At 42.3% G+C, this 57,671-nt stretch carries 53 protein-coding genes, 1 other RNA gene, 2 pseudogenes and 1 other annotated feature (1 of these 57 running past the window's edge); of the genes and pseudogenes, 48 read left to right on the plus strand and 8 right to left on the minus strand.

Annotated elements, in window-relative coordinates:
* The 7 genes from rplU to pheA form a co-directional block, all read left to right on the plus strand.
* Nucleotides 1-188: the 3' portion of a 50S ribosomal protein L21 gene (rplU, locus tag AC3ZVC_RS10200; protein WP_076257366.1), read on the plus strand. The gene continues 121 nt to the left of window position 1, outside the view; the window shows 188 of its 309 coding nt (coding positions 122-309); the start codon falls outside the window, past its left edge; its stop codon occupies nt 186-188.
* Nucleotides 189-202: 14 nt separating this feature from the next.
* A complete protein-coding gene (locus AC3ZVC_RS10205; protein ID WP_490068247.1) occupies nt 203-544 on the plus strand; it encodes a ribosomal-processing cysteine protease Prp in 342 nt (113 codons plus the stop codon).
* Nucleotides 545-838 carry a 50S ribosomal protein L27 gene (gene rpmA, locus AC3ZVC_RS10210; protein ID WP_026585361.1) on the plus strand — a complete coding sequence of 98 codons (294 nt, stop codon included), beginning with the start codon at nt 545-547 and terminating at the stop codon, nt 836-838.
* 493 nt (nt 839-1,331) lie between these two features.
* Nucleotides 1,332-1,883: a Spo0B C-terminal domain-containing protein gene (locus AC3ZVC_RS10215; protein ID WP_490068248.1), complete on the plus strand. Its 552-nt coding sequence runs from the start codon at nt 1,332-1,334 to the stop codon at nt 1,881-1,883.
* A 144-nt stretch (nt 1,884-2,027) separates the two neighbouring features.
* Nucleotides 2,028-3,323: a GTPase ObgE gene (gene obgE, locus AC3ZVC_RS10220; protein WP_490068249.1), complete on the plus strand. Its 1,296-nt coding sequence runs from the start codon at nt 2,028-2,030 to the stop codon at nt 3,321-3,323.
* A gap of 25 nt (nt 3,324-3,348) precedes the next feature.
* A complete protein-coding gene (locus AC3ZVC_RS10225) occupies nt 3,349-3,804 on the plus strand; it encodes an ACT domain-containing protein (protein ID WP_214724956.1) in 456 nt (151 codons plus the stop codon).
* 242 nt (nt 3,805-4,046) lie between these two features.
* Complete coding sequence (pheA, locus tag AC3ZVC_RS10230; RefSeq protein ID WP_490068250.1) at nt 4,047-4,925, plus strand: prephenate dehydratase; 879 nt, start codon at nt 4,047-4,049, stop codon at nt 4,923-4,925.
* Nucleotides 4,926-5,211: 286 nt separating this feature from the next.
* Here the strand turns inward: pheA and AC3ZVC_RS10235 are convergent, their stop codons facing one another.
* Both AC3ZVC_RS10235 and AC3ZVC_RS10240 read right to left on the minus strand, forming a co-directional pair.
* Nucleotides 5,212-5,751: a transcription repressor NadR gene (locus tag AC3ZVC_RS10235; RefSeq protein WP_490068251.1), complete on the minus strand. Its 540-nt coding sequence runs from the start codon at nt 5,749-5,751 to the stop codon at nt 5,212-5,214.
* A gap of 66 nt (nt 5,752-5,817) precedes the next feature.
* Nucleotides 5,818-6,927: an IscS subfamily cysteine desulfurase gene (locus AC3ZVC_RS10240; protein ID WP_490068252.1), complete on the minus strand. Its 1,110-nt coding sequence runs from the start codon at nt 6,925-6,927 to the stop codon at nt 5,818-5,820.
* Nucleotides 6,928-7,281: 354 nt separating this feature from the next.
* Between AC3ZVC_RS10240 and nadB the strand changes: the two genes are divergently transcribed.
* The 13 genes and pseudogenes from nadB to yajC all read left to right on the plus strand — a co-directional run bounded on the left by nadB (nt 7,282) and on the right by yajC (nt 20,927).
* Nucleotides 7,282-8,868 (plus strand): L-aspartate oxidase, encoded by a 1,587-nt coding sequence (gene nadB / locus AC3ZVC_RS10245; protein ID WP_490068885.1) that lies wholly within the window; start codon nt 7,282-7,284, stop codon nt 8,866-8,868.
* On the plus strand, nt 8,837-9,673 hold the full coding sequence (nadC, locus tag AC3ZVC_RS10250; protein WP_490068254.1) for a carboxylating nicotinate-nucleotide diphosphorylase: 837 nt from the start codon (nt 8,837-8,839) through the stop codon (nt 9,671-9,673). The genes nadB and nadC overlap by 32 nt, the downstream gene beginning before the upstream one ends.
* Nucleotides 9,674-9,706: 33 nt before the next feature.
* Complete coding sequence (gene nadA, locus AC3ZVC_RS10255) at nt 9,707-10,813, plus strand: quinolinate synthase NadA (protein ID WP_490068255.1); 1,107 nt, start codon at nt 9,707-9,709, stop codon at nt 10,811-10,813.
* A gap of 302 nt (nt 10,814-11,115) precedes the next feature.
* Nucleotides 11,116-11,263 (plus strand): annotated as a pseudogene (gene safA / locus AC3ZVC_RS10260) (SafA/ExsA family spore coat assembly protein); the annotation flags it as partial.
* 1,920 nt (nt 11,264-13,183) lie between these two features.
* A complete protein-coding gene (locus tag AC3ZVC_RS10265; RefSeq protein ID WP_490068256.1) occupies nt 13,184-14,197 on the plus strand; it encodes a phosphotransferase in 1,014 nt (337 codons plus the stop codon).
* Between the two features lie 120 nt (nt 14,198-14,317).
* The gene (locus AC3ZVC_RS10270) at nt 14,318-15,082 is read left to right on the plus strand and encodes a YhcN/YlaJ family sporulation lipoprotein (RefSeq protein ID WP_490068257.1); all 765 of its coding nucleotides are present in this window, start codon (nt 14,318-14,320) and stop codon (nt 15,080-15,082) included.
* Nucleotides 15,083-15,438: 356 nt separating this feature from the next.
* Nucleotides 15,439-15,996, plus strand: coding sequence for a BofC C-terminal domain-containing protein (locus AC3ZVC_RS10275; RefSeq protein WP_490068886.1), 558 nt, complete (start codon nt 15,439-15,441; stop codon nt 15,994-15,996).
* Between the two features lie 411 nt (nt 15,997-16,407).
* The gene (ruvA, locus tag AC3ZVC_RS10280; protein ID WP_490068258.1) at nt 16,408-17,019 is read left to right on the plus strand and encodes a Holliday junction branch migration protein RuvA; all 612 of its coding nucleotides are present in this window, start codon (nt 16,408-16,410) and stop codon (nt 17,017-17,019) included.
* A gap of 92 nt (nt 17,020-17,111) precedes the next feature.
* On the plus strand, nt 17,112-18,113 hold the full coding sequence (gene ruvB / locus AC3ZVC_RS10285; protein ID WP_490068259.1) for a Holliday junction branch migration DNA helicase RuvB: 1,002 nt from the start codon (nt 17,112-17,114) through the stop codon (nt 18,111-18,113).
* Complete coding sequence (locus AC3ZVC_RS10290; RefSeq protein ID WP_214724920.1) at nt 18,110-18,316, plus strand: DUF2905 domain-containing protein; 207 nt, start codon at nt 18,110-18,112, stop codon at nt 18,314-18,316. Before ruvB ends, AC3ZVC_RS10290 begins: the two co-directional genes overlap by 4 nt.
* Before the next feature lie 32 nt (nt 18,317-18,348).
* Complete coding sequence (gene queA, locus AC3ZVC_RS10295) at nt 18,349-19,377, plus strand: tRNA preQ1(34) S-adenosylmethionine ribosyltransferase-isomerase QueA (RefSeq protein ID WP_490068260.1); 1,029 nt, start codon at nt 18,349-18,351, stop codon at nt 19,375-19,377.
* 36 nt (nt 19,378-19,413) lie between these two features.
* The gene (gene tgt, locus AC3ZVC_RS10300; RefSeq protein WP_490068261.1) at nt 19,414-20,553 is read left to right on the plus strand and encodes a tRNA guanosine(34) transglycosylase Tgt; all 1,140 of its coding nucleotides are present in this window, start codon (nt 19,414-19,416) and stop codon (nt 20,551-20,553) included.
* Between the two features lie 89 nt (nt 20,554-20,642).
* A complete protein-coding gene (gene yajC / locus AC3ZVC_RS10305) occupies nt 20,643-20,927 on the plus strand; it encodes a preprotein translocase subunit YajC (RefSeq protein WP_144545297.1) in 285 nt (94 codons plus the stop codon).
* 41 nt (nt 20,928-20,968) lie between these two features.
* On the opposite strand, the gene AC3ZVC_RS10310 is transcribed toward yajC, so the two are convergent.
* Nucleotides 20,969-21,448: a TIGR04086 family membrane protein gene (locus AC3ZVC_RS10310; protein WP_490068263.1), complete on the minus strand. Its 480-nt coding sequence runs from the start codon at nt 21,446-21,448 to the stop codon at nt 20,969-20,971.
* 121 nt (nt 21,449-21,569) lie between these two features.
* On the opposite strand from AC3ZVC_RS10310, the gene AC3ZVC_RS10315 reads away from it, so the two are divergent.
* A complete protein-coding gene (locus AC3ZVC_RS10315; RefSeq protein ID WP_490068264.1) occupies nt 21,570-22,220 on the plus strand; it encodes a DUF421 domain-containing protein in 651 nt (216 codons plus the stop codon).
* Nucleotides 22,221-22,294: 74 nt separating this feature from the next.
* Here AC3ZVC_RS10315 and spoVB read toward each other — a convergent pair whose 3' ends face one another.
* Nucleotides 22,295-23,860 (minus strand): stage V sporulation protein B, encoded by a 1,566-nt coding sequence (gene spoVB, locus AC3ZVC_RS10320; RefSeq protein ID WP_490068265.1) that lies wholly within the window; start codon nt 23,858-23,860, stop codon nt 22,295-22,297.
* 133 nt (nt 23,861-23,993) lie between these two features.
* Between spoVB and AC3ZVC_RS10325 the strand changes: the two genes are divergently transcribed.
* The 8 genes and pseudogenes from AC3ZVC_RS10325 (at nt 23,994) to dtd (ending at nt 34,619) form a co-directional block, all read left to right on the plus strand.
* Nucleotides 23,994-24,290 (plus strand): post-transcriptional regulator, encoded by a 297-nt coding sequence (locus tag AC3ZVC_RS10325; protein WP_490068266.1) that lies wholly within the window; start codon nt 23,994-23,996, stop codon nt 24,288-24,290.
* A 327-nt stretch (nt 24,291-24,617) separates the two neighbouring features.
* On the plus strand, nt 24,618-26,885 hold the full coding sequence (gene secDF, locus AC3ZVC_RS10330; protein WP_490068267.1) for a protein translocase subunit SecDF: 2,268 nt from the start codon (nt 24,618-24,620) through the stop codon (nt 26,883-26,885).
* A gap of 186 nt (nt 26,886-27,071) precedes the next feature.
* The gene (locus AC3ZVC_RS10335) at nt 27,072-27,968 is read left to right on the plus strand and encodes a cation diffusion facilitator family transporter (RefSeq protein WP_490068268.1); all 897 of its coding nucleotides are present in this window, start codon (nt 27,072-27,074) and stop codon (nt 27,966-27,968) included.
* A gap of 31 nt (nt 27,969-27,999) precedes the next feature.
* Entirely contained in the window at nt 28,000-28,317 is a 318-nt protein-coding gene (locus tag AC3ZVC_RS10340) for a LapA family protein (protein WP_490068270.1), read from the plus strand.
* 427 nt (nt 28,318-28,744) lie between these two features.
* Nucleotides 28,745-31,113: pseudogene (gene recJ, locus AC3ZVC_RS10345) on the plus strand (single-stranded-DNA-specific exonuclease RecJ).
* Nucleotides 31,104-31,616 (plus strand): adenine phosphoribosyltransferase, encoded by a 513-nt coding sequence (locus AC3ZVC_RS10350; RefSeq protein WP_490068271.1) that lies wholly within the window; start codon nt 31,104-31,106, stop codon nt 31,614-31,616. The pseudogene recJ and the gene AC3ZVC_RS10350 overlap by 10 nt, the downstream one beginning before the upstream one ends.
* A gap of 355 nt (nt 31,617-31,971) precedes the next feature.
* Nucleotides 31,972-34,164: a RelA/SpoT family protein gene (locus AC3ZVC_RS10355; protein WP_490068273.1), complete on the plus strand. Its 2,193-nt coding sequence runs from the start codon at nt 31,972-31,974 to the stop codon at nt 34,162-34,164.
* A gap of 14 nt (nt 34,165-34,178) precedes the next feature.
* Nucleotides 34,179-34,619, plus strand: coding sequence for a D-aminoacyl-tRNA deacylase (gene dtd, locus AC3ZVC_RS10360; RefSeq protein ID WP_490068274.1), 441 nt, complete (start codon nt 34,179-34,181; stop codon nt 34,617-34,619).
* 479 nt (nt 34,620-35,098) lie between these two features.
* Here the strand turns inward: dtd and AC3ZVC_RS10365 are convergent, their stop codons facing one another.
* Nucleotides 35,099-36,850 carry an N-acetylmuramoyl-L-alanine amidase family protein gene (locus AC3ZVC_RS10365; protein WP_490068276.1) on the minus strand — a complete coding sequence of 584 codons (1,752 nt, stop codon included), beginning with the start codon at nt 36,848-36,850 and terminating at the stop codon, nt 35,099-35,101.
* A 272-nt stretch (nt 36,851-37,122) separates the two neighbouring features.
* On the opposite strand from AC3ZVC_RS10365, the gene AC3ZVC_RS10370 reads away from it, so the two are divergent.
* From AC3ZVC_RS10370 to ssrS, 4 genes are all read left to right on the plus strand, one after another.
* Entirely contained in the window at nt 37,123-37,299 is a 177-nt protein-coding gene (locus tag AC3ZVC_RS10370) for a hypothetical protein (protein WP_214724888.1), read from the plus strand.
* Nucleotides 37,300-37,489: 190 nt separating this feature from the next.
* Nucleotides 37,490-37,730 (plus strand) — a binding site (T-box leader).
* Nucleotides 37,731-37,880: 150 nt separating this feature from the next.
* Nucleotides 37,881-39,155, plus strand: a complete 1,275-nt coding sequence (gene hisS / locus AC3ZVC_RS10375) for a histidine--tRNA ligase (RefSeq protein WP_490068277.1) — start codon at nt 37,881-37,883, stop codon at nt 39,153-39,155.
* A 37-nt stretch (nt 39,156-39,192) separates the two neighbouring features.
* Complete coding sequence (gene aspS, locus AC3ZVC_RS10380; protein ID WP_490068279.1) at nt 39,193-40,968, plus strand: aspartate--tRNA ligase; 1,776 nt, start codon at nt 39,193-39,195, stop codon at nt 40,966-40,968.
* Nucleotides 40,969-41,159: 191 nt separating this feature from the next.
* Nucleotides 41,160-41,347: non-coding RNA, 6S RNA (gene ssrS, locus AC3ZVC_RS10385), on the plus strand.
* Between the two features lie 89 nt (nt 41,348-41,436).
* Here the strand turns inward: ssrS and AC3ZVC_RS10390 are convergent.
* The gene (locus tag AC3ZVC_RS10390) at nt 41,437-42,396 is read right to left on the minus strand and encodes an NAD(P)H-dependent flavin oxidoreductase (protein WP_490068280.1); all 960 of its coding nucleotides are present in this window, start codon (nt 42,394-42,396) and stop codon (nt 41,437-41,439) included.
* Nucleotides 42,397-42,633: 237 nt separating this feature from the next.
* Between AC3ZVC_RS10390 and AC3ZVC_RS10395 the strand changes: the two genes are divergently transcribed.
* Complete coding sequence (locus tag AC3ZVC_RS10395) at nt 42,634-43,395, plus strand: tRNA threonylcarbamoyladenosine dehydratase (protein WP_490068282.1); 762 nt, start codon at nt 42,634-42,636, stop codon at nt 43,393-43,395.
* Nucleotides 43,396-43,625: 230 nt separating this feature from the next.
* On the opposite strand, the gene AC3ZVC_RS10400 is transcribed toward AC3ZVC_RS10395, so the two are convergent.
* Nucleotides 43,626-44,147, minus strand: coding sequence for a hypothetical protein (locus tag AC3ZVC_RS10400; RefSeq protein ID WP_490068284.1), 522 nt, complete (start codon nt 44,145-44,147; stop codon nt 43,626-43,628).
* Between the two features lie 183 nt (nt 44,148-44,330).
* On the opposite strand from AC3ZVC_RS10400, the gene AC3ZVC_RS10405 reads away from it, so the two are divergent.
* Together AC3ZVC_RS10405 and AC3ZVC_RS10410 are read left to right on the plus strand one after the other, a co-directional pair.
* Entirely contained in the window at nt 44,331-45,257 is a 927-nt protein-coding gene (locus AC3ZVC_RS10405) for an ABC transporter ATP-binding protein (RefSeq protein ID WP_490068285.1), read from the plus strand.
* Nucleotides 45,250-46,209, plus strand: coding sequence for an ABC transporter permease (locus tag AC3ZVC_RS10410; RefSeq protein WP_490068286.1), 960 nt, complete (start codon nt 45,250-45,252; stop codon nt 46,207-46,209). The genes AC3ZVC_RS10405 and AC3ZVC_RS10410 overlap by 8 nt, the downstream gene beginning before the upstream one ends.
* A gap of 59 nt (nt 46,210-46,268) precedes the next feature.
* On the opposite strand, the gene AC3ZVC_RS10415 is transcribed toward AC3ZVC_RS10410, so the two are convergent.
* Entirely contained in the window at nt 46,269-47,537 is a 1,269-nt protein-coding gene (locus AC3ZVC_RS10415) for a replication-associated recombination protein A (RefSeq protein WP_490068287.1), read from the minus strand.
* Between the two features lie 262 nt (nt 47,538-47,799).
* Between AC3ZVC_RS10415 and AC3ZVC_RS10420 the strand changes: the two genes are divergently transcribed.
* From AC3ZVC_RS10420 to AC3ZVC_RS10475, 12 genes are all read left to right on the plus strand, one after another.
* On the plus strand, nt 47,800-48,489 hold the full coding sequence (locus tag AC3ZVC_RS10420) for a YczE/YyaS/YitT family protein (protein ID WP_490068289.1): 690 nt from the start codon (nt 47,800-47,802) through the stop codon (nt 48,487-48,489).
* Nucleotides 48,489-48,908, plus strand: coding sequence for a cysteine metabolism transcriptional regulator CymR (cymR, locus tag AC3ZVC_RS10425; protein WP_144545340.1), 420 nt, complete (start codon nt 48,489-48,491; stop codon nt 48,906-48,908). Before AC3ZVC_RS10420 ends, cymR begins: the two co-directional genes overlap by 1 nt.
* Nucleotides 48,909-48,999: 91 nt before the next feature.
* Nucleotides 49,000-50,142: a cysteine desulfurase family protein gene (locus AC3ZVC_RS10430; RefSeq protein WP_490068293.1), complete on the plus strand. Its 1,143-nt coding sequence runs from the start codon at nt 49,000-49,002 to the stop codon at nt 50,140-50,142.
* A 67-nt stretch (nt 50,143-50,209) separates the two neighbouring features.
* A complete protein-coding gene (gene mnmA, locus AC3ZVC_RS10435) occupies nt 50,210-51,325 on the plus strand; it encodes a tRNA 2-thiouridine(34) synthase MnmA (protein WP_490068295.1) in 1,116 nt (371 codons plus the stop codon).
* A 136-nt stretch (nt 51,326-51,461) separates the two neighbouring features.
* Nucleotides 51,462-52,127, plus strand: coding sequence for a tetratricopeptide repeat protein (locus AC3ZVC_RS10440; protein ID WP_490068297.1), 666 nt, complete (start codon nt 51,462-51,464; stop codon nt 52,125-52,127).
* Between the two features lie 31 nt (nt 52,128-52,158).
* Complete coding sequence (gene recD2 / locus AC3ZVC_RS10445; protein ID WP_490068299.1) at nt 52,159-54,585, plus strand: SF1B family DNA helicase RecD2; 2,427 nt, start codon at nt 52,159-52,161, stop codon at nt 54,583-54,585.
* Nucleotides 54,586-54,647: 62 nt separating this feature from the next.
* On the plus strand, nt 54,648-54,812 hold the full coding sequence (locus AC3ZVC_RS10450) for a hypothetical protein (RefSeq protein WP_490068300.1): 165 nt from the start codon (nt 54,648-54,650) through the stop codon (nt 54,810-54,812).
* A gap of 47 nt (nt 54,813-54,859) precedes the next feature.
* Nucleotides 54,860-55,009, plus strand: a complete 150-nt coding sequence (locus AC3ZVC_RS10455; RefSeq protein WP_490068302.1) for a hypothetical protein — start codon at nt 54,860-54,862, stop codon at nt 55,007-55,009.
* A 124-nt stretch (nt 55,010-55,133) separates the two neighbouring features.
* Nucleotides 55,134-55,604: a PRC-barrel domain-containing protein gene (locus AC3ZVC_RS10460; protein ID WP_214724860.1), complete on the plus strand. Its 471-nt coding sequence runs from the start codon at nt 55,134-55,136 to the stop codon at nt 55,602-55,604.
* Between the two features lie 15 nt (nt 55,605-55,619).
* Nucleotides 55,620-55,811, plus strand: coding sequence for a hypothetical protein (locus AC3ZVC_RS10465; protein WP_110066068.1), 192 nt, complete (start codon nt 55,620-55,622; stop codon nt 55,809-55,811).
* A 33-nt stretch (nt 55,812-55,844) separates the two neighbouring features.
* A complete protein-coding gene (locus tag AC3ZVC_RS10470; RefSeq protein WP_490068887.1) occupies nt 55,845-55,970 on the plus strand; it encodes a YrzQ family protein in 126 nt (41 codons plus the stop codon).
* Between the two features lie 305 nt (nt 55,971-56,275).
* A complete protein-coding gene (locus tag AC3ZVC_RS10475) occupies nt 56,276-57,358 on the plus strand; it encodes an AI-2E family transporter (RefSeq protein WP_490068306.1) in 1,083 nt (360 codons plus the stop codon).
* The last annotated feature ends 313 nt before the right edge of the window (nt 57,359-57,671 follow it).

Consider the following 57,671-nt stretch of genomic DNA (forward strand, 5'->3'; position numbering starts at 1 on the left):
TTGGCGGAGATAGTGTAAAAGTAGGAAGCCCTGTAGTTGATGGTGCTACTGTTACAGCTAAAGTTGAAAAACAAGGCCGTCAAAAGAAAATCACTGTTTTCAAGTACAAAGCGAAGAAAAACTATCGTAAGAAGCAAGGTCATCGTCAGCCATACACTAAAGTTGTGATTGAAAAAATCAACGCTTAATAAGGCGATATTAGATGATTGAAGTTACGATTAATCGTAAAAGCTCCGGAACTATTCATTCGTTTGAAATTAGCGGCCATGCATTCTTCGCAAATAGAGGAAAGGATATTGTCTGTGCAGGCGTATCCGCTGTCGCCATTGGCGCAATCAATGCTGTGCACGCCTTAACCGGTGTGACGCCAGAGATTGGCCAGGGCGAGGATGGTTTTCTCCGCTGTGTTCTGCCGGATCTGCCGGTGGACGTAAATGAGAAAGTCCAGCTTCTTCTCGAAGGTATGGTCATATCATTGCAGACGATTGAAGAAGACTACGGAAAGTATATAAACATTACCTTCAAAAAGCAGGAGGTGGAATAAATGCTATTAAAGTTAGATCTTCAGTTGTTCGCTTCTAAAAAGGGAGTAGGTTCTACTAAGAACGGCCGTGATTCAATCGCAAAGCGTCTTGGCGCTAAGCGTGCAGACGGACAATTCGTAACTGGCGGCTCTATCCTTTACCGTCAGCGCGGTACTAAGATCTACCCAGGTGTAAACGTGGGTAAAGGCGGAGACGACACACTATTTGCGAAAGTAGACGGTGTTGTTAAGTTCGAGCGTCTTGGACGTGACCGCAAGCAAGTGAGCGTATATCCTGCAGCTCAAGAGGCATAAGCCTTTTCGAGAAAACCCTAGCCCAAGGTTAGGGTTTTCTTTTTGTTTAAGGCTCTGTTAAACCTGCGTGGTGAGTTCCGCTGCAGACACTCAGCGAAACGCAGGCCTCGAAGTACCTCGGCGTTCTGCGTCTGCGGTGGCTCCCTTGGTAAGCTTTTCCCGCAGGACATTGTTTCCAGGAATAAACACCGCATGAAGGAAATACGAAAGCATTTTCGGCTAATTCGTGCCTTTTGATCATCAGCACATTGTTAAACCAGTAATTATCATTAACACAGCCCTGGTTAAAAAATTTCACACATGCACTTCCGCTTATTTTAATGGAATTTATAGCTTTTAGAAGAAAGATTGCTCTTTTGAGGCAGCTTCTCGATACATAAAGCAATATTTTCTTATTTAGCATAAAATTGCTTACTGTCAGTTGATTTTTTTTGATATACTTACAGCAAGCAGCAGTCTTCTGACACCTTAAAAACCGTACAGGAGTGCATATATGGATAAAGACTGGAATATGATTGAGGTGCTGCGTCATGCCCGCCATGACTGGCTAAATAAAATACAATTAATTAAAGGTAATCTTTCCCTTAACAAGGTTGACAGGGCAAAGGAAATTATAGATGAAATTGTGGTGGAAGCACAGCAGGAGGCAAAACTGTCAAATTTAAACCTTCCTCAATTTGCTTCACTTCTATTCACATATAACTGGGAGAATCATTCCTTCCAGCTTGAATATGAAGTCCTGGATGATGCAATAGCAGGACGATTGGATGATTGCATTCTTTCTGAGTGGACAGGCTCTTTTTTTAACTGTCTTAACTCATCGGTAAAGCCTTATCATGAAAATCATTTATCCGTTTCAATCAGCCATGAAAAAGAAGGTGCTCGTTTCTTTTTTGATTTTAGCGGAATAATAACAGATATGGAAAGCTTGGAACAATTTTTAAAAAAGGAATCCGCTGACATAACTGTTGCTGTTCAGGAATTAGCTGAACAGGAGCTAGCGCTGGAGCTTTTTGTGCCATTTACTGCAAATGGCAGAGAGTGATTTCCGTCGTAAAAAGTAATACTATAAAGTGAAACTCTGCAGGTTTGGGGGGAATCCTTCAATGTAGGAGTGGATCCAGTCAGTGCCGGCTGTTTGGCTGAATGCGAGGCAATCGGGACATACTGCAGACGGGAGGAATAAAAAATGTTTGTCGATCAAGTCAAAGTTTATGTAAAAGGCGGCGACGGGGGTAACGGAATGGTTGCTTTCCGCCGTGAAAAATATGTGCCGAATGGCGGCCCTGCCGGCGGTGACGGCGGTAAAGGCGCCGATGTTGTTTTTGAAGTAAATGAGGGTTTGCGTACGTTAATGGATTTCCGTTATCAGCGTCATTTCAAAGCGCCTCGCGGTGAGCACGGCATGTCCAAAAACATGCATGGCAGAAATTCAAAAGATATGATTGTAAAAGTCCCGCCTGGCACAGTAGTTACGGATGCGGAAACTGGTGAAGTTATAGCAGACTTAACAGAGCATGGCCAAAGAGCTGTTATTGCAAGAGGCGGACGGGGCGGAAGAGGGAACACCCGCTTTGCGACACCTGCGAACCCAGCGCCAGAATTGTCTGAGCATGGTGAGCCGGGGCAGGAAAGAGATGTAGTTCTTGAATTAAAGCTACTTGCTGATGTAGGTTTGGTCGGTTTTCCAAGTGTAGGAAAATCCACGCTTTTATCTGTAGTATCATCTGCAAGGCCGAAAATTGCCGAGTATCATTTTACAACGATTGTGCCTAATTTGGGCATGGTTGAAACAGAAGATGGACGGAGCTTTGTTATGGCCGATTTGCCGGGGTTAATCGAAGGCGCCCATTCAGGAGTTGGCCTTGGCCATCAATTTCTGAGGCATATTGAGAGGACAAGAGTCATTGTTCACGTTATTGATATGGCAGCAGTAGAGGGGAAAGACCCTTATGAAGATTATTTAACAATCAATAACGAGCTGAAAGAATACAACTTGCGATTGACAGAAAGACCGCAAATTATTGTTGCGAATAAAATGGATATGCCTGAATCCGAGGAAAACCTTAAGAAGTTTAAAGAGCGATTAGAAGAGGATTATCCAATCTTCCCTATATCGGCTGTTACACGCCAGGGGCTAAGAGACTTATTATTTGCAATTGCTGATAAGATCGAAGAAACACCTGAATTTCCTCTTGCGCATGAAGAAGAGGGAGAAGAAACTGGAGTTCATCGCGTTCTCTATAAACATGAAGCCGATCAAACAGAGTTTGTTATTACAAGGGATCCTGCTGGAGTGTTTGTTGTATCTGGAGATGCAATTGAGAAGCTCTTTAAGATGACGGATTTCTCAAGAGACGAATCTGTCCGCAGATTTGCAAGGCAGCTGCGCGGTATGGGTGTAGATGATGCTCTTCGCGAAAAAGGAGCAAAAGACGGCGACACCGTCAAGCTTCTTGATTACGAATTCGAGTTTATTGACTAACCTTCTCGATTGACGGGGTGGAGAAATGAGAAAAGATAGATTCGATAAAAAATTTTATTTGGTTCGCGAAGATGTTTTGCCAGAAGCTATGAAGAAAACATTGGATGCGAAGGAAATGATCGAAAGGGGAAAGGCTGAATCGGTTTGGGACGCCGTCCAGAAAGTTGATTTGAGCCGGAGTGCTTTTTATAAATACAGAGACACTGTGTTTCCTTTTCATACCGTTGTAAAAGAACGGCTTATAACATTATTTTTTCATTTGGAAGACCGGTCGGGGACCCTATCCCATTTGCTGGGAGTAGTAGCATCATCAGGATGCAATGTCCTCACGATTCACCAGACTATTCCCCTCCAAGGGAGGGCCAATGTCACTTTATCCTTGAATGTCACGGAAATGGGAATAGACATTGATGAGCTTTTAACCAGGCTCCGAAAATTGGAATTTGTAGAAAAAGTAGAGGTGCTGGGAACAGGTGCGTAAGGAATTGCGCTCCGGTATCCGGCGCTTTTTTTCGATAAGGAGTTTAACACAGCTAACTTGGTAAATGATTGCCCATAGTAGATATGATGCCAATAATAATATCGCAAATAAAATGACTAAGGTGGTAATGCAGGTTTTTCTAAAATTATTATTTTGTATTTTACACACATATGTTAAAGTGGTAAAGTATAAAGAAAGTTTTCAGTAAGTTAAAACAACTCTGACGAAGGGAGGGAGTTACCGTGAAAATTGGATTCTTGGGCCCAAAGGCTACGTTCACAGATATAGCGGTTAGAGGCTTATTTCCGCAAGAGATAGCTGTTCCCTATCCGACTATACCTGCCTGCTTTGATGCTTTGATTGGAAATGAAATAGACTTGGCGGTAGTTCCTCTTGAGAATGCATTGGAAGGTTCGGTGAATATAACTCTAGATTATTTAATCCATGAGGTAGATTTGCCGATTGTTGGTGAACTAACAGCACCTATACGCCAGCATTTTATGGTACATCCCGATAATTTGGAAAATTGGGCTGAAACAGATGTGGTTTACAGCCATTCCCATGCAATTGCCCAATGCCACAAATTTTTACATAAAGAGCTGAAAGGAATCCCGTGTGAAGGCACAACCTCCACGGCTGCTGCAGCACAATATGTTAAAGACCACCCAGGTGAAAAAGCTGGTGCCATTGCAAATGAATTAGCTGCACAGGTTTACGGATTGGCTATTGCGAAAGAGGATATTCACGACTTTGATTTCAACCATACAAAATTCATTGTTTTATCCAATAAACAAATCACAATTAAAGAAGACAGAGAAGAGTTTTGCGGACATAAAACGACTGTCATGGTTACATTGCCAGCTGACAGGGCAGGAGCGCTTCACCAGGTACTTTCTGCGTTTGCATGGAGGAAATTAAATTTAACTAAAATCGAATCAAGGCCGATGAAAACAGGATTGGGCAATTACTTCTTTATCATAGATGTAGATATGAAACAGGATGATGTACTGATACCCGGGGCGGTTGCGGAATTGGAAGCATTGGGATGCAGTGTGAAAATATTGGGGAGCTACCCGTATTTTCAGCTGCATAAGAAGGAAAATAAGGTTCTTCAAGATTAATATGGCTTTATCTGTGGATAAACAATTTTAGTGTAGGTTCTGTTAAACTTGCCTGCTGATTTCGGCACCAGGAGCTCATTGAACCGCGGACGATCCGATGCTCCTCCCGCTCCAATCAACAGGGTGCCAAGATGAAAAATGAGCTTTAACACAGCCTTAGTGTAACGAACTTCTTTGGGTGTATAAAAAAGGATCCGCGTTTAGACGGATCCTTTTTTGCGATACTCATGTTCTTGCGCAGATTTATTTTGATTATAAAAAAGGACTTCCGGATGTGCTTAACATATTACAGGTCAATAAGAAAACCTGCTTTCTTTAATGACTGTTCCGCTTCATCCAGTTTTTGTTCGGATGGTGCCGAGAGCGTGTGAAGGTGTATGCCGTCTGTTAACTCTGATAAGAAAGCCGCATTTGTGGATTTTATTTTTTCCATAAACTGCTTTACTTCTTTACGGGTCGACACCATAACAGAAGCGGTTAAGTCCCCATATACAGGGTGTTCGATTTTTACATCCTTTATTGTGACTCCGTGATCCACAAGGAGATTTAATTCTTCTTCAGTCCTCCCAGGGTGATGATGGCAGGCAATGGTCCGTTCCGCCATAATAGAAGGTGACGCCTGCTGAAGGTACATATACCCCTGGCTTGTTGCAATAATTGGCTCGTCTCTAGCTTTAAGCAATGTTATATCTCCTACAATAACTTGCCTGCTTACATTTGTTTTCGCAGCAAGCTCACCGCCCGTAATGGGCTGCCCGCTTTCTTTAAGAAGCTGGAGCAAAAAGGATCTTCGTTCTTCTCCGAGTACCTTTTTTTGTTCCTTCATGTTTTACTCTCCCTTACTTTCCGATAATGTCTCATTCTAACATAATAACCGGAAGAAGATAAAAACTTAAAGGGGCACTGTTGAGTGTGCGATTTGTGCAAGTGTTCTGCCTAAAGCTTTTGCTTCCTCAACAGAAGTTTTCCATCCAAAAGAAATTCGGAAAAATTCTTTGCCGCTTTTTCCGGACACTCCGAGTGCCTCCATCGTTTTTGATATAGACTTCATTCCGCTCCGGCATGCACTGCCAGTTGAAACGGCAAATCCGTGTCTATTGCATTCGAGCATGATATATTGCCCTTCAAGTCCTTTATTACGCATTCCTAATGTAGAAGAGAGCTGGTACTCGCGCTCAAAGTCGTAAATCACGAATTTTCCTTTTGCTGGCTCAAGTTCAAGCAGAAGGGCATTGCGCAACAGTTGAAAATGGCTGTTATGGACATCAAGGTTTTCATATGCTTTCTGGGCCGCTACTGTCATCCCTGCAATCCCTGGAACATTCACTGTGCCCGGCCTAAATCCTTTTTCATGGGATACTCCTGGTAAAAAAGCATCCCACCGCAATCCTGGTTGAAGATAAACGGCTCCAACCCCTTTTGGACCATAAAATTTATGGCCTGAAAAAGATAAACTGTCAACATTCTTGGCTATTTCCTTTAGGTCTGTTTTGCCAAATGTATGGACACAATCACTGTGCAGCAAAATCCCTTTAGTCTTGCAAATATCCCTAATTTCAGGAATCGGCTGCAATGTGCCTATTTCAGGATTACCGTGCTGAATTGTAATTAGTACGGTATCATCCCTTATGGCTGAACTTAATTTTTCCTGGTCAATGCGTCCATCCATTCCAAAAGGGACCATGGTTATTTCATAGCCTTTTTCCAGACTGAGCTTTTCCAATATGCTATGAATGGAAGAGTGTTCGGCCATCCCCATGATAATATGTTTCCCTATTTTCTTTGAGGAAGAAAGCAATGCATGAATGGCAAGGAAATTCCCCTCCGTTCCCCCGCTTGTAAAGTAGATTCCTTCACTCTCTGTACCCAAAATTCCTGCGAGTTCACTACGGCAATTTTCGAGAAGCCCTTCAGACTCACCGCCTGTATCATGAAGGCTTCTTGAATTGCCAAAGAATTCACTTGAAGCTTTTATATAGGCATCTGCCGCTTCACTATCCAATGGACATGTGGCGGCATAATCAAAGTATTTTATAATCTCACCTGCTTTCGCTTTTTATAAATCTTTGGTCTTTACTTGCCTGTTAATTTCCACTCGAGGCGCTCAGCTAACCGCCAGCAGCCCGACCCTCCTCAAGCACTTAGCCTATGGGTCTACCTTCCCGCTGACCAATGAATGAGCATCCTCGAAAAAGCATTACACGATGGAAATGCGAATGTTTTTCGAGGAATGGCGCCTTGTTCCAAATTAAAACACACAGAAGTTCCTCTTATTCTATGAAAAACTCTTGTCATAATTCTAAATCTATGTAAATATAGGTGTCAAGACACCTGTAAAAACAGGAGGTAAATAATGATGTACGCCGACGTTTTAATTATTGGAAGCGGGGTGGCTGCTTTGCAGCTGGCAAAGCAGCTGCGACGAGACTTAAATGTGATAATTCTCACAAAGTCCGCTGTGAAAAATGGAAATTCAAATATGGCACAGGGGGGTATTGCTGCTGCTCTCGGAAACAATGATCATCCCTCAAAGCACTACATGGATACACTTGAGGCAGGAAGATTCCATAATGATTCTAATGCGGTCTTGGCTCTTACAAGTGAAGCCCCATCCCTCATTAATGGCCTTTTTGCAGAGGGGTGCATGTTTGATAGAGATTCAAAAGGAGCCATCGCATTGGGCAGGGAAGGCGCCCATACAGAAAATAGAATTGTCCATGGGGGCGGAGACGCAACCGGAAAGACATTAATTGACTTTATGTTAACAAATATAAACGAAAACATTAGAATCATAGAAAATATGCATGTTTTTAACTTGCTGATAAATGAGTTGGAAGGCAGGTGCATAGGCGCAAAAGGAAAAGACACTAATGGCAATATTCATAGGTTCTTTTCAAACCATGTTGTGCTGGCTACTGGCGGGTGCGGACAGCTATATGAATTTACATCCAATGCGGAAACCGTAACAGGAGATGGCATTGCCCTGGCATACCGGGCAGGAGCAGAGATTGTAGATATGGAGTTTATACAGTTTCACCCTACACTGCTCTATAAAGACGGCACAGCTTTAGGCCTCATCTCTGAAGCGGTGAGGGGGGAGGGTGGCCGTCTGGTTACTGATGAGGGCAAACCAGTGATGGAAGGCATACATCCACAAGGAGATCTGGCACCAAGACATGTTGTATCACAGGCCATTTACAACCTGTTGAAAGAAGGAACATCGGTCTTTTTGGATATATCTTCTATAGCAAACTTTGAATCAAGATTTCCCACCATTACAGCTATCTGTGAGCAAAATGATGTAAACGTAAGTCTCGGAAGATTACCTGTTTCACCTGGCAGCCATTTCTTGATGGGCGGGATTAAAACCGATTTACTGGGCAGAAGCAGTATACCCGGTTTGTATGCAATTGGTGAAGCAGCGTGCACGGGCATACATGGTGCAAATCGGCTTGCAAGCAATTCACTGCTTGAGGGCTTATTCTTCGGAAAAAAACTAGCGGAATGGATCAATGAACAGCCACCCTGTGAAATCGGTAAATTGGGTTCGAGTCCAGAGTCAAAAGGAAGGAATCCTTCAACCGGTTATTTACCTTCCAAAGCAGATATAAAGAAAAAAATGATGAAGCATGCAGGCATTATCAAAACGGAGGAAGGGCTGCTGAAGCAGCTTGCTTGGCTTGAAAGCTTTCAAATCGAAAAATGGATAGCAACGGAATTTGATGATCTTTCCCTCGATGAAATTACAAGGGCATGCATGCTTATTGCTGCATGGCTTGTAACCAATTCTGCCTTAAAAAGAACGGAAAGCCGGGGTGGCCATTTCCGCCAGGATTATCCAGTCGAAAACAATCATGAATGGCTTCGAAAAAGGATTATTCAATGCCGTAAATTAGAAAAGGATGGTAAAAATGAACAAATTAAAGCTGCGATTGCAACTTGAACAATTTTTTCTGGAGGATATCGGCGACCGTGACCTGACAAGTGAGCTGATTTTTGGGGAAGGCCAGACAGGGAAGGTTGTTTTCATTGCTAAGGAGAATGGCATTTTTTGCGGGGAAGAAATTATCAGATCCGGATATGCTGTTCTTGACTCCCGTGTAGATATCGATTTAAAAGTAGGGGATGGAGAAAGGATTGAAAAAGGCCAAATCCTTGCCGAAGCACATGGCCCAGTAGCCATCCTTTTAAAAGGGGAAAGAGTTATTTTGAATCTGCTCCAAAGAATGAGCGGGATTGCAACGAAAACAAGTGAGGCTATCAGAGTTCTTAATAGCTCCCATACAAAAATCTGCGACACAAGGAAAACAACTCCAGGCCTAAGGATGCTGGAAAAATACGCTGTCCGTTGCGGAGGCGGATTTAACCATCGTAATGGCCTTTATGATGCAGTTATGATTAAAGATAACCATATTTCTTTTGCTGGTTCGATTGGAAGAGCCGTAGAAGCGGTACGGTCGAAAATAGGGCATATGGTAAAAATCGAAGTTGAAACAGAGACAAAAGAACAGGTAATCGAAGCAGTTGAGGCAGGTTCGGATGTTATTATGTTTGACAACAGAAAGCCTGAAGAAATTAAAGAGTGGATTAGCCTTGTTCCTGAAAGAACCTTGACAGAAGCGTCCGGGGGCATAACATTAGAAAACCTGGCGAGTTTTAGCAATACAGGGGTTGATTTTATTTCGCTCGGTTTTCTCACACATTCAGTTAAGGCGCTTGATATCAGCGTGAAAGTTACAGTCGAATAAAAACAAGCATATATGGCAAAGGGGTATGAAGGTATGAATATTTTTCAGACAGCAGAAAAACAAGCAAATATTCTTCCGGAAAAATATCGCGGGATGACCGTTTTGGAACTCGAGACACGAGTAAGGGAGATAAAAGGAAAACTGGGGAAGAAGCTATTTATCCCCGGCCACCATTACCAAAAAGATGAGGTTATTCAGTTTGCGGATGCCACTGGTGATTCCTTAAAGCTTGCCCAGCTTTCAAAGGAGAATAAGGATGCAGAATATATTGTATTTTGCGGAGTTCACTTTATGGCTGAAACCGCCGATATATTGACAACTCCGGCACAAAAAGTACTTTTGCCTGACATGCGTGCGGGCTGTTCCATGGCTGATATGGCAGATATACACCAAACAGAAAGAGCCTGGACAAAGCTCGTTGATTTATTCGGCGAAACAATGCTTCCTTTAACCTATGTAAACTCCACCGCAGCCATTAAAGCCTTCGTTGGCCGTCATGGGGGAGCAACGGTCACTTCTTCGAATGCTGAAAAGATGGTGAGCTGGGCATTTGGGCAAAAGCCGAGAGTCGTATTTCTGCCAGACCAGCATTTAGGCAGAAATACTGCCTATAATTTAGGAGTTGGGCTCGATGAAATGGCTGTTTGGAACCCGGTTTCAGATAAGCTGGAATATGAGGGCTCCCCTGAGAACGTTAAAGTGATCCTTTGGAAGGGCCATTGTTCCGTTCATGAAAATTTCACTGTGGAAAATGTAAAAGAAGTCCGCAAACAGTACCCGGAAATGAAAATTATTGTTCACCCTGAATGCAAAAGGGAAGTTGTAGGAATCTCCGATATGGCTGGATCGACGAATTATATAATAGAGGCAATAGAAAATTCCAAACCCGGTTCTTCATGGGCGATTGGAACGGAAATGAATCTGGTCAACAGGATTATCAATCAGCATCCTGATAAGCATATTATCTCTCTTAATCCGCATATGTGCCCTTGTCTGACCATGAACCGGATTGATTTGCCGCACCTGGCTTGGTGCCTGGAAACAATTGAACAGGGTGAGAAAAACAATCTTATCCAAGTAGAAGAGCAGACAGCAGCTTTTGCCAAACTGGCATTGGACAGAATGATGGAACGGCCATAATAAGAATAAAATCCTCCCAAATTGGGAGGATTTTTATTAGTCATTAAAGCCCTCTCTTAATAGGGTTTGAAGAAAAGAATAAATCATAATTTCAGGAAAAACAGCATATCTTTTTGTGTAGATTGTTAGCAATTTGCCCATTTCTTCATACACTATATGGACTCATCGCGATTAACGGGCAGTAGTCTACACCTTTCAAAAGATGGATGAACTGCCCGTAAATGCCCGATTGGTTCTACTAATCATTAGCGATAAAACACTGCTGATGGAAGTATCACCTTACGCATAGGAGGGAATTCAGAGTGAAAATCCATATCGTACAGAAAGGGGACACTCTTTGGAAGATTGCCAAGAAGTACGGCGTGAATTTTGAAGAGCTGAAAAAGATGAATACACAGCTCAGCAACCCTGATATGATTATGCCCGGAATGAAAATAAAAGTTCCCGCAACTGGAGGCTCTATAAAAAAAGAAGCTCCAATCGGGGGCAAACCGGAAGCTAAAATAAATATGGGTGCCAAAAAGGAAATGCCAAAAGCAGAATATCCTTTTGCCAAAGAGAAGCCTATTACCATGCCTGTTGTTGAAGCACCTAAGGAGCAGCCTGTAAAAGAAGTGCCAAAACCGGCACCGCCAAAGAAAGAAATGCCCAAGGTTACGGCACCAAAGGTTGAAATTCCAAAGGAAGTTCCAAAAGTAACTGCGCCCAAAGCAGAAGTTCCAAAGGAATTACCCAAAAAACCTTATACTCCAAAGATGCCAAAGCCAGTCATGCCAGAAATTGATATAAACAATTATTACATGATGAATATGTCTGTCCAGCAGCCGGCACCACAGCAAAAACCGCTCCCTGTTGCAGAAGTTAAGCCACAGCAAAAACCGCTGCCTGTTTCAGAAGTTAAACCCAAGCAAAAGCCATTGCCAATTTCAGAGACTAAACCACAGCCGCAGCTCCCGCCTAAACCAGTCAATATCCTCCCGCAGGCAAAGCCGATTGCAGATGAAAGTCCGGAATCGCCTGAAAGTGAATCACCTGTTTACACACAACAAGGAGGTCAATATCAGCCAATGTATCCTTATAATCCTAATTGTTTCCAACAAATGCCTTTCCCGCAAGTCCAGGGTGCAATGATGCCACAGATGCCGCATCAGATGCCGCACCAAATGCCATCCGGAGTAATGGGAGCAGAATATATGGGCCAGCAGATGCCACACCAGATGCCGCATCAAATGCCGATGGCTCAAATGCCACACCAGATGCCGCAAGTCCAGGGTGCAATGATGCCGATGGCCCAAATGCCGCATCAAATGCCGCATCAAATGCCGCAAGTCCAGGGTGCGATGATGCCAGAGCATCAGATGCCGCATATGGGGATGATGGCCGGAGTTGAGAGCCCTGATTACGATGAATCATCACCGTTTATGCCAACGGCCCAAATGCCGCAAATGCCATCCGGAGTAATGGGTGCTGAGTATATGGGGCAGCAGATGCCGCACCAAATGCCAACCGGAGTGATGGGTGCCGAGTATGGCCAGCAGATGCCGCACCAAATGCCAACCGGAGTAATGGGTGCTGAGTATATGGGGCAGCAGATGCCGCACCAAATGCCAACCGGAGTGATGGGTGCCGAGTATGGCCAGCAGATGCCGCATCAAATGCCATCTGGAGTAATGGGTGCTGAATATATGGGGCAGCAGATGCCGCACCAAATGCCAACCGGAGTGATGGGTACCGAGTATGGCCAGCAAATGCCGCATCAAATGCCGTCCGGAGTAATGGGTGCTGAATATATGGGGCAGCAGATGCCACACCAAATGCCAACCGGAGTGATGGGCGCCGAGTATGGCCAGCAGATGCCGCACCAAATGCCAACCGGAGTGATGGGTGCCGAGTATGGCCAGCAAATGCCGCACCAGATGCCGCATCAAATGCCTCAGGTTCAAGGGGTAATGGAAGAGTCTCCGGGAATGGCACAAATGCCTCTTATGCCGTCTCAAAGTCAAATGCCCTTGATGCCTGATTCGGTAATGGGTGCTTCAGACGATTGCGGCTGTGGTGGACCGCAAATGGGACCTGGAGGGTACGGTCCAGGATTTGGAGCAGGTCCAGGATTTGGAGCAGGCCCAGGATTTGGAGCAGGCCCAGGATTCGGAGCAGGCCCAGGATTCGGAGCAGGCCCAGGATTCGGAGCAGGCCCAGGATTTGGAGCAGGCCCAGGATTCGGAGCAGGCCCAGGATTTGGAGCAGGCCCAGGATTCGGAGCAGGTCCAGGGTTAGGAGCAGGCCCAGGATTCGGAGCAGGTCCAGGATTCGGAGCAGGCCCAGGATTTGGAGCAGGTCCAGGTTACGGCCCAATGGGCGGGCAGGCGTTTGGAATGCCAAGAAATTTCGATGAAAGCAGTGAATACGACGGTTAAAAACGGGGGAGACGATTTATTAAAAAATCGTCTCCTCTCCTATTTGCAAGAACAGTTTCCCTTTAAAATTAATGAAATTAAACCAATTAGAAAACAAGTTTATCTGGTTAGAACAAAGGAACGAGTATTTATCATAAAAGGATTTTCCTCTTATCACCGTTTAAAACTCCAGGAAGCCTTTACAGCATCCCTAATAAAAGAAGGTTTTGCAAAAACTTATGCTTTTTATGAATTTGCAAAAGAGCCGCCTCTTTTTTTTGATCGAACTTATTACGGGTGTCTTGAATATATCCAGCCATCAGAAGATTCTTTTTCTTATCATTTGAAAAGAGATCGATTAGAGGGGCTTGATTTGCTGCAAACTTTTCATGACACCTCTGAAAAACTGGTCCCCCGTTATCAAACGGTTCTGCCGACATTCAGACAGGCAGATAAATGGAGGGAAAGGGCTTCGCTTTTTCTTAATAATCTTCCTGTTATAAGATATTTTGTCCAGAAGGAAATTATTAATGAATTACTATCGTGGGCAGATTGGTCCTTAAAAGGAATTGAAGAGGAAGCATGGCTGTTTCAGTCAGGAAAGCAAGTTATTCTACATGGTGATGTGGCGCACCACAATTTTCTAAGGGCTAAGAATAAAACCTTATATTTGCTGGATTTTGATTTGATTGCAAAAGGCACTCCGCATTCTGATTACCTTCAGTATGCGAACCGGATTCTGCCCTTTATGAAGTGGTCTTTTGAGGATTTATTAAGGTTTCCAATTATAAAGAAACATTTGGAAGAAATAGGATTCATCTATGCTCTGGCCTTTCCCACTGATATTTTTAGGGAGTGGAATAGAGTCATACGAGATAGGTCCTACCTAGACCCGGTCAAAATACGTCCTGTTCTGGATTTGACCGTAGGACAATTTGCTGAAAGGCAACGGTTTATTCAAGCCTTAAAAAAAGCAGCAGAGGATTAAGAAGCAATTTCTCATTGTAAAATTGGACGTAAATGACAGGATGAAAGACTCTCTTCGCTCACAAGCTAAGAAGGAGCAAATATGCTCAAAGCTTGTAATATTAGCGAGGGGGTTTTTCGCTTGCACAAGAAACTAATTGCAGTACCGCTGGCTGCTTTAATGTCAATGGGGTTAACTGGCTGCGGGACAAATGATGATACTGCTGTTCAGGATCGAAACAACGAGCAGGTACAGCCGATGGGCTATTATTCGAATGAAAACCATGGAGGCCGTGAAGGAAACGTCAGGGTTGAAGATGGAACAGATAATGATGGCCCACTGACTGAAATGATGGATCATACGTTAGGCGGAGAAGGAAGAAATAACGGAAGCAACAGAAATAACAGAAACAACAATAGAAATGCTCTTCAAGTAAGGGATGGAAATAACAATACCGGTAATCCAACAGTACCCTTAGCAGAGAGGGACCAGAACTTCTTCCAAAAAGATAACCGTTTCAGCCATAGTGATGCAAATTACCACGGACATCTGGATGATAATACACGCCAAGCCAAGAGTTCTTACTACCAAGCATACGAAGGTGAACTTGCTGAAAAAATTGGCAATGTAACAGCATCTGTTCCGAATGTTGAGGATGTTCGCTCAGTTACCTATGGCAGCAATGTTTTGATTGCTGTTGACTTGACGGATTATAGCAAGGAAGAAGAAACAAAGGCCGCCATTCATGAAGCGGTACAGCCGTATCTTCGAGGAAGGTCGACTAAGGTTGTAACAGACGAAGGAACTTTCAGCCGCCTTAGAAACATTGATAACAACCTGCGCGACGGTGGACCAAGAGAACAAATTGACTGGGATTTAAAGAATCTGTTCCGCAGAGATAAGTAAAGTAAGATATAGCAAAAGGAGCAAAGCTGCAGCGCTTTGCTCCTTTTTTATTTACGGCAGACTTATTTTTATTGATATAGCATGCTGATGATTTTGGCACGCTGTTGGTTGAAGAGGAAGGTGCGAGACTTCAGCCGGAGAAGCGAGTTATAGGAGACCCTTGCACTAGGTGCCGAGGAGGCTCCCTGACCACCCGCGGAAAACGAGTGCATGGAGCGGAAATTAACAGGCAAGTTTAACAGAGCCAATTCAAAAAGGATAAACAAGAAAATATTGGTCACACTATTAATAAAGAAAAGAGATAATCGTAATGGATGCAATAGCGGAAGTTACATTTTTAATCGAGGTGATCGATGATGAGAACCAAATGGGGCTTATTCATTGCAGTATTAACCGCTGCTTTTATTATATTATTTACTGCAGGTGGAAGCAGCATTGGATACGAAAAAGGTGAATCTGTATTCGCCATGGAAAAAGAGAGCAAGGATACTCCCATAGAAGGGCCGCTTCAAATGAAGGTCATTTTGGAACGAGTGTACTTGGACGGAGAAGTAAGCCAGGAAGCCACCGAGGAAACCATTTGGGCGATGGAGGATTTTTGGGCTAAATATGATCAATGGCAGCTGGTTGATATGGACATAGACTATATGGTGTTTCGCCGGCAAATGGATGATATTTCACCTTTATTAAAGGCGAATGGTTATTTTGGGCTGACAGAAGACGGGACTTTAACCATATTTAATGGCAGGCCGCACAAAACGAATATTATCCAGTCTTTTTTTCAAATTGATTTAGGAAAACTGGAAAGTACAAAATGTGAGGAATTAAAAAAGGGCATTCCTATTATGACAAAAGATCGTTATGTAGAAGTCCTTGAGACATTTAAGGATTATTCTACAGGAGAGGCGAAATAATAAAAGTAAAGACCGGCATTTGCCGGTCTTTACTTATGCCAGGGCTCTTTTAAAACTGCCTGTTAACTACGAGTATAAATAGCAGCAAAGTGTGCGAAAAACAGCCTTTATTAAAAATAAAAATGCCCGTATTTCACTAAGGAAGTGAACGGGCAATAAAAACATTTTATCTTTCAATACCTGTTACCACATATCTGTTTTCCTGCAATTCTAATTGATATGTAATGTTTTCTAAGTAGAGAGAAAATAGCAAAAAGTGCGAATAGTCTTTTCGTTATATGACTTCCAGTCAATTTGTTCGAAACCTCTATAATTATATTCAAATTTTAATAAATATCGCAACTTTTTTCTTCGTGCCCAAATTATTGTATGATACAATGAGGTACAGCTAAATCAGAGGAGCGAAAGGTATTGTTTGAATTTGTAAAAGGCAAAGTGGAATACATTGGACCGGAATATGTAGTAATCGAAAATAATGGGATCGGCTATCAAGTTTTAACGCCCAATCCATTCAGCTATACTCAAGAGTTTGGACAGGAAGTCAGAGTTTATACTTATCATTATGTAAGAGAAGATGTTATGGCTCTGTATGGTTTCCAATCAAGGGAAGAAAAAACACTATTTACAAAGCTATTGAATGTTACGGGAATTGGGCCGAAGGGTGCCCTTGCAATCCTCGCATCCGGGGAGCCTGAACAGGTGGTTCAGGCGATTGAAAATGAAGATGAAGCATTTCTTATTAAGTTTCCTGGAGTTGGAAAGAAGACGGCAAGGCAAATGATCCTCGATCTAAAAGGAAAACTTCCCAATATTGTACCTGACTTTTTCCCGAATTTATTTTCGGCAGATAAAATCCAGCCTGAACAAAGCGGAGCTGCAGCTGATCTTGAAGAAGCCCTGCTGGCGCTGAAAGCGCTGGGGTATTCAGAAAAGGAACTGAAAAAAATAACACCTGATCTGAAAAAGGAAAAGCTTACAACCGATCAGTACATAAAGAAGGCTCTTCAGAAGCTTTTAAAATAATCTTTTTTATTGGTTAAGATCTATTCATATAAAAATAATAACAGAACTGGCCCGTTTGCCTTATGCTGATACATGAAGAAGGTGAGATGAGTATGGAAGAGCGGATCATATCCGGCGAGGCGGATATTCAGGATATTTCGTTTGAACAGAGTCTGCGCCCGCAAACACTTAAACAGTATATCGGACAGGATAAAGTAAAGGAAAACCTCGAGATTTTTATTAAAGCTGCCAGGATTCGAGAGGAAACTTTAGATCATGTCCTTCTATATGGACCTCCAGGATTAGGAAAAACCACACTTGCAGCCATTATCGCAAATGAAATGGGCGTGAATATCAGGACTACTGCCGGCCCTGCCATTGAAAGGCCGGGAGATTTGGCTGCAATCCTGACTGCATTGGAACCAGGTGACGTGCTGTTTATTGATGAAATTCATCGTCTGCCCCGTTCTATTGAAGAAGTTCTGTATCCGGCCATGGAGGATTTTTGCCTGGATATTGTTATTGGAAAAGGGCCTAGCGCAAGGTCTGTAAGGCTTGATCTGCCTCCATTCACGCTCGTTGGCGCTACGACAAGGGCGGGGTCATTATCCGCTCCATTAAGAGACCGTTTTGGAGTTCTCAGCAGGCTTGAATACTATACAGAAGAGCAGCTGACAGATATTGTGATACGTACGGCTGAAGTTTTGGAAACAAGCATAGATGGGAAAGCTGCCATTGAGGTGGCGAGACGATCAAGAGGCACGCCGAGAATTGCAAACAGGCTTCTTCGCAGAGTAAGGGATTTTGCTCAGGTTAAGGCAGATGGCACAGTGGATGAGCATCTTGCCAAAGAAGCCTTAGAGCTTCTGCAGGTTGACCGTTTAGGGCTTGACCATATTGACCATAAATTATTAAGAGGGATTATTGAAAAATTCCGCGGAGGCCCTGTTGGCCTCGAAACAATTGCTGCCACGATTGGGGAAGAAGCACATACTATTGAAGATGTATACGAACCATATTTATTGCAGATTGGTTTTCTTCAGCGGACACCGAGGGGAAGAATCGTAACAGATCTGGTGTACCGTCATTTCCAAATGGAGGTGCCTGCCGATTGAGCGGCATATCGAAATGGCTGATGGTTATTGGAGCTATTATTTTTGCAATCGGATTTTTAAGCCAATTCTTTAATATTGGCAAGCTGCCGGGGGATATTGTAATAAAGAAAGGAAATACGACTTTTTATTTTCCAATCGTTACATCAATATTGCTGAGTGTCATTTTATCTGCCATCTTTTATTTTCTTGGCAGGTTCCGGTAGCTTAAAGTATGAATAACAGATAGGGTGACAACATGAAGGTAGATTTATTTGATTTTCATTTGCCGGAGGATTTAATCGCACAGACGCCTTTGTCCGATCGGACAAGCAGCAGATTAATGGTCCTTGATAAAAAGACCGGTGATATACAGCATGGCGTTTTTAAAGATTTAAAGAAGCATTTAAGGGCAGGAGATTGCCTCGTGTTAAATGACACCAGGGTGCTTCCTGCAAGGCTGTTTGGCGAAAAAGCAGGAACAGGCGCAAAGATAGAGGTTCTTCTCCTCAAGCAGCTTGAAGGCGATGCCTGGGAAACACTGATCAAGCCAGCCAAAAGGGTCAAAGAAGGAACGGAAATCACTTTCGGCAATGGCAGTTTGACTGCTGTTTGCACGGGAACTTCCGACCATGGCGGCAGGATTTTGGAGTTTAAATATGAAGGGATCTTCTATGAAGTGCTGGAGCAATTAGGTGAAATGCCTTTGCCTCCGTATATTAAGGAACAGCTAGATGATCGGGAGCGTTACCAGACAGTTTTTGCCCGTGAACGCGGATCTGCGGCAGCACCGACAGCAGGCCTTCATTTTACTGAACAGCTGCTTGAGGAAATCAAAGAATTGGGTGTGCATGTTGCTTTCATTACTTTACACGTTGGACTTGGTACTTTCAGGCCAGTAAGCGTAGAAGACTTAAATGAGCATGAGATGCATGCAGAGTTTTATCAGGTAACAGAAGGTACAGCTAGATTGTTAAATGAGGTGCGCGAGCAGGGAGGGAGAATTATCAGTGTTGGCACAACCTCCACCAGGACATTGGAGACAATCGCCTCTGCCCATAATGGACGATTTGAGGAAGCCAGCGGCTGGACCGATATTTTCATTTACCCTGGCTATGGATTTAAAGCGATTGACGGCATGATTACAAACTTCCATTTGCCAAAATCGACGCTTATCATGTTGGTAAGCGCACTTGCTGGCAGGGGAAATGTATTGAATGCCTATAATAAGGCTGTAGAGGAGCGCTACCGTTTCTTCAGTTTTGGAGATGCAATGCTGATTTTGTAACTAAGGCGCTTATCTTATGGAAGGAGAACATACAACTTGACTGCAATTCGTTATGAATTAATTAAGACATGCAAGCAAACTGGTGCCCGCCTGGGACGTGTCCATACACCGCATGGATCTTTTGAAACACCGGTATTTATGCCGGTTGGAACCCTCGCTACGGTGAAAACCATGTCCCCTGAAGAATTGGTGGAAATGGGAGCAGGCATTATTTTAAGCAATACCTATCACCTTTGGCTGCGCCCGGGGCAGGAAATCGTTGAAGAAGCAGGAGGGCTTCATAAATTTATGAATTGGGATCGTGCCATTCTGACTGATTCCGGCGGATTTCAGGTATTCAGCCTGAGTGAATTCCGCAAGATTGAAGAAGAAGGGGTTCATTTCCGCAATCACTTGAATGGAGACAAGCTGTTTCTTTCTCCGGAAAAAGCGATGGACATTCAGAATTCACTTGGCTCTGATATTATGATGGCCTTTGATGAATGCCCGCCATATCCTGCTTCATATGAATATATGCAGAAGTCGGTTGAGAGAACTTCACGTTGGGCTGAACGCTGTTTAAAAGCTCATAAGCGTCCGAATGATCAGGGTCTGTTTGGAATTGTGCAGGGAGGAGAATACGAGGAACTTCGCAAACAAAGCGCGAAGGATTTAACCTCTCTTGATTTTCCTGGATATGCTGTAGGGGGGTTATCTGTAGGTGAGCCGAAAGACGTCATGAACCGTGTATTAGAGTTCACAACACCGCTTCTCCCTGACAATAAGCCACGATACCTGATGGGAGTAGGCTCTCCGGATTCTTTAATTGATGGTTCAATCAGAGGAATTGATATGTTTGACTGTGTTCTTCCTACCCGTATTGCACGTAATGGGACATTAATGACAAGCAATGGCAGATTAGTCGTAAAAAATGCGAAGTTTGCCAGAGACTTTGGTCCAATAGATGAGAATTGCGATTGCTATACTTGCCGAAATTATAGCAGGGCATACATCAGGCACTTAATCCGCTGTGATGAAACATTCGGAATTAGACTTACAACTTACCATAATCTTTATTTTCTGTTAAAATTAATGGAGCAGGTCAGACAAGCGATCAGAGAAGATCGTCTCGGAGACTTTAGAGAAGAGTTTTTCGAACGGTATGGATTCAATAAACCAAATGCGAAGAACTTTTAATAGCTGAAATTGAGTGCTTAAAAAGGAGCGGGAAAAGCCTAACGCGTTGTTTCCCGGATTATTGCTCCTTAGTGAAAGGGGGGAAAACAATGGAGCTATTAGGTACACTGGGACCATTATTGCTAATGTTCGTCTTATTCTATTTCCTGTTAATTCGTCCTCAGCAGAAACGCCAAAAGGCAGTTCAGCAAATGCAGAGCGATTTGAAAAAGGGAGATAAGGTTGTAACAATCGGTGGCCTTCATGGATTTGTGGATGCAATCGACGAAGACAAAGTAGTCATCAAGTGCGGTGACGGAAGCCGGCTTACATACGATCGCGCAGCAATTCGCGAAGTGACGCAATCAACTGGCGATGCTTTAGCTAAATCTTAATATATCAAAGAAAAGAAGGTCCGCTGCGGACCTTCTTTTTTCTAAGCGGTTCTTTTGGAATTGAGATTAACACCCAGAATTCCGCCCATCATGGCAGTGAGCATGAAACAGGTATGGTAAATCATTTGTTCCATTGAAAATAAACTATCATGACCTAAATATTGGAAAAGTAAAATGATCACTGAGTAGATAAGACCGGTCAGGCCTCCAAGCAGCCAGCCTTTTTGCTTTCCTTTTCCGCCGGAAATGAATCCGCCTGCAAAAAGAGAAACAAATGAAACACCTGTAATAATATACTGTAAGGATGACTCCTGAAGTGATGTAAAACGAAGCAAAAGCGAAAAAATAAGACTGCCGGCAATGGCAATTGCAAAAATTGCAATGATACCATAGAGAACGGCACTTCCAAAGTTCTTTGACTCTTCTATATTGACCCTCTCCCTTCTGAAGAATAAATCGGAATAGCCTCTTAGCCCCTCGGCTGTCCCAGCTTTTTCCCTAGTACAAGCATATTCACGCAATAAAAAATTAGAATCTAAAAATTAAGATGTTTAAGCAATGGAAATGATTATAGAAAAATTCATAAATACTCCGCCGATGCGCAAAAATAATAAAGAATGCATTTAAAGGGGAGCTGTGGAAGTGGAAGAATATTTAATAATTGTTGTAAGGACACTATTTCTATATGCACTAATTCTCCTTATATTTAGATTGATGGGCAAAAGAGAGATTGGAGAACTTAGCATTTTGGATTTAGTGGTTTATATCATGATAGCGGAGCTCGCGGTAGTGGCCATTGAAAATCCTGATTCACAAATCCTAAAAAATGTCTTGCCAATGCTCCTCTTAATGATTGTGCAAATAGTACTGGCGATTTTTTCACTAAAAAGCAAGACTTTTCGCGATGTGGTGGATGGTAAGCCAACAATCATTATTAACAAGGGAAAAATAGACGAAAATGCGATGAGAAAGCAAAGATATAATTTTGATGATTTGCTGCTTCAGCTAAGAGAAAAAGATATTGCCAAAATCTCTGATGTTGAATTTGCCATTCTAGAATCCTCAGGCAATCTGTCTGTGTTTGAAAGAGAAGGCAACAAGGATGGCGGAATGACAATCCCGTTAATTATCGATGGAACGATTCAAAAAACGAATCTCGAAAAAATTAATAAAAGTGATTTTTGGCTGAGGCAAGAACTCAGAAAGCAGGGATATAAAGAGATGTCCAAAATTTCATTCTGCAGCTATGAAAATGGCCAGTTTTATGTAGACTTGATTGATGAACGGAATTAATACAATATGCACAATTAAAGGCCTGCTCAACAGGAGTGTCAATCACCGCACTTGAGCAGGCCCTTGTGTTTGCATTATCTGAATGCGAATTTTGATAGTATTTTGCCAACAAAGGGAATCCGAATCAATTCATTCTTTTTAATTAAACCAAATATTAATAAAAGGACGATGTAACTTCCCACGATAGCAGATGAAATAAGAATAACTCTAATGGCTGTATTCATGGTTTGAGGAAGCATGTCACTTAGCAGCCAGTAACCAATGCTGCCTGACAAGCCCATGGCTATAAAGGTCTTTAAATAGTCTCTAACATAAAATGTAAAGGATATCGCTTTAAGGACAGTTGCAAAATGAAGCATCGTAACAAGAACTGTGCCAACCAGGATTCCCATTGCTACTCCATTTATTCCGAAAGCAGGCTGGCTGGCAAGCAGAAAAATGACAGCTGTTTTCACTATAGCTCCAATCAAACTGTTAAGCATAGCTGCTCTCGCCAGGTTTAATGCCTGCAAAGTTGCCTGAAGAGGTCCTTGATAGTAATAAAAAAGAAAAAATGGAGCCATCAATTTAATAAAATGTGATCCGCTTGGGGAACCGTACATAACCTCCATCAATTGATCAGAAAGTATATATAGAACCACCACAGCTAATCCTCCTGTAACAAAAGCAAAACGAAGTGCCTGCTGAAGCCGGTACTCAATAAGATGCATATCATTTTTGGAGTTAGCCTCACTTATTGCGGGAACAAGTGAGGTTGACAGAGAGTAAGTAATAAAGGACGGAAGCATGAGAAGCGGCATAGCGAACCCTGTTAGGGCACCATATTGCTTAGTGGCGGCAACTGTCGCCACACCAGCAATGGCTAAGCTATAGGAAACAACAATCGGCTCAAAAAACCATGCGACAGACCCGATCATTCTGCTTCCAGTAGTCGGAAGGGCAACCGTCATCAATTCATTAAATGTACCTTTTCCAGACTGAACATATTTAAAAAATTGTTTTCTCACTCTAAATTTCTTTTTAAGCTTAAAAGTGGTCAGCAAATAGATTAGAGAGGCAAGCTCCCCTATCACAGCCGCTAACATAGCTCCCGCGGCTGCATACTCAATCCCATAAGGCAGAAATGCTTTTGTCATAATGGCAATCAGGCTGATTCTGACGATTTGTTCAATGACCTGGGAATATGCAGCGGGCTTCATATTCTGCCTGCCCTGGAAATATCCCCTTATAACAGAGGAAATCGCAATAATTGGCACAATTGGCGCTATGGCCATCAAGGGCAAATGTGTGCGGTTATCGGTAAATAGTGTTTCTGATAAAAGTGGAGCGAGCAGAATTAAAGCGGGAGTGAAAATAATCGAAAGTGAGATAGTAGTTGCTAATGACACAACTAATATTTTCTTAATTTTAGCTGTGTCTCCCCTTGCTTCCGCCTCGGCAACATTTTTGGAAATCGCTACCGGCAGCCCGAGCTGAGTAATGGTGACGACAAGGATCATAGTTGGAAAAGCCATCATATAAAGGCCGACGCCTTCTTCTCCTATAGAACGGGCAATGACAATCCGGTTTATAAATCCCAAGACCCTGGTTACCAGGCCTGCAGCCAGCAGGATCATGGTACCTTTCAGAAATTTGGACATTCAACTCCCTGCCTTCTCAAAATGGGTGATATCATATACAATTAACTATATGCAAGAGAGTGGACAAAGCATGACAAGCTGTGATAATTTCCATGAGTTCAAGCGAAAGAAATTGGCGGGGAGGCGGCTGAAAATGAAGATCGGCCATGAATATGATTATTTTCGCACGGAAGTAAGGCCAGCGTTGGAGAGTAAATTAGATGAATTTCGACTGCTTGGCTATGAAAAAGTTACAGAACAGGAGCTATGGGGATTCCTTACCAAGAAAAAGTGGAAAAAGCCAAAAGAAAATGTCAGGCTATTTGAAATTGTTGAAGAAATAATGGCTGTAAAAGTCAGTGAATACATTCATTATGCTACAATTGAAGCTTATAAAGGGACTGGCTTTGCTTTTGATAGTGAAGAAGACAGAAGGGAACTTTTAAAGTAATTTTAGATGTGCCTTATTTTTTAAGTTTTTACATGTTCTAAGACAAATTGACAGGTTTTGCATTCTGTTTCATAATTAACGTGGAGTTTAATGGCCTGTACAGTCAATGTACCTATAAACATACATATGCAAGTGAGAACAATTTTGACGAAAGAATTCCCTGGCTGGAAACAAGCGAGTCTTTTAAGTGCCTGGGTTGCATTTAGTTTGTAATGCGATTGTCTGTGTAAGCCCGTTCGTACAAAAACATCATGGCAAATTTGCTATGAAAACAGTTCCACTTTATATGCCTGTAGCGGGCGAGTAGCTAAGGAGGATTTATACATAATGGTAAAACGCAGCCGTATCGTTGCTTTCTTCCTTATTGTTTTATTGATAGGGAGCTTGGCAGGGGCAACGACAAACAACATTTTAAAAAATATTAAGCTTGGCCTGGATTTGCAGGGCGGGTTTGAGGTGCTCTATGAAGTAAAGCCTGCAGAAGACGGCCAAAAGATTGATAAAGAAGTTTTAGCGAGCACAGCTGAAGCACTCGATAGACGTATCAATGTTCTCGGAGTAAGCGAACCGAATATTCAAATTGAGGGTGATAGCCGGATCCGTGTCCAGCTTGCAGGTGTAACGGATCAAAATAAGGCCCGTGAAATTCTTTCAACGGAAGCCAATCTTTCATTTAGGGATGTTAATGACCAAAAGATGATGGACGGATCCGACCTTGCAGAAGGCGGAGCAAAACAAACTTTTGACGAGAATGGCAAACCAAGTGTTTCCCTGAAACTGAAAAGTGCAAGCAAGTTTAAAGAAGTAACCGAAAAAATTGTCAATATGGGACCGCCAAATAACTTGCTTGTCATTTGGCTTGACTTTGAGGAGGGTGAAGACTCCTTCCAGGCTGAAGCTGGAAAGGAAGATCCGAAATATTTATCTGCTCCGCAAGTAAGCCAAATTTTTAACCAGGATACAGTCTCCATTGTCGGGAACTTCACGATTGATGAAGCGCAAACGCTGTCAGATTTATTAAATGCTGGATCTCTGCCTGTACAGCTTGATGAGGTTTATTCCACTTCAGTCGGTGCGAAATTTGGGGAACAGGCAATGGACAAGACGATTCTTGCAGGCATTATTGGAATTTCGATAATATTCCTTTATATGATTGCTGTATATCGTTTCCCAGGGCTTATTGCAACGATTACTCTATCGTTTTACATCTATCTCATCCTCCTTGTTTTTGACTGGATGAATGGAGTATTAACACTCCCTGGCATCGCCGCGCTTATTTTGGGTGTCGGTATGGCAGTCGATGCGAATATCATCACATACGAGAGAATCAAAGAAGAAATGAAAGTAGGAAGGACGATCAAATCAGCTTTCCAGGCTGGCGGAAAAAACTCGCTTTCTACAATTTTTGATGCCAATATCACAACCATACTTGCCGCTACCGTATTATTTCTTTATGGGACAAGCTCTGTAAAGGGCTTTGCAACAATGCTCATTATTAGTATTCTGGCAAGCTTTATCACAGCTGTATATGGATCAAGATTATTGCTTGGATTATGGGTTAATAGCAAATTCTTAAATAATAAGCCAGGATGGTTTGGCGTCAAGAAAAACGAAATGAAGGATATTGCAGAAAACTTTGATACACTTGATTTGCCTACGAAGTATGATAAGTTCGACTTTGTTGCACACCGAAAAAAATTCTTTATCCTTTCTGGAGCATTGATTGCTGCCGGAATAATCATTGTTGCTGTTCTTCGTCTGAATCTGGGAATTGACTTTGCCAGCGGAACGCGCATTGAGCAGCTGGCAAGTGATCCTATAACAAAAGAGGAATTCCAAACTGAATTGTCAGCAGTGGGATTAGAAACAGATGATATTGTCATTTCCGGCACTAATAATGAAATTGGTGTTGCAAGATTAAAAGGAGTATTGACAAAGGATGAAATTGCAGAGTTAAAGTCTCACTTTAATGAGCAATTTGGTGCAGATCCCAACGTAAGTACTGTTTCACCGACTGTAGGTAAAGAACTTGCCAAGAATGCGCTGATTGCACTTGTTATCGCGTCTTTAGGCATCATTATTTATGTAACCATCCGATTTGAGATTAAGATGGCTGTTGCAGCAGTGCTGGCTTTATTGCATGATGCTTTCTTTATCATTGCTATATTTAGTTTTATACGGCTTGAAGTGGATCTGACCTTCATTGCTGCGGTATTGACCGTTGTTGGTTATTCGATTAATGATACAATCGTTACCTTTGACCGGATGCGGGAAAATATGCAGAAAAAGAAAAAACTCAAGACATTTGAGGATATTGCGGATGTTGTAAACCGAAGCCTGCGTCAAACGCTTGGCCGTTCCATTAATACCGTATTGACCGTTGTAATTGCCGTTGTAGCATTGCTTATCTTTGGAAGTGAGTCTATCCGAAACTTCTCCTTTGCGCTGCTTATCGGCTTGATCGCCGGTACTTATTCATCCATTTTCCTTGCAGCACAATTATGGGCTGTTTGGAAAGGGAAAGAGCTAAAGAAAAAGGGTGTTATTAAAACAGTTAAAGAAAAACGGAAAATCAGTGACGAACCTCAAGTTTAATGGCTTACATTAGAAAAACCCCAGGCAAAATGCCTGGGGTTTTTGCTTGTGATTTATATAAGTGAAATTTAAAATTGTAAGCTGACGTATTGAATCTTTTGGGGCTGCTATTTAGTAATAAAAGGTTAATGATTTCACGAAATAGGATAAACTAACAACAAGTCCAGGGAGGAAGGAAGTTTAGCGTTGGAAAAAAATGATCGTTTTAAGAAAGCTGAATTTGCTGCGATGATTGGAATCGTCGGCAATATTGCGCTTGCTGCTCTCAAATGGGGAATTGGCGTGTATTCCGGGAGTAAGGCATTGGTAGCGGATGCCGTCCATTCTGCCTCGGATGTCGCAGGTTCCTTTGCTGTTTATTTGGGATTGAGGGCCGCAAAGCAGCCGCCTGATGAGGACCATCCATATGGCCATGGAAAGGCTGAAATGATCGCAGCCATAATAGTTGCCGTTTTATTATTCCTGGTCGGGATAGAAATAGGCAGATCATCATTTGAAGCATTTTTCTCACCGATTGAACCGCCTAAGAGCATTGCCATTGTTGCGGTTATAATTTCTATAATTGTGAAGGAAGCGATGTTTCGGTATAAGTTCAATTTGGGAAAGAAACTTAATAGCGATGCATTAATTGTTAATGCTTATGAACATCGGTCAGATGTGTACTCTTCTATCGCCGCTTTAATAGGGATTGGGAGTGCTGTGCTTGGCGGGAAAATCGGTATCGAGTGGCTTGAATATGCTGACCCTGTTGCAGGGCTGCTTGTATCGCTTATGGTAATTAAAATGGCATGGCATCTTGGGAAAGAATCGATTCATAGTACTCTTGATCACGTCCTCCATGAGGAAGATACAATAGAGATGCGCAAAACTGCAGAAACTGTAAATTATGTAAAAAGAATTGACGAATTGCATGCAAGAGAACACGGCCACTATGTGATTGTTGATATCAAAGTGTCTGTTGACCCTAATATGACCGTGGAGGATGGCCACCGGGTTGGCAAAGAGGTTAAACGCAAATTGCTTGAGCTGGAAAACGTGCAAAATGTCTTTGTTCATATTAATCCGTATAGTGAAGAAAGGTAATCTAGAGACATACCTAAGGGGAGAGAGGATTATGAAATTTCAATGGACTTTACTATTTGGTTTTTTATTTGCCTTAATAGTAGCAGTATTTGCAGTTATCAATGTTGATGATGTAACTGTAAATTATTTATTTGGGGAAAGCCAATGGCCATTAATTCTGGTGATCCTAAGTTCAGTATTGATGGGCGGACTCATTGTTGGCTCAGTTGGAATTGTTCGCATGTACTCCTTGCAAAGGCAAGTGAAATTGCTTAAAAAAGAAAATGAAAAACTGAAAGCAGAACAGGGCAATCCCGAAGATAACAGCAAGGAAGAAGCGGAAAAAGAATTGGACCGGGATATTCATTAGGAGAAAGGCTTGGGCTGGGATGGGTCCAAGCCTTTTAGTTTCTGCTGGCAGATAATGTGGAGCTGGATTGATTTTTTGTGTGGATGCTCTATCCGGAAAAGCTAATAAAAAGGTCTCACTAATCAGAAAATATATTTACTGATCTAATATCCATTCCAGACACTCAGCTGGCTGTTCGGGATCTCCTCTGGCCTTGTTCCTGTCGGGTCTTCCCTTGACTCGCTGCACATTTGATTAAGCATTCTTGGTAACGAGGGAAATCAGTAAGCAGTTTGAGGAGCTCGCGCCTTAAGTCCATTAAATAGGTTACCAATATCAACGATGAGCTTTAACATGCCTTTTCCAAAAATGTATGGGATATCCCAGTTTTCTATTATTGAAACGCCAGTCCCCCTCTTGTATAATTAATAAGCTGAGGGGTGAACGTATGTTACATTCAAGAACGCGATGGATTGTTCGGCAAACACAGGAAGACAAAGTTAAGCAGCTTTCAAAAGAATTGAATATTGCTCCTCTTGTAGCGTCGCTATTAATTAATCGCGGAATGGATACCGTTGAATCAGCACGGTATTTTTTATTGGATAAAGACCAGGAATTTCATGATCCTTTTTTAATGACAGATATGAATATAGCTGTCACCCGAATAAAAGAAGCGATTGAAAAGCAGGAGCCAATTTTAATTTTTGGTGATTATGATGCGGACGGAGTCACAAGTACCTCTGTCATGATGATGGCATTAAGAGACCTAGGAGCAAATGTACAATTCTACATACCAAATCGTTTCACCGAAGGCTATGGGCCTAATATCCCAGCCTTTACACATGCCGCTGAGACAGGCATTGGTTTAATTATAACGGTAGATACAGGCATATCAGCAGTTAATGAAGCGAAAGCCGCAAAAGAGCTGGGAATGGACCTAATCATAACGGACCATCATGAGCCCGGGCCAGTACTCCCTGAAGCATTGGCAATCATCCATCCGAAACATCCTGATAGCAAATACCCTTTTCGGGAATTGGCAGGTGTTGGGGTAGCATTTAAGCTTGCTCATGCATTATACGGGGATATGCCAGCCCACCTTCTCGAAATCGCCGCCATAGGCACAATCGCTGACCTCGTTTCACTTAAAGGAGAGAACAGGCTGATTGCAAAACGGGGGATTCGAAAGCTTAAGTCGACTAAAAATATTGGCTTAACTGCCTTATTTAAAGTGGCAGGTGTAGAGCTTCCTGCCATTACGGAAGAAACGATAGGCTTTTCGATTGCGCCGCGACTGAACGCAGTTGGCAGGCTGGAAAGCGCAGATCCTGCAGTCGAGCTGCTATTGACTGATGATCCATATGAAGCCCAAACAATTGCCGAGGAAATTGAACAGTTAAATAAAGAAAGACAAGCTATTGTCAATGATATAACGGCACAAGCAATTAATGAAGTAGAATCCAAATTCCCAATTAGTGAAAATTCTGTGATTGTTGTAGGCAAGGAAGGATGGAATGCTGGAGTTATCGGGATTGTAGCCTCCAAGCTTGTAGAAAAGTTCTATCGGCCTACAATCGTTCTTAGCTTTGATTCTGAAAAAGGGCAGGCAAAGGGATCTGCAAGAAGCATAGAAGGCTTCGATTTGTTTAAGAATCTATCAGAATGCCGGGATATCCTTCCCCATTTTGGTGGGCATCCAATGGCTGCCGGGATGACGCTCGATCTTAATTCAGTTAATGAGCTCCGCGGCAGGCTGAACCAACTTGCTAACAACCAGCTTACAGAAGAAGATTTTATTCCTGTTACTACGCTGGATGGAATCATTGATCTCAAAGATATCACTCTTTCTTCAATAGAAGAAATGCAATTGCTTTCTCCATATGGGATGGGAAACCCAAAACCGAAGGTTTTGATTAAAGATGCAAATATTGCGGGAATGAGAAAAATCGGTTCAGAACAGAATCATATTAAAGTCACAATTGAGAGCGAAGGCTCTTCCCTCGATGGGATTGGATTTGGACTTGGACATTTATATGAACACATTTCACCTTATTCCAAGCTGTCTGTTATTGGCGAGCTATCGATTAATGAATGGAATAATAACAAAAAGCCGCAAATTTTTTTGCAGGATATGGCAGTACACTCTTGGCAGCTGTTCGACATACGCAGTGTAAAACGGCTTGAAAGGCTTAAGAGCGTCATTCCTGAGCAAAATACAATATGGATCTCTTCAATGATGAGAACACTTCCAAATTTAGGACATATGCCGGCCCAAAAATGGTCAAAATAAATTCTGTAGTGGAAGCTGCATCTATAGAGCTGGATGAAGCAAATGTTGTTTTGGCAGACTTGCCTCCTTCAATAGAAATGTTGTCCAAGTTATTCTCGGGTAAAAAGCCTGCTCGAATTTATGCGCATTTTTATAAAGAAGACAGCGATTTTTTCAGTACGATGCCAACCAGGGACCATTTTAAATGGTATTTTGCTCTGCTTGCTAAAAAAGGGCACATTGATATTAAGCGGCATGGCAATGATATTGCCAAGCATAAGGGATGGAGCAGGGAAACGGTAGATTTTATGTCACAAGTGTTTTTTGAATTGGATTTTGTTAAAATAAACAATGGTGTTATTTCCTTAAATAATACATCGAATAAACGTGATTTGGCTGATTCACGAACATATCAGCAAAAACAGGCACAATATAGCCTTGAGAGCGATTTGCTCTATTCATCCTTTCAGCAGCTCAAAAACTGGTTTGATGAAATTATGCAAGGGGCTGTTAAATTTGAGGAGGCAAAGGAAGAAAAATGGACTTAAAACAGTATGTAACAATTGTTGAAGACTGGCCAAAGCCGGGAATTAAATTTAAAGATATTACAACATTAATGGATAATGGCGATGCTTATAAATATGCGACTGACCAGATTGTTGAATATGCACGTGAAAAGCAAATCGACCTGGTTGTTGGACCAGAAGCGCGCGGTTTCATTATTGGCTGCCCGGTAGCCTATTCTTTGGGAGTAGGATTTGCACCTGTGCGCAAGGAAGGGAAGCTTCCACGCGAAACAATCAAGGTAAACTATGGCCTTGAGTATGGCAAAGATATTTTAACTATTCATAAAGATGCAATCAAACCTGGACAAAGGGTTTTGATCACTGATGACCTGCTGGCAACCGGCGGTACCATTGATGCAACAATCAAGCTTGTCGAAGAGCTTGGCGGAGTTGTAGCGGGAATTGCATTTCTAATCGAATTAACTTATTTAGATGGCCGCAAAAAACTGGATAACTACGATATCATGACATTAATGCAATATTAAAACCATCCATTTATACTTCAGGAGAGCGCCGGACGAAACAGGCGCTCTTTTTAATTTACCGTTTGATGGGCGCTAATTATCCTATTATAAAGTGCTTCCATTGGCAATAATGGAAAAATAAAAAGAAATTCCAACAAAATACGACAATTTTTTTGTTATTCCCATAAAAATAACAGTCTATCCCTTTACATCTTTACTTTTTTTTTCGATAATAGTAGCAATCATTAATTTTTTATTAATTATAAAATTTGTTCATAGAGTTTTTTGGGCTATGTTAATGTTAACAGAGCCAATTTTTAAAAAGAGAAAAAGCATTATGCATTCGCATAAAATTTAGTGAGATAAAGGTGATTCCATGGCGAACGATCAAGTTCTGACCGCCGAGCAAGTCATCGACAGGGCAAAAGAATATTTAAACGATGAGCATGCAGAGCTTGTAAAAAAAGCATACGAGTTTGCCAAGCATGCCCACCGTGAACAATATAGAAAATCCGGTGAGCCTTATATTATCCATCCCATTCAAGTGGCCGGGATTCTGGCAGATTTGGAGATGGATCCATCTACGGTCGCAGCCGGTTTTCTTCACGATGTGGTTGAAGATACCGAAGTCTCATTAGAGGATATTAAGGAAGCCTTCAATGCCGAAGTGGCAATGCTTGTCGATGGAGTAACAAAGCTAGGTAAAATTAAATATAAATCCCAGGAAGAGCAGCAGGCTGAAAATCATCGGAAAATGTTTGTAGCGATGGCACAGGATATTCGTGTCATTTTGATCAAGCTGGCAGACCGCCTTCATAATATGCGGACTCTTAAACATTTGCCTGCTGAAAAACAGCGCAGAATTTCCAATGAGACGCTTGAAATTTTCGCTCCCCTGGCCCACAGGCTGGGAATTTCAAAAATTAAGTGGGAGCTTGAAGATACAGCACTCAGATATTTAAATCCGCAGCAATACTATCGGATTGTTAATTTGATGAAGAAGAAAAGAGCGGAACGGGAAGAGTATTTGGATGATGTTATTAATGTCATGCGGGGCAGGATGGCTGAAGTCTCAATTAAATCCGAAATTTCGGGCCGCCCAAAACATATTTATAGCATTTACCGAAAAATGGCTCTTCAAAACAAGCAATTCAATGAGATTTATGATTTGCTGGCAGTCCGTATTGTTGTGAACAGCATAAAAGATTGCTATGCGGTCCTGGGAATTATCCATACATGCTGGAAACCGATGCCAGGCCGTTTTAAAGATTATATTGCAATGCCAAAGCAGAACATGTATCAATCACTTCACACTACAGTTATTGGTCCTAAAGGCGACCCTCTTGAAGTCCAAATCCGTACAATGGATATGCACAGGATTGCAGAGTTTGGTATTGCGGCACATTGGGCTTATAAAGAAGGCAAAAGAGTGAATGAAGGATCATCTTTCGAGGAGAAGCTGACATGGTTCCGAGAAATTTTGGAATTTCAGGACGATGCGGCAAATGCTGAAGAGTTTATGGAATCACTGAAAATTGATCTGTTTTCGGATATGGTCTTTGTGTTTACACCTAAAGGGGATGTAATTGAACTTCCATCCGGCTCTGTTCCGATTGACTTTGCTTACCGCATCCACTCGGAAATTGGAAATAAGACCATTGGCGCCAAAGTAAATGGAAAGATGGTAACGCTGGACTATAAGCTTAAAACAGGTGATATTATCGAAATATTGACCTCAAAGCATTCCTACGGTCCAAGCAAGGATTGGCTTAAGCTTGCACAAACAACACAGGCGAAAAATAGAATCAGGACCTTCTTTAAAAAGCAAAGAAAAGAAGAAAATGTCGAAAAAGGGAAAGAACTCGTTGAAAGAGAAATCCGGAATATGGATTTCGATTTGAAGGAGATACTGACACCTGAAAATGTCAAAAGGATTGCTGAAAAATTCAACTTTGCCAGTGAAGAGGATATGTATGCTGCTGTCGGATATAACGGGGTAACAGCTCTTCAGGTAGCTAATAGGCTTACAGAGAAATGGCGAAAGAAACGAGATCTTGAACAAGCTGATATTACCAATGCTGTTTCCGAGCTGAAGACATTCCCATCAGCAAAAAAACGGGAATCCGGTGTAAGAGTTTCGGGTATTGATAACCTGCTGATTCGGCTATCCCGCTGCTGCAATCCGGTGCCTGGCGATGAAATTGTCGGCTTTATAACCAAGGGCAGAGGGGTGTCTGTACACCGTGCTGATTGCCCAAATATCGATACAGATGATGCGAAACAAAGACTAATACCGGTAGAGTGGGAAACTGCATTAAATGACCGGAAGGAATATAATGTTGAAATTGAAATTACAGGATATGACCGCAGGGGATTACTAAATGAAGTATTGCAGGCAGTAAATGAGACGAAAACAAATATATCTGCCGTTTCTGGCCGTTCTGACCGCAATAAAGCGGCGACAATTAATATGTCTATCGCGATTCACAATGTTAGCCATCTGCAAAAGGTTGTTGAACGCATTAAACAAATCCCTGACATATATGCAGTAAGAAGAATAATGAACTAGAGGGAGCAGATAGCATGCGTGTTGTAGTGCAGCGAAGCAAAGAAGCCAGTGTAACAGTTGGCGGAAAAACCGTTGGGAGCATTCAAAAAGGGTTTGTTTTGCTCGTTGGAGTCACCCATGAAGATAAAGAAGAAGATGCCGCATTTTTGGCTGATAAAATTGCCAATCTCCGTGTTTTTGAGGATGAAAATGGGAAAATGAACTTATCCCTTCTGGATCAGGAGGGTGAAATCCTTTCAGTCTCCCAATTCACATTATATGGTGATTGCCGAAAAGGCCGCCGCCCGAATTTTATGGAAGCGGCAAAGCCTGACCATGCAATAAAAATTTATGAAGCATTTAACGGGTTCTTAGAAGAAAAAGGCCTGAAGGTAGAAACCGGAGAATTCGGTGCCATGATGGATGTTAAGCTGACCAATGACGGCCCGGTTACTTTGATTCTTGAAAGTAAATAAGCTGAAACTGTAATTATTGCGCCTTTTGAACTGGTTGCTGGTTAAACCGATTGTGCCGCTGGCAGTTGCTCCCTCCTTTAATTTTGGATAGCTGCTTTTGGGATGCTTACTGCACATAAGATTGCGAAAATTTCAGAGGCTCTTTTATAGAACTGTTCTTTTGCAACCAAAGCCCCGGCCAATTTGGCCGGGGCTTTGGTTCTGATTTTTAAGCTGTTTTCTCATAGATTGTTGTTTAGCTTGTAAATGTTGCATGTTAATTTCCCTTGCGGCACCTGCTTTCCGAGGGGAGGAATGGGAGACTCCTCGGCTTCGCCTGTGGGGTCTCTCACCCCCCTCGCCTCCCGCAGGACAAGGAATAAGCATCCTGAATAAACACCGCACGGGAAATGCGGGAGGAGTTAAGTGCCCTCCTCTCTAATCAACACATTGGCTAAGCTCAGTTAACCTCCCAAAAGCAACAAACTTTACGAAAACAGTTAATTTTTAAAATAACGTGCTAGACCCTGATAAATTCCTGCAGCAACAGATTGCTGATATTGAGCTGACGTAATTAGGATTTCTTCGGCAGGGTTACTCAAGTAACCAAGCTCCAGAAGCACTGCATTTCGCTTATTTTCTCTTATCACATGATAGTCCCCCAACCGATATCCCCGATCCCTTAAGTTTGTCATGAAGGCTACATTTGAATGGATATTGGATGCCAGACTCTTTTGGAAGGAGTGATAATAATAGGTTGTCATTCCCCTTACCGTGCGATCTGCGATGCTGTCATAATGGATGCTGATGAAAGCATCGGCATTATGGTAGTGGGAAACACCCACTCTGGAGGGAAGAGGAAGATAAGAATCACTGTTTCTGGTAAGAATGACATTTGCTCCTGCAGACCTTAACTTTTCATAAAGCAGTTGTGCCGTTCTTAGTGTAAGTGTCTTTTCCAGTGTTCCTCTAGCCCCAGTAGTCCCATTATCTCGGCCGCCATGGCCTGGATCCAGGACGATGGTTTTATTTTTCAAATGCATTTCTGCACCCGGTTTTTCCACTTTGGGAGCCGAGCCATTAACAGATACAATCCACCCTGCCACATAACCGGATTGGCCGTTCGGCAGACGTATTTCGTACCAATCATTTTGCAGGCTGATAATATCGAAGCTGTCTCCCTTATTTGCCCTGTGGATGACAGAAGATTGGGTGCTGGCACTTTTTCTGATATTTGATCCATTATGTAAGATAACTGCAGAACTGCCATTTACAGCCTGATGAGCAGAAGCTGTTTTTTTTGCTGTCGTTTGCTCCAGAAACCAGCTTGCCACCCAGCCAAATGATCCCGATTGATATTCTATTTTTGACCAGTTATTCATTTCCTCAAGAATGGAAAAGGCTTTCCCTTTTGAAACAGAACCGATAGGCTTGCCGCTTAATGAAGATTTATTTCTGACTGTCAAAGCTGTAGCGGTAACGGTGCCTGTTTTTCCGGTATTCTGCAGTGCCGGATTGTTTTTCCCTGACTGTGGGCTTTGCACATCAACATATTGGCTGCTGACCCAGCCGGTATTTCCTGAAAATGAAACCTCTATCCAGCTGCCATTTTGCGAAGTAATTGTTACGATGTCTCCATCATTAAGCTTACCGGTAACAGCGCTCTGGAGCGATGGTTTGCTTCTGATATTCAGTGAGTTTGCTGTAATCTTCCCTGTTTTGCCGCTGCTGACATTGGCAGTATCTTTATTTTGGCTGCTGTTCTGGACGTATTCACCGGAAACCCATCCATCTCCATGGGGTGTTTGGAGCTTAATCCAGCTGCCTTTACTCTCCAATAACTTATAGGCAGCTCCCTTATGTACGGTTCCCAAAACAGCATAGCCGGTACCAGGGCCTTTTCGCACTCTAAGGCCATCTGTAGTGATTATTGCATGGGAGCCAGGTCCTTTCTTTGCTGAAACTCCCTGGCTGGAAGCAGGTACGGACACAAACCAGTTGGCTACCCAGCCCTTTTCCCCTTGAAAGGCGATTTCAATCCACTCTCCTTTTTGGGAAAGCATGTTAAATCGGTCTCCTTTTTGGGCCTGGCCTAAAATAGGGTAACTTAAGCCAGGGCCTTGACGAACATTTAGATTATGAGTACTGATCGTTACGGCTGTTCCCTCGGCCTTTACCGGTTCTTCCAGCTTTATTATTCCGGCCATAAGGATAAAGCAAAAAGCCAGAATGATTGATCTTCTTTTCTGCAATACTTTTCCTCCTTTCGCGGTAAATTCAATTACTATCAAAAACTTTTCCTTATCTAAAAGAAAAACAAACAAGCCTTTAATAGTCAAGATAACTTTGGTACTAAACATGTTTTTTCTGCTCCTAAAATTACTTCTGCTTGGAGTACAAATTCCCTTTTTTTATCAGTTTTTAAGTCGGTAATTTTAGAGAAAGATTAAATTTGCCGGATTATGAAACATTTCATTTATAAATGGAAAGAATAAAGCAGACTACATAACAAAGGGTGAATGCTATGAGATTTGGAGATAAAGGAATGTCGGCTCAATCAGGGGAAAATCAGCTTTTTGGAGTTGATTTCCACGATTTTATCCAGAAAGAGCAAAGCTCGAATATGATTGAGCTTGCCTCTGAGTTCGGTTTAACCATGAAGGATGTCCGCAAGCTGAAAAAGAAGCTGGAGCGCTCTTAATATAATTCGGTCTTGACATTGGTGAAGATGCTCCGTATTATAATATAAATAAAATGACATACAATTAAATGTCTAGCTGCAGCGCCTAGGGGCTCGAGGTCATAAGTCCATCCAGCAAGAAGGGAGAGTACAACCTTCCCGCTGCTTGTCTTATGCTTGCTGCCCCTGAATCTAGCCGCTTCCGCTTTTCGATAAACCATTGATGGAGAAGAGTAGTTAAACCCCACATGAAAAGAGAGAAAATGCCGCTGGCTGAAAGCATTTTCACATGATGATTTAACGAAAGAACACTTCGTAGGCTTCTCTCTGAAACAGGCTTTGCCTTTAGTAGGAGCAGAACGTTAACAGGCGTTAACTGTAAAAGAGGAAGTCCTTTTAGCAGGGCTTCAACTAGGGTGGCACCACGGGAATTCCAAACTCTCGTCCCTTGTATTTAAATACAAGGAGGCGGGAGTTTTTTTATTTTTAAGGATGTTCAAAAAGTCCTGGGAAAATAGCAGTCAGGTTCTATTTTGTTCCTTTTTGAACGCATTCTTTAAATACATAAACTTTTATCATTTTTGCATTAGGAGGAAATTTTCATGTCAATCCGAATACCGAGAGGAACTCAGGATATTCTTCCAGGAGAAGTAGAAAAATGGCAGCTGATTGAAGAAAAAGCCAGAGAGCTTTGTGAAAGGTTTCAATACCGTGAAATCAGGACGCCTATTTTTGAACATACAGAATTATTTATGCGCAGTGTGGGTGACACAACCGATATCGTCCAGAAAGAGATGTATACCTTTGAAGATCGCGGAGGGCGCAGCCTCACACTTCGCCCTGAAGGAACAGCTTCAACTGTCAGATCGTTTGTTGAACATAAGATGTATGGTGATGCGAACCAGCCTGTAAAGCTTTATTATATGGGACCGATGTTCCGCTATGAACGGCCTCAGGCAGGGCGCTTCCGCCAGTTTGTACAATTTGGTGTAGAAGCTATTGGCAGTGCAGATCCTGCCATTGATGCAGAAGTAATTGCACTTGCAATGTCACTCTATCAGAGCCTGGGCTTAAAGAAGCTGAAGTTGATCGTAAATAGCCTTGGTGATAAAGAAAGCAGAACTGCACACAGGGAAGCGCTAATAAATCACTTCCAGCCACGTATCGGAGAGTTTTGCTCTGATTGCCAGAGTCGTCTTGAGAAAAATCCAATGCGTATTCTTGACTGCAAGCAGGACCGTGATCATGAACTGATGAAATCAGCGCCATCAATCATTGATTATTTAAACGATGATTCCAAGGATTATTTTGAAAAAGTCCAAAAATATTTGGAGAACCTGGGCATTGAGTTTACTGTCGATCCTAATCTTGTTCGAGGGCTTGATTATTATAATCATACCGCATTTGAAATCATGAGCGATTCAGAAGGTTTTGGGGCAATCACGACTCTATGCGGCGGCGGGCGCTACAATGGCCTTACAGAAGAAATCGGTGGTCCTGAAGCGCCAGGAATAGGGTTTGCCTTGAGTATTGAGCGGTTTATCGCAGCACTTGAAGCCGAGAAGGTAGAGCTTCCACTAAATAAGGAGATTGATTGCTACCTTGTATCTTTAGGCGAAGAAGCAAAGGATTATACAGTTGGCCTTCTGCAAAAGCTCCGGATAGCGGGATTCTCTGCTGAAAGAGATTATCTGGACCGGAAAATTAAGGCTCAGTTTAAAGCGGCAGATCGTGCCAATGCGAAGTTCGTTGGGGTTTTAGGCGAGGATGAACTTAAAGCTAATAAAATAAATGTAAAATCAATGGAAACAGGCGAACAATCAGAGGTTGAACTTGATTCGTTTATAGAGAAATTTACAGAGCTTTATAAGCCATAAACTTAAGCGTATTAAGAACAGTATGGGAGGAATAAGAATGTTTGGGCGAACGTATTATTGCGGGGAAGTAACAGAAGAGGCAATTGGAGAAAAAGTCAGCTTAAAAGGATGGGTACAAAAACGCCGTGATTTGGGCGGACTAATTTTTATCGATCTTCGCGACCGTACAGGGATCGTTCAGGTTGTGTTTAATCCGGAGGTTTCCCCTGAGGCACTTGCAGCAGCAGAAAAAGTAAGAAATGAATATGTACTTGATATTGAGGGAAAAGTTATTGCACGTGAAGAAGGCACTGTCAATGAGAACCTTAAAACAGGCCGCATAGAAATCCAAGCTGAGAAAATCACGATTATTAATGAAGCAAAAACACCTCCTTTCGTGATTGATAATAAAGCAGATGTTTCGGAAGACGTCCGGCTTAAATACCGCTACTTGGATTTAAGAAGGCCAGTAATGTTTGATACCTTTAAGATGCGTCATCAGGTAACAAAAGCAATAAGGGATTTCCTGGATAGCGAAGACTTCCTTGATGTCGAAACACCTATCTTAACAAAAAGCACACCGGAAGGCGCACGTGATTATTTAGTTCCAAGCCGGGTGCATCCGGGTGAATTTTATGCATTGCCACAATCTCCGCAAATCTTTAAGCAGCTTTTAATGGTTGGAGGATTTGAACGTTACTATCAAATTGCACGATGCTTCCGGGATGAAGATTTGCGCGCAGACCGCCAGCCTGAATTTACTCAGGTCGACATTGAAATGAGCTTTATGAGCCAGGATGAAATCATAGGCTTAATGGAAAACATGATGAAAAAGATCATGAAAGAAGTAAAAGGCATGGATGTTCAATTACCATTCCCTCGCATGTCCTATCAAGATGCGATGGACCGCTTTGGTTCCGACAAGCCGGATACCCGCTTTGGAATGGAATTGACCGACCTATCAGAAATCGTAAAAGAGTCCAGCTTTAAAGTTTTTGCAGGAGCAGTATCTTCAGGCGGACAAGTAAAAGCGATTAATGTAAAAAATGCTGCAGGCAAGTATTCACGCAAAGATATCGATGCTTTGACAGAATTTGTTGCCGTTTACGGAGCAAAAGGGCTTGCCTGGCTAAAAGCAGAAGAAGACGGATTAAAAGGACCGATTGCAAAATTCGTGACTGAGGAAGAACAAAAGGCGTTTTACGCTGCTTTATCTGTAGAACCTGGTGACCTTTTGTTATTTGTGGCAGATAAGAAAAGCGTTGTGGCAGACGCACTTGGCGCTTTAAGGTTAAAGCTTGGAAAAGAGCTTGACCTTATTGATCAAAGCAAGTTTAACTTCCTTTGGGTTACCGACTGGCCGCTTCTAGAGTACGATGAGGAGGAAGGGCGCTATTATGCAGCCCACCATCCGTTTACTATGCCTGCTAGAGAGGATTTGGAGATGCTAGATAAAGATCCTTCTCAGGTTCGTGCTCAGGCATATGACCTTGTATTAAATGGATACGAGCTAGGCGGAGGTTCTTTGCGTATATTTGAAAGAGAAGTACAAGAGAAAATGTTCAGCATTCTCGGGTTTTCTAAGGAAGAAGCAGTGGAACAATTTGGGTTCCTGCTGGAAGCTTTTGAATATGGGACCCCTCCACACGGAGGAATTGCACTTGGGTTGGACAGACTTGTCATGCTATTGGCAGGAAGAACGAATCTCCGCGATACCATAGCCTTCCCGAAAACAGCTAGTGCAAGCTGTATTCTGACAGATGCGCCAGGTGAGGTAAGCGAAGCGCAGCTTAATGATCTGCACTTGTCTCTTAATTTGAAAAAAAGTGAGTAATGTCCTAAATAATCAGGATTAGTAAATAGACAATCATCTTCCCGGAAATTTAAACTGGGAAGATGCTCCTGATTTTTGTTGTTTTTTCTTCAATTCGAGCAGAAAATTGGTTAGGGCGATGATGTTGGCTCTGCTTGACCAGCTTGAAAAAGAGAAAGCCATATGGTATGATCAATACAAATAATAAATAAAGAGTCCTGATGTGTTCGTTGTGAAACCTGAAATTTTGACCAACATTATTCCTTCGGGAGTCCGGAGTTTTCCAGCAGCGTAAATGCCTCATGGATGAGGACTTACAAACGCAGGAAACAGGACACCCACCTGCTGTGTGCGGGTTCAAAACGAGGGCATCAATAGCGACGGCACGATTGGGACTTTTTAATACATACGACTTTAAAATCCATGCAATGCCTGCATGGATTTTTTTATGTCTTCAAAAAGCCTGCCGAAATGGCAGGCTTTTAATCCCTATGAAATGGCAATGTGATACTCAGACGCAATTTTATTTATAATATCCTGTACTGGAAGAATCTCTTTAATTTCCGAAACCCGCGCTCCGGCAAATACCAGCCCGTTTTCTACATCTCCGTCAACCGATTTTAGCAATGAATCCAGTGTACAAAAACGGTAGGAGCAGTTTTTTAAACAATCATGGCATTTGTGTATTTTCAGTTTGTCTGTCCCAGCGATAAGATTTGTGAACTTGTTTTTAATTGCTCTTCCCTGCAGTCCCACAGTGGTTTTAACAAGTACAGTATCCCCTTCCTTGGCACTTACATATTTTTCTTTAAAAGATCTGGGTGCATCGCATTCTTCACTCGCAACAAACCGTGTTCCCATTTGTACACCAGAGGCTCCCATATCCAGCGCTTTTGCAAGATCCATTCCTGTTAAAATACCACCGGCTGCAATGACGGGTATATTCACAGCTTTAACGACCTCTGGAAGAATATCAAACAATGGCTTATCTGTTCCCAAATGTCCGCCTGCTTCGTGCCCTTCCACTACCACAGCTGATGCACCAAGCCTTTCCGAAAGCCGTGCAAGCTTTGCAGAAGAAACAATGGAAATGACCGGCACTCCATATTCCTTTCCCCATGAATACATATCACGTGAGATCCCTGCACCTGAAATAATAAAATCAACTTTTTCTTCCAATGCGGCTTTCATTTTCTCTGCAAAATCATTCATAGCGAATAGTACATTGACACCGATATACCCAGCCTCCGTTTTTAGTTGATTCCTGGCCTTTTTAATATGCATTCTTAATTCTTCTGTAGAAATGCCAGTTCCGGAAATGATTCCAATTCCTCCTGCGTTCGCAACTGCTGAGGCAAGTCCGCTAAGAGAGATGCCTACCCCCATGCCCCCTTGAAGAATGGGAACCCTTGGCTTCATATGACCGATTTGTAGTTGTGGAAGATTCATTGTTTAACCTCATTTCAAAATTTAATAGTATTTCTAAGGGCATCTTAGCATTAAATTTTAAAAAAAGATGTGACTTTTATTACCTGGTCATATAACTTGATAACTGAATTTGGAGTATTTTAACATCATTAATCCTATAGAACTACTTGTTTTAATATTGAAGTATGATATATTCATTATCGGGTAATAGATAATGAATGCTTAAAGTTTTAATAACTTGTTATGGAGTTGATATAAATGCTTCACCAATTTTCAAGAAATGAATTGGCTATCGGCAAGGAAGGCCTTGAGAAAATGAAAAACAGTACGGTTGCCGTACTCGGCATCGGGGGAGTCGGTTCTTTTGCTGCTGAAGCACTTGCCCGTTCAGGGGTTGGCCGGCTGGTGCTTGTAGACAAAGATGACGTAGATATTACGAATGTAAACCGTCAGGTAATTGCGTTGTTATCAACAGTTGGAAAGCCAAAAGTTGATTTAATGAAAGAAAGGATAATGGATATTAATCCTGACTGCGAAGTGATTGCGCTGAAAATGTTCTACACTGAGGAAACCTATGAGCAATTCTTTGATTATGGCCTCGATTTTGTCGTGGACGCATCTGATACGATTTCTTACAAAATTCACCTAATCAAAGAATGCTTGAAGAGAGACATTCCGATGATTTCCAGCATGGGCGCTGCAAACAAAATGGATCCAACAAGGTTCCAAATTGCAGATGTTTTCAAAACGCATACAGATCCAATTGCCAAGGTCATTCGCACACGCTTGCGAAAAGAAGGGATCCGCAAAGGAATCCCGGTTGTATTCTCAGATGAAAGCCCGATCGTCATCCGAGAAGATGTCCGTAAAACAGTCGGAAAAGATGATGCCGAAATCAGAAAAGCAAAAATGCCTCCATCTTCAAACGCATTTGTCCCATCTGTCGCAGGACTAATCATGGCGAGTTATGTAGTAAGAGAGCTATTGAGCGATATTAAAATATCACGTGTGAATGACTGAAAAAGACCGGCTGATGAAGCCGGTTTTTTGGGCAGGAGGTTTGAGTTTAAGATAGGGGCTTACCTTAGACACGGAACATAAACAAATGAAAAACCCGCAAAAATTGCTGATCTCCGCGCGCAAACGAAGAATCCGCGCTGACAGAGGAGAGTCCGCTCATAAAATGTTTAACTCAGCAAGTATACAATCCTCGCAAGCCGTACCCTTACCCTAAATATATCCAGCTTCTCTTAATGAATGGCTCTTTTTTCCTCAATACCTTCTTGTTTAAGGAGATGATCGGCTTCTTTCAGTATCCCGGCCATCTCTTCGTATTGCAGAAGTTCTTTTTCAAAAGCTCTTCTCTTTTCCTCGAGCTTGATGTTCAGCTGTTCATTCAGCAATTTTAATTGGGTATGTTCTTCATGCAGAAGTTTATTCTGTTTAAACAGCTCAGAATCGGGCTTTGTTTTTGCAAAATTCTTTAAGAAGTGAATAACTTGATCCAAGTTTGCATAGGGAGCAGCTTCGAATTCATTGCTTGACTGCTTGGCCGTAGTGATCCTTGAATCAACTTCAGTTGCAGGTAAAGATATTTCTTTTTTTAATACAGCGTTCCAGCGATATTGGCAAGCCGAAACTGTCCGTCCCAGTTCATTGCTCGCTTTTTTGAAAGCTGATGCTTTAGAATCGCCATTGGATGTATACTCAAGTACCGTTTCTTTTAAAAACTGATCCTCCTCCGGTTTCCATAAATCTTTCCGTTCCTTCATTCCATTCACCACCTCGAAAATACGATTATAACTATAGGCTTATCGTCACCCTTATAAATGAAAATATTCCATTCTCAGAGGGTGCAAGGTAAAATAGCAAATAGAGTAAGATTGAGTGATTTCCTTATATTAAAGTGGTCTGGTTTCGACGAAACTTTAAATGAGCGGGAGGAGGTTGCCTTTATGGAGACCTTTGTAGAAATACAGGATGTTACAAAAGTGATTAAAGGGAAGACCATTATTGATTCTGTCAGTTTTGAGGTAAGAAAGGGAGAAGTCTTTGGTTTCCTGGGTCCAAATGGTGCAGGCAAAACAACAACTATTCGCATGATGGTTGGCTTGATCGGTATGACATCAGGTGATATTAAAATACTTGGAAGCAGCATCAAAACTGATTTTGAAAAAGCAATTTCCTATATAGGCGCGATCGTAGAGAATCCTGAAATGTATAAATTTTTGTCGGGTTATCAAAATCTTGTCCATTATGCACGGATGTCAAAAGGGGTAACAAAGGAGAAGATTGATGAGACGGCTGAATTGGTCGGCCTGACAAATCGAATTCATGATAAAGTAAGGACCTATTCTCTTGGGATGAGGCAGAGGCTTGGGCTGGCTCAATGTTTATTGCATGATCCAAAGATTCTAATACTGGATGAACCGACTAATGGGCTGGATCCAGCAGGAATCAGAGAGATTCGGGACCACCTTAGAATGCTGGCAAGGGAACGAGATATGGCAGTTATCGTATCAAGCCATTTATTATCCGAGATGGAAATGATGTGTGACAGGATTGGCATTATTCAAAATGGAAAGCTGATTGATGTTCAGCATATCAGTGATTTCGTACATGGCAGAGAAAAGGTCTATGAAATAGAAGTAGATAATCCTGAGAAAGCTAATGCCACATTGAAAGGCTCATATCCTGACTTGCCGATCCAGCTAACAGAAAGTTGCTTGCTTATTCCGCTGGTCCGTGATGAAATTCCGAACCTGATTAAACATTTTGTACAAGCCGACATAAATATATTTGCTGTCCGGGAAGTAACTAAAACACTTGAGGACCGCTTCCTGGAAGTAACAGAGTACAGGGAGGGTGCCGGAAATGTTTAGTTTAATTCAAAATGAATGGATGAAAATCTTTAGGCGTCCTGGCACATATATCATGTTAGGATTGCTCTTAATCATGACTACTGTTGCCGGTGCATTCATAAAATATCAGGAAAGCGGTGGAACAGTTCCGGATAACTCTGATTGGAAAAGAGGGCTGCAAATACAAAATGAAAGCTATCAAAAGCAGCTTGATGAAATGGGAGGTATGGTGCCCCGAGAACTTAAGGAACGATATGAAAGAGAAATAGCCATTAATACATATAGGATAGAAAACGATATTTCACCCAACCAGGACTATTCTATTTGGGGATTTGTAGCAGATACGTCCCAGCTGATTGAATTTGCAGGTCTATTTACCATTGTTATTGCCGGGGGTATTGTTGCAAGCGAGTTTAACTGGGGAACCATCAAGCTGTTATTAATTAGGCCGATAAAAAGAGGCAAGATCCTAGCTGCAAAATATATTACTGTTATTCTTTTTGGTTTAATCATTCTGCTCTTCCTTTTCACTTATTCAGCATTCCTTGGAATCCTGCTTTTTGGGATGCCGAAAGAAGCAGCGCCCTTTTTGACCTATTATAATGGTTCCGTTAAGGAACAAAGCATGGCTCTTCATTTGATTATATACTACCTTCTGAAATCCATTAATATGTTAATGCTGGCAACCATGGCCTTTATGATTTCAGCAGTTTTCAGAAACAGCTCACTTGCAATCGGTCTTTCTTTATTTCTCATGTTTATGGGTGGCCAGGTCACAAGGCTGATTGCAATGAAATTTGACTGGGCAAAATACAGTCTCTTTGCAAACACGGATTTATTGCAATACTTTGAAGGAGTCCCAATGGTCCAAGGGATGACGCTTGGCTTCTCGATCATGATGATTCTCATTTATTTTCTGCTATTTCAGGCGCTTGCTTTTTATGTGTTTAAAAAGAGGGATGTCGCTGCTTAGAAGATGGACTATGGAAAAAATCTTATTTTTTCAAAAAAGGTCTGGCATCAGCCAGACCTTTAAGATTTTAAAAGCTTATCATATACTGCAGCTAAAGCCTGCTCAAATTTTCCAGTTTTCTTAGGCTCATAATATACTTTGTTCTTAATTCTGTCTGGCAGGTATTGCTGCTTGACCCAGCCGGTTTCATAATCATGCGGATATAGATAATCAATGCCTCTTCCAAGCTCTTTTGCCCCTTTATAATGTGCGTCCTTGAGATGGTCAGGAACTTCTCCGCTTTTGCCTGCCCGAATGTCTGCAATGGCTGCATCCAATGCTTTATAGGCTGAATTGGATTTTGGGGAGAGGCAAAGCTCGATCACTGCATTAGCAAGCGGGATTCTTGCCTCCGGAAACCCGATTCTTTCCGCTGTTTCTATCGCGGCTAGGGTTCTGGCTCCAGCTTGAGGTGATGCAAGTCCAATATCCTCATAGGCAATGACGAGCAAGCGTCTGCTGATGCTTTGGAGGTCGCCAGCTTCAATTAATCTTCCTAAATAATGCAGGGCTGCATTAACGTCGCTTCCACGTATTGACTTCTGAAAGCCGGATAAAACATCATAATGGGCATCGCCATCTTTATCATGGGAAAAGCTCTTTCGCTGGATGCACTCTTCAGCAACTGACAGGTTAATTCTGATCATGCCGTCTCCATCTGCCTTTGTCGATAAAACAGCAAGTTCCAAAGCATTCAGAGAGCTTCTTACATCACCATTTGATGCAGTTGCAAGATGGGTTAGCGCCTCATCAGTAACATCCGTGTCTTTATTGCCAATTCCTCGCTCTTTATCATTTAATGCTCTGGTCAAGGCTTCTTTTATATTTTCAACTGATAACGGCTTTAGTTCGAAAATCTGGCATCGGCTTCGAATTGCCGGATTTATTGCATGGTATGGATTGCTTGTAGTTGCCCCAATTAACGTGATGCTGCCGTTTTCCAGATAGGGAAGCAGAAAATCCTGTTTTCCTTTATCAAGCCTGTGGACCTCATCGAGCAGTAAAATAACTTTACCCGACATTTTAGCCTCAGCCGCTACAATCTCCATATCCTTTTTATTATTGGTAACAGCATTCAATGTTCGGAAAGCATATTTTGTGCTTCCGGCAATGGCGCTTGCAATGGAGGTTTTTCCAATTCCAGGCGGGCCATACAGAATCATAGAGGACAGCTGTTTCGCCTGCACCATCCGATATATGATTTTCCCTTCAGAAACAAGGTGCTCCTGGCCGATGATTTCTTCAATCGTTCTCGGCCGCATTCGAAATGCGAGAGGTTTAATGCTCAAATTTATCACTCCAACCTTTAGAAGGCTTTTCGGCTTCATTAATAGAATTCATGCTCCGCAGACAGGAATACCCGCAGGCATTTAGGCTCTATTATTTAAGATACCATAATACAACTCACTTCAAAATGAATTTGGTTTTGGGCTTCAAGCAGCCAGGCATGTGCACACCAGCCCCTTTTCCTCCTAAAATATGCTATAATATCAAAAGTCTATATTATTACTAAGGATTTAAGATGCCTAACCAGCAGGGAGATTAAGGCACATGATTTTGAAAAATAAAGGGCAGATTGGCCCCAGGTTTTTGGTGTATTTATTCGGGCTGCTTGTCATGAGCCTTGGAATTGTTTTGTTAATTGTGGCTGATTTAGGGGCAACGCCCTGGGATGTTCTCCATGTCGGATTATACTACCAGTTTGGCCTGACAATAGGAAGCTGGTCGATCATTGTCGGAATTTTTATATTAGCGATCGCTGCGCTATTATCCAAGGAATTTCCGCAGGTCGGAGCTTTCTTGAATATGGTGCTCATTGGACTTTTTATTGACATGTATTTGTTTTTGCCATTCATGCAGACGCCAAATGCTCTTGGCGGAAAAATGGCTATGTTTGCTTCTGGTATAGTTATTTACTGTTATGGAATGGGAATGTATATCTCAGCGCAGCTCGGAGCAGGCCCGCGCGACAGCCTGATGATTGCATTAACAGCCAAAACCGGCTGGAAGGTCAGGAATGCAAGAGCCTTAATGGAGGTAATTGTTTTGGCCATTGGATGGCAGCTTGGCGGGCCTGTTTTTTGGGGCACCATCGTCCTCAGTTTAATGGTTGGCCCGATTGCCGGGGCTGCTTTGCCGCAGAGCCAGGCTTTAACCGACCGATTTTTGGCAAAGCTTAAAGATGATAAGGAAATATATTTAAATCGAATGATGAATGAAAAGAATAGAGGTGCCAGTTGATGAAAATATCTACTAAAGGCCGTTATGGTTTAACCATTATGATTGAATTAGCAAAAAAGCATGGAGAGGGTCCTACCTCCCTGAAATCTATTGCCCAGACAAATGACTTGTCTGAGCATTACCTGGAGCAGCTTATTGCTCCGCTTCGAAACGCCGGTCTCGTGAAAAGTATACGCGGTGCATATGGCGGCTATATTTTGGGGAATGATCCAACAAAAATAACTGCGGGCGACATTATTAGAGTATTAGAGGGGCCGATCAGTCCGGTAGAAGGCATTGAAGATGAAGAGCCTGCAAAGAGAGAGCTTTGGATGCGAATTCGCGATGCTGTAAAAGATGTCCTTGATAACACGACCCTAGAAGACCTTGCCAGCCATACAGATACAGGCGAATCTGATGCTTATATGTTTTATATTTAGGCATATAAAGAATTTAGCTGCTGATGAGAATAATTCCTATTTTTATAGGAAAAATGCAAGTAGCAGGACGAAAATAAGTAGGTGACATAGATTGGAAAGAATTTATCTTGACCATGCAGCAACATCCCCCATGCATCCGGGAGTGATAGACCGAGTGACAGAGGTGATGAAATGCGAGTTTGGCAATCCGTCAAGCATCCACTTTTTTGGGCGGAGTGCCCGCCATATCATAGATGAAGCTCGGGCTGCCATAGCAAACAGCATTGGGGCAAAGGCGAATGATATTATCTTCACAAGCGGCGGAACGGAAGCTGATAATCATGCGATATTTGGCGTTGCAGAGGCTTACCGTGAAAATGGAAAGCATATCATTACTACTCAAGTCGAACATCATGCGGTTTTGCATGCATGTGAACAGCTTGAAAAGCAAGGCTATGAAGTAACGTATTTACCTGTTGATCTAAATGGGCGTGTCTCAAGAGAGGATGTTTCCAAAGCTTTAAGGGATGATACTATTCTTGTGACGATCATGTACGGGAATAATGAAGTAGGCACAATCCAGCCAATTAAGGAAATTGGGGAAATGCTGGCAGGCCACCCTGCAAAATTCCACACGGATGCAGTGCAGGCTTATGGTCTTGAAAGATTGGATGTTAAAGAATTGGGAGTCGATTTGCTGTCTGTCTCCGCACATAAAATTAATGGTCCAAAAGGAATTGGCTTTTTGTATGCCCATCCTGATGTAAAACTTTCTTCCAGGTTATTTGGAGGAGAACAGGAAAGGAAACGCCGGGCAGGGACAGAAAATGTTCCTTCGATTGCCGGCTTCCAGGAAGCGGTCCAGATCTCTCAGAAGGAGATGGATTACAAAAGGGAAGAATACAAAGCTTTTAAATGGTTATTTTTGAATAAGCTTAAACAGTCTGATGTGGAATTCGAGCAGAACGGATCGCTTGATTATTCTCTGCCCCATGTTTTAAACTTAAGCTTTCCCGGAACAAATGTGGAAGCTATGCTTGTGAATCTCGATTTGGCGGGAATAGCTGCATCAAGCGGATCCGCTTGTACAGCAGGATCCATAGATCCCTCCCATGTGCTTGTCAGCATGTTTGGAAAAGGATCAGAGAAGCTGCAGAATTCCATCCGTTTCAGCTTTGGCCTTTTTAACACCGAGGGTCAAATCGAAATAGCAGCAAAAGAAACAGCCAATATCGTTAAACGACTGGCAAAATAGATGAACTAGTTAGGAAAGCAAAATGCATCCTTGCGCATGTGCCTTCTTAAGGAAATGAGGTGAAAATATGCAAAAACAACCGAAGGATACACGAGTCGTGGTTGGAATGTCCGGGGGTGTTGATTCTTCTGTTGCAGCCCTTCTGTTAAAGGAGCAAGGGTATGATGTAATCGGCATTTTTATGAAGAACTGGGATGATACCGACGAAAACGGTGTTTGCACTGCCACAGAAGATTATAACGATGTAATCCGGGTGTGCAACCAAATCGGCATTCCTTATTATGCAGTAAACTTTGAAAAACAATATTGGGATAAGGTGTTTACGTACTTCCTTGAGGAATACAAGGCAGGAAGGACGCCAAACCCGGATGTTATGTGCAATAAGGAAATTAAGTTTAAGGCATTCCTTGAGCATGCCATGAGCCTTGGAGCCGATTATCTGGCTACCGGCCATTATGCCCGTGTAGAATTCAGAGACGGTGAGCATAAAATGCTAAGAGGTCTTGACGAAAACAAAGACCAAACGTATTTCCTGAACCAGTTAACACAGGAGCAGCTTGAAAAAGTCATGTTTCCTATTGGCGATATTGAAAAGTCAAAAGTACGCGAATTGGCCAAGGAAGCCGGTTTGGCAACAGCAACGAAGAAAGACAGTACAGGTATCTGTTTTATCGGTGAGCGCAATTTCAAGGAGTTTCTCGGAAATTACTTGCCTGCACAGCCTGGGAGTATGGAGACGATGGACGGAAAAGTCGTCGGCAAGCATGATGGACTGATGTATTATACAATCGGGCAGCGCCACGGCCTTGGCATCGGCGGGGCAGGTGAACCATGGTTTGCGATCGGCAAAGATTTGAAGCGCAACGTTCTTTATGTAGGACAAGGCTTCCATAACGAAAAGCTATACTCTGATTCGATTATTGCTGTTAATAATAGCTGGGTATCAATTACAGATAAACCACGAACCTTTGAATGCACGGCGAAGTTCAGATACCGCCAGGATGATAGCAAGGTAAAAGTTGAGGTTCTGGAGGACGGTAAAGTTAGAGTGGTTTTTGAAGAGCCAATCCGTGCGGTAACTCCCGGTCAGGCTGTTGTTTTCTATAACGGAGACGAGTGCCTTGGCGGCGGTACAATTGATGAAATATACAAAGATGGAAAACGCCTGGATTACGTAGGGTAAGCATCGCTTACTTCAAACAAAATGCCCCGATTCTTTTTCAAGGAGTCGGGGTATTATTTTGGGAAAATCGCTGGCACCGCTTGTAAAAGAGCTGACAAAAATATGCTATACTTTCATTTGAATGGAGTGATTGATCATGGATAAAAACCAAATCGGTATTCAATATATGCAAGAAGGAAAATGGGAAGAAGCAGCGAAGATTTTTATGGAAGCGATTGAGGAAAGTCCTTCTGATCCGGTTTCGTATATTAATTTTGGAAACGTACTATCCGCTGTAGGAGAGAATGAAAAGGCCCTGAAGTTTTATGAAAAAGCAATCGGCCTTGATGAGAATGCGGGGGCAGCTTATTATAGCGCGGGTAACTTATATTATGAAATGCAGCAATTTGATGAAGCAAAGAAAATGTTTGAAACAGCCATGAAAAAAGGGCTGGAAACTGGGGATAACTTTTTTATGCTCGGTATGACGCTTTCAGCACTTGATCAGGGAAAACTGGCTTTGCCCTATTTGCAGCGAAGTGCGGAATTGAATAAAAACGATGCGGAAGCCCATTTTCAATATGGCTTATGCCTCGCGCAATTAAATTATATTGATGAAGCCATTAAGCAAATGAAAAAGTGCATTGAAATAGAGCCAGAACATGCAGATGCCTTTTATAACCTGGGTGTAGCCTATGGTTTTAAGGAACAGGAAGATGAAGCGCTTGCCCACTTCAATCAGGCACTTGAAATTCAGCCAGACCATGTTTTGGCTGGATATGGGAAAAAGCTTATTGAAAACGGCGATAACGATTCAAAATAAGATTGATTTGCTTAGGGGGAGGGGATAAAAGATGGAAAAACAGGACTCCATGGATCTTTTTGCCGAACAGGGAAAATTTATAAAAGGCAGGCATCTTGTCACCATATTTCATAATGAACAAAATTTATATACCGTTTTGCGAATTCGGGTTGATGAAACGAATGATTCGTATGAGGAGAAAGAGGCGGTTATTACAGGCTATCTTCCAAAGATGCATGAGCATGAAACTTATATTTTCTATGGTGAATTCAAAGATCATCCCAAATTTGGAGTCCAATTTCATGCCAGCCATTACCGGAAAGACCTTCCCCAAACCAAACAAGGAGTGGCCAATTATTTATCAAGCGAATTATTTAAAGGAATCGGAAAGAAAACAGCAGAGCTAATCGTTGAGACGCTTGGTGAAGATGCAATCTCCCGAATCCTAAACCAGCCTTCCCTTCTCGACCAGGTTCCCAAGCTTTCAGCTGATAAAGCCAAATTACTTTACGAGACCCTTATGGAGCATCAAGGCCTTGAACAGGCCATGATTGCACTTAATCAATATGGATTCGGCCCTCAACTGTCTATGCGAATTTATCAGGTTTATAAAGAGTCAACAATAGAAGTGCTGCAAAACAATCCATATAAACTTGTAGAAGATATTGAAGGTGTCGGGTTTGGCCGCGCGGATGAACTGGGATATCAGCTGGGCATTTCGGGCAGCCACCCCGATCGGATTAAAGCAGCTTGCCTTTACATACTTGAAATGGAAAGCATGCAAGCAGGCCATGTTTTTGTTGAAGCAAAGGTTCTCCTGCAAAGCGTAAAAAAGCTGCTGGAAGACAATAAGCGGGACTCAATAGAATATAAAGAAATTTCTAATGAGCTGATTAAACTTGAAGAAGAAGGGAAAATCATGGCTGAAGGGCAAAAATTATTTCTTCCTTCCCTTTATTTCTCGGAGAAAGGCCTTGTAACAAATATAAAACGAATCCTTAAACAAACACAGTATGATGAACAGTTTCCGGAGTCGGAGTTTCTGCTGGCACTTGGCAATCTGGAAGAGCGTCTTGGCGTCCAATATGCACCGACCCAAAAAGAAGCCATCCAAACAGCGTTAATGTCCCCGATGCTGATTCTTACAGGCGGCCCGGGCACTGGGAAAACAACGGTCATCAAAGGGATTGTAGAACTTTACGCTGAATTGCATGGCTGTTCTCTTGAGCCTAAGGATTATAAAAAGGATGAGCCTTTCCCATTCCTGCTGGCGGCCCCTACTGGCCGGGCAGCAAAACGGATGGCAGAGTCTACTGGCCTGCCCGCTGTAACGATTCACCGGCTCTTGGGCTGGAATGGGACAGAGGGTTTCGATCGTCATGAGGAAAGCCCTTTGGATGGCAAGATTTTAATTATCGATGAAACCTCCATGGTCGATGTATGGCTCGCAAATCAGCTTTTCAAGGCATTGCCTGAAAATATGCAGGTGATCCTGGTAGGCGATGAAGATCAGCTGCCTTCAGTGGGACCTGGCCAGGTATTGAAAGACCTCCTCCGCTCAGAACGTATTCCAACTGTCCGTTTAACCGATATATACCGCCAGGCGGAAGGATCGTCAATCATCGAGCTGGCCCATGAAATGAAAAAAGGCAAGCTTCCTGAGAATATTTCCGTACAGCAGGCTGACCGGTCGTTTTTTAAATGCCGTCCTGGACAAATTGCGGATGTTGTTGAAAAAGTCGTTCTGAATGCCAAGAAAAAAGGCTATTCGTCAAGGGATATCCAAGTGCTTGCTCCTATGTATAGAGGGCCAGCAGGCATTGATAAACTCAATGAAATATTACAGGAAATCCTTAATCCCAATCCGGGTGGTTCGAGGAAGGAGCTCGCTTTTGGCGATGTCAAATACCGCATTGGCGATAAAGTTCTTCAGCTCGTTAACCAGCCGGAGAATAGTGTATTCAATGGAGATATGGGTGAAATTGTTTCGATCTTTTATGCGAAAGAAAATACGGAAAAACAGGATATGGTTGTCGTCTCCTTTGATGGTGCGGAAGCTACATACACCAGGCAGGATTTGAACCAGATTACACATGCATACTGCTGCTCCGTCCATAAATCCCAGGGAAGTGAATTTCCGATCGTTATTCTGCCGGTTGTTAAAAGTTATTATCGAATGCTGAGAAGAAATCTGCTTTATACAGCGATCACCCGCAGCAAGCAATTTTTAATTCTGTGCGGTGAAGAGGAAGCGTTGAAAATTGGAGTTGAGCGGTCAGATGAACAAGAACGCCTAACAACTCTTTCTGAAAAGCTCAGAGAATCAATTCCGGCAGAAGGTGAATTTAAAGAGGATCAAGCTGGTGATACTTCATTAAATGAAACACTCACACTCGAAGAAAAACTGCTTCAAGCAGACCCCATGATCGGAATGGGAAATATAACACCGTATGATTTTATGGAAAAAGAATATAGCTAAAAAGGAACAGTCTAAATACAGGCTGTTCTTTTTTATATACCATCCATTGGAGGGATGTAGATATGGGCAAGTGGAATGAAGAATCAGCACCTAATAATAATATGGCATCGGAAGAACTTGCATCATCCAATCTTGTTTCGAATTCCGGGCAGGCAAAAGCTAACAAGATTAATCATGAATCAGGCGGGAAAGCAAAAGTAAGTCCTGGCAATAGAAGAACAGTTTAATTCTGTATCCATAACAAATAGATACCAGTAAAGGAGATATGATTATTGTGGAAAAGAAAAAAAGAAGCTCGCTTCTCAATCTCCATGGAGTAAAGCGGCAAAAACAGCCAAAACAGGATTATGAGTTTTCCGAAGAGCTTTCGGACGGAGGGGAACGGAACGCTCGTTTTAATAAACCGAGATATGATGGCCGCTGAGAACCAGTGCAGCATGAATTCGTATGCTAACCGGTAAACTTATTGGGTCCTATGGCAATGGTTTTTCGTTATGTTTTTTTAAAACCAGTTAAAACTATAAATGTTCGGGAAGGTGGGACATTCCTTGCGGACATTTTCTTTATTAAAAGGGCTGCCTGTTTTTGAAGTAAAAACAGGCAATAATATAGGTGAAGTTTGTGATTTATCCATTTCAGGCAATGGGAAAGTAAAGGGTTTACTTCTGCGGAAGGGCGCTCTGCTGAAAAAAACTTATCTGATTGGGATTGAGGACGTTGCCTCGTTTGGCTGGGATGGCGTGATGATTGAAGATTCCTCTGTTCTAACGGCAATTCCCAAAATTGATGAATATACATTTGAAAGCCATAACCGTTTAACCGGCAAAATGATGATGAGCAGGGAAGGTGAGCGGCTCGGATTACTGGAGGATGTATATTTTATGGAAGAATTGGGGACGATTGTAGGGTATGAACTGTCGGATGGCTTCTTTTCAGATGTGCTGGAAGGAAAACGTGTTATAAAAACCGATGAACCCCCTGCTATTGGAAAGGACGCCATCATTGTAAATGTAAAATAGTGAGGTGTCTTTTCCATGCTAAAATGTCCTAATTGCCAAAGTAAAGATATCGGCAAAATCGGTATCAACCAATTCTATTGCTGGAATTGCTTTATTGAACTTTCCTTGTCAAAAGGAGTCATCAATACCCATCAGGTTGAGGAAGACGGAACACTTAGCTCCCTTGATGATTTGTTTGAAGAAAATGAGCGCCGATATCTTTCGTGAATTTTGACGAAAGAGGTGAGACGATTGAACAGAATGTTAACCTCTGCAATGTTAATAGGTGCAGGCATGGCTGCTTATAATTTTGCTCAAAAAAATAATCTGATGTCAGGGCGCCAGATGAAACGTATGCAAAAAAGAATAACGAAAGCCTTATTCTAAAATGAATTTAAATGGTGGCTGGTCCTCAAACGAGGGCCAGCCTTTTAGGTGTGGCTCTTGTTAAATTTGAGTGTACCCAGGCAGGCTCCATAGTTAAAAATGCGAGGAGTGTCGTAAGCACTGAAATGGCTATCTGCAGAGGAAATCTACATGCATTTTTAAAAATGTCTTAACTTCTGCTCCTATCAACACGATGCTAAATCAAGATTTAGCTTTCACAGAGCAATTGTTATATAAAGACTTGAATGGACCTCATGTATAAATCCGCAAGAAGCTCTCACAATAAAAACAAGGAGGCGGACCTATTGGATATTCGATTGAAATGGTTTTACAGGCTTGGATTTCTGCTTCTCTTGCTTATCATAATATTTGTTTTTTTAAAGCTTCAGACTTTATGGCTGCCTGTTCTGAACATCCTTTTGTCTATAATTATCCCTTTTATCATAGCAGCTTTTATTACATATCTCCTGCATCCTGTAGTGGAGAAACTTCATGAGACAGGACTCCATAGAGGAATAGCCGTTTTTATTATTTACTTTTTATTTTTTGGAGGTGCCGGTTTTTCTTTATATAAAGGAATACCAGCTTTTATCCATCAATTAAGGGATCTTGCAGAAAATGCTCCCCTGTTTGCGAACCAGTACCGGGGATGGATCGATGCCATACAGCAAAAAACTTCATCTTGGCCGGATGGGCTTCAATCCCGGATTGATGATGGGATTGTTGCAGTGGAGGGAGCTTTGGATAGACTTCTTTCAAGGGTTATCAATTCTTTGGTTAATATATTGAATTATGCCGTAATTATTGCAGTAATTCCCTTCATCTCTTTTTACCTGCTGAAGGATTTTACGATTATGAAGAAGGCGGTCTGGTATTTGACGCCCAGGAAATGGAGAAAGGAAGGTGTATTATTCTTGAGGGATATTGATAAATCCCTTGGAAGTTATATCAGGGGGCAGCTCTTGGTGTGTGCAGCAATTGGAACCATTTCTTCCCTGCTTTTTTGGGTTTTTGGCATGCGTTATCCTCTCCTGCTCGGCTTGATTATTGGGGTAACCAATGTTATTCCATATTTTGGGCCCATCATTGGAGCTGTACCAGCTGTCATCATCGCTTCAACTCTTTCTGTAAAAATGATTGTCATAACCGTGGGAATTATAATTGTCCTGCAATTTCTTGAAGGGAATATTCTATCTCCATTAATTGTGGGCAAGAGCCTTCATATGCATCCGCTTTTAATTATGCTTGCTTTGCTGGCAGGGGGAGAGGCAGGAGGAATATTGGGGTTGATCATTGCCGTCCCGATTTTGGCTGTCTTGAAAGTGAGCCTCATACATGCGAGAAAACATTTCTCCAAGAAGCCGGAACCAAAATTCACAGGATCATAACGGCTGTATTGACAATGTTCCTGAAAAGTCGCTATAATGCGTCTATAAAGTTATTTTATGATTGAAAAAGTGAAGACGGAATGAGTATGTTATAGACCATCTGCGTGAATGCGAACGGTTTTGCATTCATATAAGAGAGGGAATTCCCAGGCTGAAAGAATTCCCAGATGAAGGATAACAGAAAGCTAATCCTGAGTGCAGTTAATACCTGCCGTTTATCCGCGTTAAGGATCTGAGAGATGGAATAACAAGTACAGAGCCAGCAAGGCACCTATGCTTTTTTCCATAATCAGGGTGGTACCGCGAGCAAGCT

The organism is Cytobacillus sp. C11.1, assembly GCF_058145115.1.

Bases quoted from the DNA above. Each gene is read 5' to 3' on its own strand.
- AC3ZVC_RS10235 (WP_490068251.1), bottom strand. From the start codon at position 5,751: ATGAAGGAACAAAAAAAGGTACTCGGAGAAGAACGAAGATCCTTTTTG.
- rpmA (WP_026585361.1), top strand. From the start codon at position 545: ATGCTATTAAAGTTAGATCTTCAGTTGTTCGCTTCTAAAAAGGGAGTA.
- spoVB (WP_490068265.1), bottom strand. From the start codon at position 23,860: ATGTCCAAATTTCTGAAAGGTACCATGATCCTGCTGGCTGCAGGCCTG.
- cymR (WP_144545340.1), top strand. From the start codon at position 48,489: ATGAAAATATCTACTAAAGGCCGTTATGGTTTAACCATTATGATTGAA.
- hisS (WP_490068277.1), top strand. From the start codon at position 37,881: ATGTCAATCCGAATACCGAGAGGAACTCAGGATATTCTTCCAGGAGAA.
- ruvB (WP_490068259.1), top strand. From the start codon at position 17,112: ATGGAAGAGCGGATCATATCCGGCGAGGCGGATATTCAGGATATTTCG.
- AC3ZVC_RS10215 (WP_490068248.1), top strand. From the start codon at position 1,332: ATGGATAAAGACTGGAATATGATTGAGGTGCTGCGTCATGCCCGCCAT.
- AC3ZVC_RS10370 (WP_214724888.1), top strand. From the start codon at position 37,123: ATGAGATTTGGAGATAAAGGAATGTCGGCTCAATCAGGGGAAAATCAG.
- queA (WP_490068260.1), top strand. From the start codon at position 18,349: ATGAAGGTAGATTTATTTGATTTTCATTTGCCGGAGGATTTAATCGCA.
- AC3ZVC_RS10410 (WP_490068286.1), top strand. From the start codon at position 45,250: ATGTTTAGTTTAATTCAAAATGAATGGATGAAAATCTTTAGGCGTCCT.
- AC3ZVC_RS10390 (WP_490068280.1), bottom strand. From the start codon at position 42,396: ATGAATCTTCCACAACTACAAATCGGTCATATGAAGCCAAGGGTTCCC.
- AC3ZVC_RS10340 (WP_490068270.1), top strand. From the start codon at position 28,000: ATGAAATTTCAATGGACTTTACTATTTGGTTTTTTATTTGCCTTAATA.
- obgE (WP_490068249.1), top strand. From the start codon at position 2,028: ATGTTTGTCGATCAAGTCAAAGTTTATGTAAAAGGCGGCGACGGGGGT.
- nadB (WP_490068885.1), top strand. From the start codon at position 7,282: ATGTACGCCGACGTTTTAATTATTGGAAGCGGGGTGGCTGCTTTGCAG.
- AC3ZVC_RS10275 (WP_490068886.1), top strand. From the start codon at position 15,439: ATGAGAACCAAATGGGGCTTATTCATTGCAGTATTAACCGCTGCTTTT.
- AC3ZVC_RS10225 (WP_214724956.1), top strand. From the start codon at position 3,349: ATGAGAAAAGATAGATTCGATAAAAAATTTTATTTGGTTCGCGAAGAT.
- yajC (WP_144545297.1), top strand. From the start codon at position 20,643: ATGGAGCTATTAGGTACACTGGGACCATTATTGCTAATGTTCGTCTTA.
- AC3ZVC_RS10450 (WP_490068300.1), top strand. From the start codon at position 54,648: ATGGGCAAGTGGAATGAAGAATCAGCACCTAATAATAATATGGCATCG.
- nadC (WP_490068254.1), top strand. From the start codon at position 8,837: ATGAACAAATTAAAGCTGCGATTGCAACTTGAACAATTTTTTCTGGAG.
- AC3ZVC_RS10205 (WP_490068247.1), top strand. From the start codon at position 203: ATGATTGAAGTTACGATTAATCGTAAAAGCTCCGGAACTATTCATTCG.
- secDF (WP_490068267.1), top strand. From the start codon at position 24,618: ATGGTAAAACGCAGCCGTATCGTTGCTTTCTTCCTTATTGTTTTATTG.
- AC3ZVC_RS10350 (WP_490068271.1), top strand. From the start codon at position 31,104: ATGGACTTAAAACAGTATGTAACAATTGTTGAAGACTGGCCAAAGCCG.
- nadA (WP_490068255.1), top strand. From the start codon at position 9,707: ATGAATATTTTTCAGACAGCAGAAAAACAAGCAAATATTCTTCCGGAA.
- AC3ZVC_RS10440 (WP_490068297.1), top strand. From the start codon at position 51,462: ATGGATAAAAACCAAATCGGTATTCAATATATGCAAGAAGGAAAATGG.
- AC3ZVC_RS10395 (WP_490068282.1), top strand. From the start codon at position 42,634: ATGCTTCACCAATTTTCAAGAAATGAATTGGCTATCGGCAAGGAAGGC.
- mnmA (WP_490068295.1), top strand. From the start codon at position 50,210: ATGCAAAAACAACCGAAGGATACACGAGTCGTGGTTGGAATGTCCGGG.
- AC3ZVC_RS10420 (WP_490068289.1), top strand. From the start codon at position 47,800: ATGATTTTGAAAAATAAAGGGCAGATTGGCCCCAGGTTTTTGGTGTAT.
- AC3ZVC_RS10405 (WP_490068285.1), top strand. From the start codon at position 44,331: ATGGAGACCTTTGTAGAAATACAGGATGTTACAAAAGTGATTAAAGGG.
- AC3ZVC_RS10470 (WP_490068887.1), top strand. From the start codon at position 55,845: ATGTTAACCTCTGCAATGTTAATAGGTGCAGGCATGGCTGCTTATAAT.
- dtd (WP_490068274.1), top strand. From the start codon at position 34,179: ATGCGTGTTGTAGTGCAGCGAAGCAAAGAAGCCAGTGTAACAGTTGGC.
- AC3ZVC_RS10325 (WP_490068266.1), top strand. From the start codon at position 23,994: ATGAAGATCGGCCATGAATATGATTATTTTCGCACGGAAGTAAGGCCA.
- aspS (WP_490068279.1), top strand. From the start codon at position 39,193: ATGTTTGGGCGAACGTATTATTGCGGGGAAGTAACAGAAGAGGCAATT.
- AC3ZVC_RS10465 (WP_110066068.1), top strand. From the start codon at position 55,620: ATGCTAAAATGTCCTAATTGCCAAAGTAAAGATATCGGCAAAATCGGT.
- recD2 (WP_490068299.1), top strand. From the start codon at position 52,159: ATGGAAAAACAGGACTCCATGGATCTTTTTGCCGAACAGGGAAAATTT.
- AC3ZVC_RS10355 (WP_490068273.1), top strand. From the start codon at position 31,972: ATGGCGAACGATCAAGTTCTGACCGCCGAGCAAGTCATCGACAGGGCA.
- AC3ZVC_RS10400 (WP_490068284.1), bottom strand. From the start codon at position 44,147: ATGAAGGAACGGAAAGATTTATGGAAACCGGAGGAGGATCAGTTTTTA.